General features: G+C 60.5%; 49 protein-coding genes and 1 pseudogene (1 of these 50 only partly in view). 17 read left to right on the forward strand and 33 right to left on the reverse strand.

Annotated elements, in window-relative coordinates; translation table 11 throughout:
• The 3 genes from ACN0WV_RS12935 to ACN0WV_RS12945 form a co-directional block, all read left to right on the forward strand.
• Positions 1-685, forward strand: the 3' portion of a protein-coding gene (locus ACN0WV_RS12935; RefSeq protein WP_417606300.1) for a response regulator. The gene continues 35 nt to the left of window position 1, outside the view; only the last 685 of its 720 coding nucleotides appear in the window; its start codon lies beyond the left edge, outside the window; the stop codon is at positions 683-685.
• A gap of 47 nt (positions 686-732) precedes the next feature.
• A complete protein-coding gene (locus ACN0WV_RS12940) occupies positions 733-1,575 on the forward strand; it encodes an amidohydrolase family protein (RefSeq protein WP_417606301.1) in 843 nt (280 codons plus the stop codon).
• A 159-nt stretch (positions 1,576-1,734) separates the two neighbouring features.
• Positions 1,735-3,387, forward strand: coding sequence for a GMC family oxidoreductase (locus ACN0WV_RS12945; protein ID WP_417606303.1), 1,653 nt, complete (start codon positions 1,735-1,737; stop codon positions 3,385-3,387).
• Between the two features lie 81 nt (positions 3,388-3,468).
• Here the strand turns inward: ACN0WV_RS12945 and ACN0WV_RS12950 are convergent, their stop codons facing one another.
• The 3 genes from ACN0WV_RS12950 to ACN0WV_RS12960 form a co-directional block, all read right to left on the reverse strand.
• A complete protein-coding gene (locus tag ACN0WV_RS12950; protein ID WP_417606305.1) occupies positions 3,469-4,143 on the reverse strand; it encodes a type 1 glutamine amidotransferase domain-containing protein in 675 nt (224 codons plus the stop codon).
• Positions 4,144-4,166: 23 nt separating this feature from the next.
• A complete protein-coding gene (locus ACN0WV_RS12955; protein WP_417606307.1) occupies positions 4,167-5,198 on the reverse strand; it encodes an NADP-dependent oxidoreductase in 1,032 nt (343 codons plus the stop codon).
• A gap of 242 nt (positions 5,199-5,440) precedes the next feature.
• The gene (locus tag ACN0WV_RS12960) at positions 5,441-6,595 is read right to left on the reverse strand and encodes a hypothetical protein (protein WP_417606308.1); all 1,155 of its coding nucleotides are present in this window, start codon (positions 6,593-6,595) and stop codon (positions 5,441-5,443) included.
• Between the two features lie 137 nt (positions 6,596-6,732).
• Here ACN0WV_RS12960 and ACN0WV_RS12965 point away from each other — a divergent pair, with 137 nt between their 5' ends.
• Positions 6,733-7,395, forward strand: coding sequence for a thiamine diphosphokinase (locus ACN0WV_RS12965; RefSeq protein WP_417606309.1), 663 nt, complete (start codon positions 6,733-6,735; stop codon positions 7,393-7,395).
• Here the strand turns inward: ACN0WV_RS12965 and ACN0WV_RS12970 are convergent.
• From ACN0WV_RS12970 to rpiA, 7 genes are all read right to left on the reverse strand, one after another.
• Complete coding sequence (locus ACN0WV_RS12970) at positions 7,337-8,272, reverse strand: DMT family transporter (protein WP_417606311.1); 936 nt, start codon at positions 8,270-8,272, stop codon at positions 7,337-7,339. The genes ACN0WV_RS12965 and ACN0WV_RS12970 overlap by 59 nt on opposite strands.
• A gap of 144 nt (positions 8,273-8,416) precedes the next feature.
• Positions 8,417-9,790, reverse strand: a complete 1,374-nt coding sequence (locus ACN0WV_RS12975) for an L-serine ammonia-lyase (protein WP_084353983.1) — start codon at positions 9,788-9,790, stop codon at positions 8,417-8,419.
• Between the two features lie 84 nt (positions 9,791-9,874).
• Positions 9,875-10,072: a DUF2065 domain-containing protein gene (locus tag ACN0WV_RS12980; protein WP_328588523.1), complete on the reverse strand. Its 198-nt coding sequence runs from the start codon at positions 10,070-10,072 to the stop codon at positions 9,875-9,877.
• Complete coding sequence (gene hflC / locus ACN0WV_RS12985; protein WP_084353984.1) at positions 10,069-11,121, reverse strand: protease modulator HflC; 1,053 nt, start codon at positions 11,119-11,121, stop codon at positions 10,069-10,071. Before hflC ends, ACN0WV_RS12980 begins: the two co-directional genes overlap by 4 nt.
• Entirely contained in the window at positions 11,121-12,278 is a 1,158-nt protein-coding gene (hflK, locus tag ACN0WV_RS12990) for an FtsH protease activity modulator HflK (protein WP_417606364.1), read from the reverse strand. Before hflK ends, hflC begins: the two co-directional genes overlap by 1 nt.
• A gap of 74 nt (positions 12,279-12,352) precedes the next feature.
• On the reverse strand, positions 12,353-13,711 hold the full coding sequence (gene gor / locus ACN0WV_RS12995; protein ID WP_417606313.1) for a glutathione-disulfide reductase: 1,359 nt from the start codon (positions 13,709-13,711) through the stop codon (positions 12,353-12,355).
• Positions 13,712-13,759: 48 nt separating this feature from the next.
• Positions 13,760-14,548, reverse strand: a complete 789-nt coding sequence (gene rpiA, locus ACN0WV_RS13000) for a ribose-5-phosphate isomerase RpiA (RefSeq protein ID WP_417606315.1) — start codon at positions 14,546-14,548, stop codon at positions 13,760-13,762.
• 456 nt (positions 14,549-15,004) lie between these two features.
• Here rpiA and ACN0WV_RS13005 point away from each other — a divergent pair, with 456 nt between their 5' ends.
• Together ACN0WV_RS13005 and ACN0WV_RS13010 are read left to right on the forward strand one after the other, a co-directional pair.
• Positions 15,005-16,429, forward strand: coding sequence for a Do family serine endopeptidase (locus ACN0WV_RS13005; RefSeq protein ID WP_417606366.1), 1,425 nt, complete (start codon positions 15,005-15,007; stop codon positions 16,427-16,429).
• 371 nt (positions 16,430-16,800) lie between these two features.
• On the forward strand, positions 16,801-17,124 hold the full coding sequence (locus ACN0WV_RS13010) for a 2Fe-2S iron-sulfur cluster-binding protein (protein ID WP_084353987.1): 324 nt from the start codon (positions 16,801-16,803) through the stop codon (positions 17,122-17,124).
• Positions 17,125-17,459: 335 nt separating this feature from the next.
• On the opposite strand, the gene purD is transcribed toward ACN0WV_RS13010, so the two are convergent.
• Together purD and ACN0WV_RS13020 are read right to left on the reverse strand one after the other, a co-directional pair.
• A complete protein-coding gene (gene purD / locus ACN0WV_RS13015) occupies positions 17,460-18,722 on the reverse strand; it encodes a phosphoribosylamine--glycine ligase (protein ID WP_417606317.1) in 1,263 nt (420 codons plus the stop codon).
• 68 nt (positions 18,723-18,790) lie between these two features.
• The gene (locus tag ACN0WV_RS13020) at positions 18,791-19,144 is read right to left on the reverse strand and encodes a hypothetical protein (RefSeq protein ID WP_417606319.1); all 354 of its coding nucleotides are present in this window, start codon (positions 19,142-19,144) and stop codon (positions 18,791-18,793) included.
• A gap of 99 nt (positions 19,145-19,243) precedes the next feature.
• On the opposite strand from ACN0WV_RS13020, the gene xseA reads away from it, so the two are divergent.
• Positions 19,244-20,791, forward strand: coding sequence for an exodeoxyribonuclease VII large subunit (gene xseA, locus ACN0WV_RS13025; RefSeq protein ID WP_417606321.1), 1,548 nt, complete (start codon positions 19,244-19,246; stop codon positions 20,789-20,791).
• A 93-nt stretch (positions 20,792-20,884) separates the two neighbouring features.
• Here xseA and ACN0WV_RS13030 read toward each other — a convergent pair whose 3' ends face one another.
• Both ACN0WV_RS13030 and ACN0WV_RS13035 read right to left on the reverse strand, forming a co-directional pair.
• Positions 20,885-21,289, reverse strand: a complete 405-nt coding sequence (locus tag ACN0WV_RS13030; RefSeq protein WP_417606323.1) for a hypothetical protein — start codon at positions 21,287-21,289, stop codon at positions 20,885-20,887.
• A 57-nt stretch (positions 21,290-21,346) separates the two neighbouring features.
• Positions 21,347-22,384 (reverse strand): alkane 1-monooxygenase, encoded by a 1,038-nt coding sequence (locus tag ACN0WV_RS13035; RefSeq protein WP_417606325.1) that lies wholly within the window; start codon positions 22,382-22,384, stop codon positions 21,347-21,349.
• Positions 22,385-22,798: 414 nt separating this feature from the next.
• On the opposite strand from ACN0WV_RS13035, the gene ACN0WV_RS13040 reads away from it, so the two are divergent.
• The 3 genes and pseudogenes from ACN0WV_RS13040 (at position 22,799) to ACN0WV_RS13050 (ending at position 24,415) form a co-directional block, all read left to right on the forward strand.
• Complete coding sequence (locus ACN0WV_RS13040; RefSeq protein ID WP_417606327.1) at positions 22,799-22,981, forward strand: hypothetical protein; 183 nt, start codon at positions 22,799-22,801, stop codon at positions 22,979-22,981.
• Positions 22,982-23,026: 45 nt separating this feature from the next.
• Positions 23,027-23,392: pseudogene (locus tag ACN0WV_RS13045) on the forward strand (VWA domain-containing protein); the annotation flags it as partial.
• Positions 23,393-23,434: 42 nt separating this feature from the next.
• Positions 23,435-24,415, forward strand: coding sequence for a Hint domain-containing protein (locus ACN0WV_RS13050; protein WP_417606329.1), 981 nt, complete (start codon positions 23,435-23,437; stop codon positions 24,413-24,415).
• A gap of 7 nt (positions 24,416-24,422) precedes the next feature.
• Here the strand turns inward: ACN0WV_RS13050 and ACN0WV_RS13055 are convergent, their stop codons facing one another.
• The 4 genes from ACN0WV_RS13055 to ACN0WV_RS13070 form a co-directional block, all read right to left on the reverse strand.
• The gene (locus ACN0WV_RS13055) at positions 24,423-25,202 is read right to left on the reverse strand and encodes an amino acid ABC transporter ATP-binding protein (protein ID WP_084354890.1); all 780 of its coding nucleotides are present in this window, start codon (positions 25,200-25,202) and stop codon (positions 24,423-24,425) included.
• Between the two features lie 11 nt (positions 25,203-25,213).
• The gene (locus ACN0WV_RS13060) at positions 25,214-26,596 is read right to left on the reverse strand and encodes an amino acid ABC transporter permease (protein ID WP_417606331.1); all 1,383 of its coding nucleotides are present in this window, start codon (positions 26,594-26,596) and stop codon (positions 25,214-25,216) included.
• A gap of 10 nt (positions 26,597-26,606) precedes the next feature.
• A complete protein-coding gene (locus ACN0WV_RS13065; RefSeq protein WP_417606333.1) occupies positions 26,607-27,854 on the reverse strand; it encodes an amino acid ABC transporter permease in 1,248 nt (415 codons plus the stop codon).
• An 86-nt stretch (positions 27,855-27,940) separates the two neighbouring features.
• Complete coding sequence (locus ACN0WV_RS13070; RefSeq protein WP_084354893.1) at positions 27,941-28,954, reverse strand: amino acid ABC transporter substrate-binding protein; 1,014 nt, start codon at positions 28,952-28,954, stop codon at positions 27,941-27,943.
• A gap of 713 nt (positions 28,955-29,667) precedes the next feature.
• Between ACN0WV_RS13070 and ACN0WV_RS13075 the strand changes: the two genes are divergently transcribed.
• On the forward strand, positions 29,668-29,952 hold the full coding sequence (locus ACN0WV_RS13075) for a type II toxin-antitoxin system Phd/YefM family antitoxin (RefSeq protein WP_084354894.1): 285 nt from the start codon (positions 29,668-29,670) through the stop codon (positions 29,950-29,952).
• A 63-nt stretch (positions 29,953-30,015) separates the two neighbouring features.
• On the opposite strand, the gene ACN0WV_RS13080 is transcribed toward ACN0WV_RS13075, so the two are convergent.
• Both ACN0WV_RS13080 and lepA read right to left on the reverse strand, forming a co-directional pair.
• On the reverse strand, positions 30,016-30,690 hold the full coding sequence (locus ACN0WV_RS13080; RefSeq protein ID WP_417606336.1) for a hypothetical protein: 675 nt from the start codon (positions 30,688-30,690) through the stop codon (positions 30,016-30,018).
• A gap of 96 nt (positions 30,691-30,786) precedes the next feature.
• Positions 30,787-32,589, reverse strand: a complete 1,803-nt coding sequence (gene lepA, locus ACN0WV_RS13085) for a translation elongation factor 4 (RefSeq protein WP_417606338.1) — start codon at positions 32,587-32,589, stop codon at positions 30,787-30,789.
• A 115-nt stretch (positions 32,590-32,704) separates the two neighbouring features.
• Between lepA and ACN0WV_RS13090 the strand changes: the two genes are divergently transcribed.
• The 3 genes from ACN0WV_RS13090 (at position 32,705) to ACN0WV_RS13100 (ending at position 34,631) form a co-directional block, all read left to right on the forward strand.
• The gene (locus tag ACN0WV_RS13090) at positions 32,705-32,986 is read left to right on the forward strand and encodes an acylphosphatase (RefSeq protein WP_084354896.1); all 282 of its coding nucleotides are present in this window, start codon (positions 32,705-32,707) and stop codon (positions 32,984-32,986) included.
• 141 nt (positions 32,987-33,127) lie between these two features.
• Positions 33,128-33,472, forward strand: coding sequence for a hypothetical protein (locus ACN0WV_RS13095; RefSeq protein WP_084354897.1), 345 nt, complete (start codon positions 33,128-33,130; stop codon positions 33,470-33,472).
• A 211-nt stretch (positions 33,473-33,683) separates the two neighbouring features.
• Positions 33,684-34,631, forward strand: coding sequence for a LysR family transcriptional regulator (locus ACN0WV_RS13100; RefSeq protein ID WP_417606368.1), 948 nt, complete (start codon positions 33,684-33,686; stop codon positions 34,629-34,631).
• A gap of 65 nt (positions 34,632-34,696) precedes the next feature.
• On the opposite strand, the gene ACN0WV_RS13105 is transcribed toward ACN0WV_RS13100, so the two are convergent.
• The 3 genes from ACN0WV_RS13105 to ACN0WV_RS13115 form a co-directional block, all read right to left on the reverse strand.
• Positions 34,697-35,455 carry an alpha/beta fold hydrolase gene (locus ACN0WV_RS13105; RefSeq protein WP_084354898.1) on the reverse strand — a complete coding sequence of 253 codons (759 nt, stop codon included), beginning with the start codon at positions 35,453-35,455 and terminating at the stop codon, positions 34,697-34,699.
• A 94-nt stretch (positions 35,456-35,549) separates the two neighbouring features.
• Positions 35,550-36,392, reverse strand: coding sequence for a helix-turn-helix transcriptional regulator (locus ACN0WV_RS13110; protein WP_084354899.1), 843 nt, complete (start codon positions 36,390-36,392; stop codon positions 35,550-35,552).
• A gap of 46 nt (positions 36,393-36,438) precedes the next feature.
• Entirely contained in the window at positions 36,439-36,897 is a 459-nt protein-coding gene (locus ACN0WV_RS13115; RefSeq protein ID WP_084354900.1) for a hypothetical protein, read from the reverse strand.
• A 355-nt stretch (positions 36,898-37,252) separates the two neighbouring features.
• Between ACN0WV_RS13115 and ACN0WV_RS13120 the strand changes: the two genes are divergently transcribed.
• Entirely contained in the window at positions 37,253-37,843 is a 591-nt protein-coding gene (locus ACN0WV_RS13120; RefSeq protein ID WP_417606341.1) for a thymidine kinase, read from the forward strand.
• Positions 37,844-37,847: 4 nt separating this feature from the next.
• Here the strand turns inward: ACN0WV_RS13120 and ACN0WV_RS13125 are convergent, their stop codons facing one another.
• The 8 genes from ACN0WV_RS13125 to ACN0WV_RS13160 form a co-directional block, all read right to left on the reverse strand.
• Entirely contained in the window at positions 37,848-38,186 is a 339-nt protein-coding gene (locus ACN0WV_RS13125; RefSeq protein WP_417606343.1) for a tRNA-binding protein, read from the reverse strand.
• The gene (gene proC / locus ACN0WV_RS13130; protein WP_417606345.1) at positions 38,179-38,994 is read right to left on the reverse strand and encodes a pyrroline-5-carboxylate reductase; all 816 of its coding nucleotides are present in this window, start codon (positions 38,992-38,994) and stop codon (positions 38,179-38,181) included. The genes ACN0WV_RS13125 and proC overlap by 8 nt, the downstream gene beginning before the upstream one ends.
• 41 nt (positions 38,995-39,035) lie before the next feature.
• Positions 39,036-39,536, reverse strand: coding sequence for a type III secretion system chaperone family protein (locus ACN0WV_RS13135; RefSeq protein WP_417606347.1), 501 nt, complete (start codon positions 39,534-39,536; stop codon positions 39,036-39,038).
• A gap of 358 nt (positions 39,537-39,894) precedes the next feature.
• On the reverse strand, positions 39,895-41,025 hold the full coding sequence (locus ACN0WV_RS13140) for a Hint domain-containing protein (RefSeq protein WP_417606349.1): 1,131 nt from the start codon (positions 41,023-41,025) through the stop codon (positions 39,895-39,897).
• A 476-nt stretch (positions 41,026-41,501) separates the two neighbouring features.
• Complete coding sequence (locus ACN0WV_RS13145) at positions 41,502-42,458, reverse strand: hypothetical protein (protein ID WP_417606351.1); 957 nt, start codon at positions 42,456-42,458, stop codon at positions 41,502-41,504.
• Positions 42,459-42,667: 209 nt separating this feature from the next.
• Complete coding sequence (locus ACN0WV_RS13150) at positions 42,668-43,081, reverse strand: phasin family protein (protein WP_417606352.1); 414 nt, start codon at positions 43,079-43,081, stop codon at positions 42,668-42,670.
• A 367-nt stretch (positions 43,082-43,448) separates the two neighbouring features.
• Positions 43,449-45,248: an NAD(P)/FAD-dependent oxidoreductase gene (locus ACN0WV_RS13155; RefSeq protein WP_417606353.1), complete on the reverse strand. Its 1,800-nt coding sequence runs from the start codon at positions 45,246-45,248 to the stop codon at positions 43,449-43,451.
• A 145-nt stretch (positions 45,249-45,393) separates the two neighbouring features.
• Positions 45,394-47,154, reverse strand: a complete 1,761-nt coding sequence (locus tag ACN0WV_RS13160) for a sigma-54-dependent Fis family transcriptional regulator (RefSeq protein WP_417606355.1) — start codon at positions 47,152-47,154, stop codon at positions 45,394-45,396.
• Between the two features lie 203 nt (positions 47,155-47,357).
• Here ACN0WV_RS13160 and ACN0WV_RS13165 point away from each other — a divergent pair, with 203 nt between their 5' ends.
• On the forward strand, positions 47,358-49,730 hold the full coding sequence (locus ACN0WV_RS13165) for a Tex family protein (protein ID WP_417606357.1): 2,373 nt from the start codon (positions 47,358-47,360) through the stop codon (positions 49,728-49,730).
• A 90-nt stretch (positions 49,731-49,820) separates the two neighbouring features.
• Here ACN0WV_RS13165 and ACN0WV_RS13170 read toward each other — a convergent pair whose 3' ends face one another.
• A complete protein-coding gene (locus ACN0WV_RS13170) occupies positions 49,821-51,782 on the reverse strand; it encodes an AsmA family protein (protein ID WP_417606359.1) in 1,962 nt (653 codons plus the stop codon).
• A gap of 126 nt (positions 51,783-51,908) precedes the next feature.
• Between ACN0WV_RS13170 and rimO the strand changes: the two genes are divergently transcribed.
• Positions 51,909-53,300 (forward strand): 30S ribosomal protein S12 methylthiotransferase RimO, encoded by a 1,392-nt coding sequence (gene rimO / locus ACN0WV_RS13175; protein WP_417606360.1) that lies wholly within the window; start codon positions 51,909-51,911, stop codon positions 53,298-53,300.
• Between the two features lie 679 nt (positions 53,301-53,979).
• Here rimO and ACN0WV_RS13180 read toward each other — a convergent pair.
• Positions 53,980-54,741 carry an NAD kinase gene (locus tag ACN0WV_RS13180; protein WP_084354911.1) on the reverse strand — a complete coding sequence of 254 codons (762 nt, stop codon included), beginning with the start codon at positions 54,739-54,741 and terminating at the stop codon, positions 53,980-53,982.
• Positions 54,742-55,024 lie beyond the last annotated feature (283 nt).

Raw genomic sequence — 55,024 nt, forward strand, 5'->3', positions numbered from 1 at the left:
CGCCAGTTTCATGGTCGAGACGGTCGGCGATATTCTTCCCGAAGTCAGCGAGATCACCCATGTCGCGGATGGTGGCAAGGGCGAGGAAGAGGCGAAGTCCGGCGACTATCCGGCGGTCATCCTTGATTTGCAGATGCCGGGCCGCAACGGGGTAGAAGCCGCACGGACAATCTGGGCCGCGCATCCCGAAACCCGCATCCTGTTCTGGTCAAACTACGCCGACGAGGCCTATCTGCGCGGCATCACCACCATTGTTCCCGAGACGAGCGCCTACGGATATGTCCTCAAGACGACATCGGCAAATCGGCTGGGGCTGGCCTTGCGGGCGGTGCTGATCGAAGGCCAGATCATGGTCGACCGCGAGATCAACCGCTATCATCAACGTGCAACCACCCCGCGCAGTACCCTGACCGAAAGCGAGTTCTCGGTTCTGGTCGATCTGGCACTGGGTCTGACGGACAAGCTGATTGCGGATCGTCGCGCGATGTCTTTGCGCTCTGTCCAGAACCGATTGTTGTCGCTTTATCAAAAGCTGGAAGTCGATGATGAAGGCGGGGCATTCAACAAGCGCACGCGGGCCGTCAACCGGGCACTGTTGACCCGGATGCTGAACGTCGAGACACTGATAGCAGCCGAACGCGAGCTTGGCCCGTGGTATGCCAAGAAGCTCGCCCGCAGTGAATGAGCGCCCAGATTGTCGTTCGACCAAGGCGCAAAGCAGGATTTCAAGTCATGACCTATGCGGACACACATCATCATCTCATCCTGCGCGATCGGCTGGGCTATGCCTGGACCAGCGGCATCGCGGAACTGGAGAGCCGGAATTTCACGCTTGATGACTATGCCGCCGATACCTCGGGCAGGGTCGCGCAGTCGTTTTTCATGGAAACCGGCGTCGATGATGCGGACTACAAGGAGGAGGCGCGTTTTATCGCCGGTCAGATAGATCAGGGCCGTTTCGCCGGGCAGATCGCGTCCTGCCGCCTTGCCGAACGTGATTTCGAAGCCTGGCTGGATGAATGCGGGGGTCTTGGGGTCCGGGCCTTTCGCCAGATTCTGCATGTTGTACCGGACACCGTTTCGGATGGTCCGATGTTTCGTGCGAACCTGGCGCTGATGGGGCGGCGCGACTATCCGTTCGAACTGTGCTTGCGTGCTGATCAGCTTCGGATCGGCGTTGAGTTGGCACAGGCAAATCCGTCGATGCGTTTCATCCTCAATCATTGCGGAAATCCGGACATTGCAAGTGGCGGGTTTGACGCTTGGGCCAACGCGCTTGCCCGGTTCAAAGGGCTAGAGACTGTGGCCATCAAATTGTCGGGCATCACCGCGAATGCACGTCAGGACCAACAGTCCGACGCAGTGATGTTCCCGTATATGCGCCGCGTGATCGACATCTTCGGCCCCGAACGCGTTGTCTGGGGAAGCGATTGGCCAGTCTGCAACACTGGTATGGGACTGCCAAGCTGGATTGCGACTTGCGACCGGTTTTTATCTGCCTATAGCCCTTCGGAAGCGGCAGATATCAGGATGAACAATGCGCTACGCCTTTACGGTGGGGCGCTTGCGAATTGAGCCTATTGGTTTCGACAATCACGAACCCACGAGTGGGAATTGCGGCGGGATGGCCGCTTGACCAGCCTCCAAAGCATCACAATGAAAGTCATTCAAAGTTTCCCGACAGGCACAACCCGCTTAGCATGACGTCCCAAAGGTCCAGAGGCAGGTAGCAACATGATTTTCGACTATATCATTGTCGGCGCGGGGTCGGCAGGTTGTCTGCTGGCCAACAGGTTGAGCGCGGATCGCAACAATCAGGTGCTGCTGCTTGAGGCGGGCAAGGCAGATACCTATCCGTGGATCCATATCCCGGTCGGGTATCTTTATTGTATCGGCAATCCGCGTGCGGACTGGATGTACAAGACAGAGCCGGAACCGGGGCTGAACGGGCGCAGTCTGCTTTATCCGCGCGGGAAAACCCTTGGCGGATGTTCGTCGATCAATGGCATGATCTACATGCGCGGTCAGGCGCGGGATTACGATAACTGGGCCGATCTGACCGGCGATGACGCATGGAACTGGGAACATTCTCTGCGCGATTTCATGGCCCATGAGGATCACTACAGGCTGGATGGCGGTGCCGATCCGCACACCGGCGACAACAGCCGATTTTCGGACATGCACGGCCATGGCGGCGAATGGCGCATCGAAAAGCAACGCTTGCGTTGGGATGTGTTGGACAGTTTCGCGGATGCGGCAGAGCAGACGGGCATTGCGCGGACCGATGATTTCAACAGCGGCGACAATGCGGGCGTCGGCTATTTCGACGTCAACCAGCGGTCCGGCTGGCGGTGGAACACATCGAAGGCGTTTCTGCGCCCGGCCAAGACGCGCCCCAATCTGACGGTCTGGACTTCGGCGCAGGTTGAGAAACTGACGTTCGAGAAAGGCGCAGATGGGCAGCCGAGCTGCACAGGTGCCGTGGTAAATAAGGACGGCACAGCGGTTTCGGTCAGCGCCGCCCGCGAGGTGGTGCTGTCAGCGGGCGCAGTGAATTCCCCTCAGATCCTGCAACTGTCGGGCGTCGGTCCGGCAGGGCTGTTGCGCTCGCACGGTATTGACGTGGTGCTGGACACGCCTTCGGTGGGCGCGAATTTGCAGGACCATTTACAGATCCGGGCGGTCTATAAGGTCAAGGGAACGAAGACGCTGAACGCACTCACAAGCACGCTGTTTGGCAAGGGGACAATTGCGCTTGAATATTTGTTCAGACGATCAGGCCCGATGAGCATGTCGCCCAGTCAGCTGGGGGCGTTTACCCGGTCGGACCCGGATCAGCCTTACCCGAATCTTGAATATCATGTGCAACCGTTAAGCCTTGAAGCCTTTGGCGAACCACTGCACGCCTTCCCGGCAGTGACAGTAAGCGTATGCAACCTGAACCCGACCAGCCGGGGAAAGGTCCAGATCCGGTCAGCGGATTTCCGTGACGCGCCAGTGATTTCGCCAAATTATCTGGACACGGAAGCAGACCGAAAGGTTGCCGCGCAAAGCCTGCGCCAGGTGCGTCAGATCATGTCGCAGCCGGCCATGGCCGCCTATCAGCCGGAAGAATTCAAACCGGGTATCCAATTTCAAAGTGACGACGATCTGACAAAGCTTGCAGGCGATATAGCGTCCACGATTTTTCATCCTGTGGGGACGGTAAAGATGGGGCGAAAGAACGACCCGTCAGCCGTTCTGGATCCGCATCTGCGCCTTAAAGGCGTAACAAATCTGCGTGTTGTCGATGCCAGTGTGATGCCGGAAATTACCAGCGGCAACACCAACTCACCCACGTTGATGATCGCCGAAAAAGCGGCTGGCTGGATACTTTCCGGGCGTTAGCGCATCCGGAAAGCCGCCGTGCAACTTGGTTGAGCGAGGGTAGGCGGGGCAATCAAATTATGATCACCCCGTCATGCGATATCAAAGCAGCGCCAATAATTTCTGCGCGGCCTCTTCCGAAGAGGCGGGGTTCTGGCCGGTCACAAGCTTGCCGTCGACGACGACAAACGACGCCCAGTCATCGCCCTTCTTGTACGTGCCACCATTGGCAGTCAGCATATCTTCCACCAGAAATGGAACGACGTCGGTCAGACCGACGGCTTCTTCCTCGGTATTTGTGAACCCTGTCACGGTCTTGCCGGATACCAGTGCTTTGCCATCCGCGCCTTTTACGTGCTTGAATACGCCGGGCGCATGGCACACCGCGCCGACCGGGCGGTCGCTTGCGACAAAGGTTTCGATCAGCGTCTTGCTGTCCGCGTCTTCGGCCAGATCCCATAGCGGCCCGTGACCGCCGGGATAGAAGATCGCGTCGAACCCGTCGGCAGAGACGCGCGACAGAACTTCGGTCGTCGCCAGATCTTGCTGCGCCGCCTCGTCAGCCTTGAAACGTTTGGTGGCGTCGGTCTGCGCTTCCTCGGTATCGCTGCCGGGGTCAAGTGGCGGCTGCCCGCCCTTGGGCGATGCGAGCGTGATCTCTGCGCCCGCATCCTTGAACACATAATAGGGGGCCGCGAATTCTTCGAGCCAGAACCCGGTCTTGTTTCCCGTGTCGCCCAATTTGTCGTGCGATGTCAGAACCATCAGAATTTTCATTGGTCATTGCCTTTTGGATTGTGTCAGTCGCTCAGCTTGACGACGCGCTTGCCGAAAGCCTCGCCCTTCAACAACCCAATGAACGCGCCGGGTGCCTGTTCCAAACCGGTGATGACTTCTTCGCGATATTTGATCTTGCCTGACTTCACCCAGTCGCCCATCTGTTTCGCAAACTCCGGATAATACGGTCCGAAATCGTCAAAAACGATGAAGCCGCGCACAGTCATCCGCTTGCGCAGGATGGTTCCCAGCAACTGGTTCAGGCGGTCCGGGCCATCGGGCAGAGAGGTGGCGTTGTATTGGCTGATCAGACCGCAGACCGGAATGCGTGCCAATGTATTCAGCAGCGGAAACACCGCATCAAAGACCGCGCCGCCGACATTTTCGAAATAGATGTCGATGCCGTCTGGCACAGCGGCTTTCAAAGCGTCCGGAAAACCCTCGGCCTTGTAGTCGATGCAGGCGTCAAACCCCAGTGTGTCGACAACATGCGCGCATTTCTCGGCCCCGCCGGCGATGCCGACAACGCGCAGCCCAAGGATCTTGCCGATCTGGCCGACCGTCGCACCCACCGGACCGCTGGCACCGGCAACGACAAGGGTTTCGCCCTTCTTGGGCTGCCCGATTTGGGTCAGCCCTGCCCAGGCGGTCAATCCCGGCATCCCCAGAACGCCAAGTGCCCAGGACGGGTTTTCGGGCGATTTGCCCATATTGATAACGCCTTTGCCGTCTGACAGAGCGTAGTCCTGCCATCCGCCAAAAGCGACAACCCAATCATCTTTTTCAAACCCGGTCACGTCCGAGCGTAGCACCTGCGCCACCGTGCCGCCGATCATCACCTCGCCGATTTCTACCGGGGCGGCGTAAGAGGGCGCATCGCTCATCCGTCCGCGCATATAGGGGTCAAGCGACAGATACTCGTTCCGAAGCAGCATCTGACCCTTGCCCGGTGTCGGAAGATCGACGGTTTCCAGACGCAATGTGTTTTCGTCAGGCTCGCCCTTGGGACGCTCTGCCAGAACGAATTTTCGGTTCTGGGTGCTCGTTTGTATCACGATTGTGTCCTTTCTTGCAGATATTAGAGCTGATCTGCCGTGTGAATGGCATTGCTGATCGCGTAGGCTCGCGGGCGGCAACGCTCAAGTCTGGTTTATGGAGTCTTATTTGTGGCGTTGGTCAACATGTAGCTATGCCTGCGACGCAGGAATGCAACGGGCGAAGGCCGCTTTCTGGCTGTATCGCTGGTATCCGCGGTTGGCGGCGTTGTCTGTCGAGATCGCTGCCTTGCCGGACCGTTTCAGCTGGTGTGTCGAATGACCGGAACGTATTTGTTCTGATCCGTGACCTCGAACATACCGCAATTCAGTTTCCTGATCTTGTCTTTCTCAAGCAGCTGAGCGAGACACTGCAACCGGTCTGTTCGACTGTAATCTGCGTGTCTTACCGTGCGGAGCCTGGACATGAGTTGACGTCGCGAAAATTGGGCGTGCCCCTCGACGAAAGTCAAATAGACGGTTGCAGCTTCCATCAAGTCCGGCAGACTGATGGCGTTCACCTCGCGGATGAACGCGACGAAAGTTGTGGTGCGGTCAATATGATCGGTCTTTTTCTGCCTTGGTTCAGATGCTGACGGGGCAGGCGTTCGGGTCCGATCATTGCGCGGCAGTGGTGTTCGGCATGGCGGTTTGATCTGTTGTTCGGCCTCCAGCACCAATTTGGCGTAGGGCTTAGACGGGTTGCAGAGGCTGGCAATGTCGTCGGGAGTCGTCGGTACACTGCGCGTTCGTACCTCCTTTGCCAAATCCTGCCGATAATGCTGTTCTTGTTCGTGCATGTCATTATTTGCAGTTCTGGAAATGCCAAGCCCGGCCTTGGTCGCTGCCACCGCAGCGCGAAGATGCTCAATGGCTTTGCGCCCATGCGGTCCGCGGGCCTTCCCCATTTCGTCATTGGTTTTACTGATTAGTCTGGACAGGTTCCCATGGGTGTCGTCGCCTACCTGCTGCTCGGTCAGAAATGCGCGCGCTTGCACGCCAGTTTCGGGAGGCTGCCCAGAGTCTGCGCGTGTCGGCGAAACGCTCGCCTCGGTGACCTCTTCAAGCTGCCCCCTGGCGACAACCCTTTCGAAATTGGCGCGCTTGATCTTGACCACGCGAGCGACGGCAACTGCGTCTGCTGAAGATTGATGGTTTGTTGGCGGCGATACCGCAGAGGGGGACAATACAGTGATACCGTTGCGCGTATAGGCGCGGACGCCTGAGCCGATTGTGCACCCGACAATCTTGGCAAGCACTTGTGGATCCGGTTGCTCCGGGTCTGGATCTAAAGAGCCGGAGCGCTGTTTGAGATATCGGTCTATCAGGCGGACGATGTCGGCAGGCCTGTCGAAACCTTCAATCCGGCAGGTGAATGCCCCATTGGAAACAGCAAGCGTGCTATCTTTCTCTGCCATGCGCATTTCACCTTTGTCGTCCGGTCAGAAGAATATCTGACACGCAATTGCGGCCTTGAGCGGCCCTAACCTGTGCCTTTAAATCAACGATTTAGCGGCTATATTGTGTTCTGTTTCCAAAAACGCCATTAAATGACATGAACAATAAGATATTACATAGTGCCGAACCAGTTACGCTGGTTGGTGGGGGTGACCACGACGAAATTGCTTTGAGCGAATGCCTCAGGCACGCGCCCAAAGTGGTAGCAGCAGATAGTGGCGCTGATGTGGCGCTAAGCTGTGACATTTTGCCCCATGCGGTGATTGGAGACTTCGATTCACTGTCAGATGCGGCGAAGGCTACGATTCCGCCGGAACGCCTGCACCATGTCAGCGAACAGGACAGCACGGATTTCGAAAAATGTCTGCGCAGTATCGAAGCGCCCGCCGTCCTGTGTGCCGGGTTTCTTGGGGCGCGGCTGGATCACCAGGTTGCGGTTCTGTCGGTGTTGGCGCGGTATGACGGGCGGTGTCTGTTGGTCGGGGCGGTGGATATCGTCTTTGCCGCGCCGCGACATATCGCGTTGGACCTGCCGTTGGGCAGCCGGTTTTCCCTGTTCCCGATGGGCGCTGTGACAGGCCGCAGCAGCGGGCTGCGATGGCCCATCGACGGCCTCGACTTTGCACCTGACGGGCGTATTGGCACGTCCAACGAAGTCACCGGACCCGTCGACCTGGAGACGGACGGTGCCGGTATGCTGGTTATTCTGCCGCGGAGCGGATTTGCGCAGGTCCTGGAGGCGTGGGGGGTAATCGGCTGAGGTTCCGTTCGCGCACGACGATATAGAGGCCGGCGGCCATGGTGAGCAGGATGCCGACGGATGCCAGGGCGTTGGGCAGATCGCTGAAGATCAGCCAGCCGATAAGCGTTGCGAAGGGAATCTCCAGATATTGCATTGGCGCAAGCGTGGCCGAAGGGGCGTAGCGCAGGGACCATGTCATCAGAAGATGCGCCAGCGTCCCCAGCAGACCGATTCCCAGAAGCAACGCCCATGTATTCATCGACGGGCTCACCCATGTGAAGGCAGAGCCGGAACTGCCACCGAACAACAACAGTGCGGGGGTAATCATTGCGACTGCCATGACACCGCTGACCGCTTGCAGCCCGATCGGATCAACCTCTTTGGCGATCTGTCGTGTGACCAACATGAAACAGGCAAAGTTCAGGGCCACGCCAAGTGGCAGCAAGGCGGGCCAACCGACCTCTTGAAAGCTGGGTTGGACGACAAGAAGCGTGCCGATGAAGCCCACGGCACAGGCAACCATCCGACGCCAGCCGATCTCTTCGTCCAGAACATAATGGCCGAGAATCATCATCAGGAAGGGCATCACAAACGCAATCGCCACCGCATCGGCGAGCGGCAGGTAAATCAATGCCGTGAACATCATTGCAATGCCGAACGCATGCAGGATGGTGCGCAGGAACGTCAGGCGCAACACGCGTCCACGCATACGCCAAGGTCGTCCGGTCATGGCGATCAATGGGATCAGCACCAGTGCCTGTACGCCGAAACGTACCAACAGAAGCTCCCCGATCGGGACCACGCCGCCAAGCAACTTGGCAACCGCATCGCCCATGGGGGCCACTACACAAAAACCGAGCATGAGCCCGATACCAAGCAGGGGTCTGTCCATCATCCAGCCAAGCTAAGCGGAGATGTTAAACTTGGCAATCTGATTTCATCTATTGCGTGTGGCGATTTCTTTATGCGTGTGCGTCACATTCTGTTCTGCCCCTACCAAAATGCAGGCAAGAGAGGTTCAAACTGCGGGGCCGCAACCTTAGCAATTGGGGACGTTCACGGCCAAACCCCCCAGCGAGGTTTCCTTGTACTTGTCGGCCATGTCCTGACCAGTCTGGCGCATTGTTTCGATACAGGCATCAAGCGGGACCAGATGCGTCCCGTCGCCCCGCATCGCCAGACTGGCCGCGGTGACGGCCTTGACGGCCCCCAGCCCGTTCCGCTCGATACATGGAACCTGAACAAGGCCCTTCACCGGGTCGCAGGTCATGCCAAGGTGATGCTCCAACGCGATCTCTGCGGCGTTCTCGATCTGCGCCGGCGTGCCGCCCATGACGGCGCATAACCCGGCCGCAGCCATGGCAGAGGCACTGCCGACCTCGGCCTGACATCCCGCTTCTGCACCAGAGATAGAGGCGTTATACTTGACCAGCCCGCCAATCGCAGCCGCAGTCAGCAGAAAGTCGGGGATCTTGGACGTCATGGCCCCCGGCACATGGTCCAGCCAATACCGAATCGTGGCCGGCACCACACCCGCAGCGCCGTTGGTGGGGGCGGTGACAACCTGGCCGCCAGCGGCGTTTTCCTCGTTCACGGCCATCGCATACATGCTCATCCAGTCGTTGATCGTGTGCGGAGCCGATTGGTTCATGCCGCGTTCGGCCTGAAGTGCGTCGTGGATGCCCCGCGCGCGTCTTCGGACGTTTAATCCGCCGGGCAGGATGCCGTCGTTCTCAAGGCCGCGGTCGATGCAGTCGTTCATCACCTGCCAGATGCGCTTGACCCCGTCATCCAACCCTTGGGCCGTGCCGCGTGACAACTCGTTGGCACGTTTCATCTGGGCGATGCTCAGGCCGCTATCGTCGGCCATGCGCAGCATCTCGGTTGCGGACTTGAACGGGTAGGGGATGGGATCGCCCCGATCGGTGTCCTGCCCTTCGGCCAGTTCGGCCTCTGTCAGAACAAAACCGCCGCCGACGGAATAATACGTCTCGCGCAGCAAGACGTCTCCTTGCGCATCAGTGGCCATCAGGATCATGCCATTGGCATGTCCGGGCAGGGCCGGGCCGAAATCAAATTTCAGATCATTGCGCGGATCGAACTGCATGGGCGGCAAGCCATCGGGTGCCACCTGTTTGGTGTCCCTGATCTGATCCATGGCGGCGTCTGCCGCATCGCGGTCATAGGTTTCGGGCGCAAAGCCCGCGAGGCCCAGAACGGTGGCGCGGTCCGTCGCGTGGCCGACCCCGGTATGTGCGAGCGATCCGTGCAGGCTGGCCCGCAACCCGTGCGCTTGAAAAGGCGAATTGCGCAACGTTTCAAGAAAGCGCCCGGCCGCGACCATCGGTCCCATCGTGTGGGACGAAGACGGGCCGATGCCCAGTTTGAACATCTCGAAGACAGAGAGGAACATGGCGAGTTTCCTTCGTTGCGGGCTAACCAGAGACCTAGCCCAGACACAAGACATAGAGGGCGCAGTTGTCGGCACAAACTGCGTTCAGATACCCATCCAGAACGAGGCCCACAGGAACAGCGCCCCGATTGCTATCGCGGTAAGGCCGACCAGACGGCGCGCATCAATATCCAGACTGCGCAGCGCTTCCAGCAGGGTCTCGATAAGCGAAGGGGCCAGCAACCAGGCCAGCCCCTCCACGATGAGAACGAGTCCGATCGCGAGGATCAGCGTCTCGATCAATTGGTTGCGGCAGGCGCATCCTCTGCGCCTTCCCCGGGATCGCCGGATTCAGGGGCATCTGCCTCTGGCTCGTCGGTAATCTGCGCGGGCAGATTGGGCGCACCCGGACTTTCTGGGGCCATCTGGCGCAGCTTCTCGACATCCATGTTGTCGACATTCACCGCACCCAGACCTTCCGCCCGGATTGCACCGAACATCGGGCTGAGCAGATCGCTGTCAGGCGAGATCACCAACGTGGAGTTCTGTTCCTGCATGGTCTCCTCGAACGCGGCGAGCGAACGATAGAAGGCGAAGAACTCTGTATTGTCGCCAAAGGCTTCGGCATAAACGCGGTTCCGTTCGGCATCGGCCTCACCTCGGGTAATGTCGGCGTCACGTTCGGCGTTCGACACGGTTTCAACCACGGTTCTGTCGGCTGTCGCGCGGACACGCTGCGCGGCTTCGTTACCACGAGCGATCTCGTCTGCGGCTTCGCGTTCACGCTCGGCGCGCATCCGTGCAAAGGTGGCCTCAAGGTTCTGCTGCGGGAGGTTGGTCTGCTTCAGCCGAACGTCGACAATCTCCAGCCCAAGGCTTTCGGCGCGGGTCCGGGCCGCAGTACGGATACGAACCGCCAGATCGCGGCGCTCGACCGACAGGATGGTGTCAGAGGTGACCTGATCGGCACCCAGAACTTCGCGGATCTGCGCGTTCAGGATGGCCGAAAGACGGTCTTCTGCGGTGCGGATACCACCCACGCCAACGGCCTGACGGAACTGCACCACATCGGAAATGCGGTAACGCGCGAAGGCATCGACGACCAGACGGCGGTCATCCGAGGGCGTCACCTCGATCGTGTCGGTGTCCAGAGACAGGATGCGGTCGTCATATTTCACGACCTCCTGAATCAGCGGCACCTTGAAGCCAAGGCCCGGCTCTTCGACAACCTGGCGGATCTGGCCAAATTGCAGAACCAGCGCCTTTTCGCGTTCATCGACGATGAACAGAGACATGAAAAGCCCGATCAGCACCACGGCGATGACGGGGACAAGCAAAGCGGATTTACGCATCAGTTCGACCCTCCTGAAGTGGTGCCAGCGCCGGATCGGCGCAATTCGTTCAGCGGCAGATAGGGCAACACGCCCTGACCGTCGCCGCCGCTGCTTTCGTCAAGGATGATCTTGTCGACCTTGCCAAGCGTGCGTTCGATGGTTTCAAGATAAAGCCGCCGCTGGGTGACCTCGGGTGCCTGATTGAACTCGCTTGCCACAGCGATGAAGCGGCTGGCTTCACCGATGGCCTGGTTGACCACGCTGGCGCGATAGCCTTCGGCCTCTTCCAGCTTTTGCGCGGCCTCACCGCGGGCTTCGGCCAGAACACGGTTGGCATAGGCGTCTGCTTGACGCTGCAACCGGTCGCGTTCCTGTTCGGCGGCCTGCACCTCGCGGAACGCGTCGATCACCTCGTTCGGCGGGTCGGCGCGGTCAAGGTTTACGCGCACCACGTTGATACCGCTTTCATAATCGTCAAGCGTCTGCTGGATGTTCTCCAACGCCGTATCGGCGATCAGGCCACGGTCACGGTTCAGGATTGGTGCCAGATTAGACGCCGCGATGATCTCGCGCATCGCCGCTTCGGATACGGCCTGAACAGTCAACTGAGGATCGCGGATGTTGAACAGCACTTTTGCCGGGTCGGAGATGTTCCAGACCACCTGAAACCCGATATCCACGATATTGGCGTCGGTGGTCAGCATCAGACCGTCGCCGCCGGTGCCGCGCCCGTCGCCGATATTCTCGGTCCGCTCCGACGTGACGTTGATGACTTCATAGGTCACAAGAGGCCAGGGCGCAAAGTTCAGACCGGAATTGCCGGTGGCAGAGTATTTGCCAAGGAACAGCTCGACCGACTGTTCTTCGGGCTTGACGGTGTAAAAGCTGGAGAACGCCCACAAACCGATTGCCGCGAGTGCGGCAATGCCGACGGTCCCTCGAGAGAACGCTGGCCCACCGCCACCACCAGAGCCGGTGCTGTTGCCACGACCACCCCTGCCGCCCATCAGGACACGCAGTTGTTCCTGACCTTTTTTGACCAGTTCGTCGATCTCAGGCAGCTGAGAGCCTTCGTCGCCGGGCCGTCGGCCTCCGCCGTTATTTCCGTTATCGGAACCGCGGTTTCCGCCGCCTTGTCCGCCGCCGCCCCACGGGCCGCCACTGTTGCCTGCCATCTGTGCCGTAACCTCCTCGATCATTGCGCCCGTTCTAACCGGTTACAGGGTAACTGTGAACGAATGCGTGAATTTCAAGCTGTGCGGACTGGTTGCCGCATTGTGACCATCTCTTCGGACATGGTGGGATGTACTGCCACGGTCCGGTCGAAATCTTCTTTGGTTGCTCCCATCTTGATGGCGATTCCCGCCATCTGGATCATCTCGCCCGCGCCCGGTGCCACGATGTGACAGCCCAGAACCTTGCGGGTTTTCTGGCTGACGACCAGCTTCATCAATACCCGATCAGAGCGGCCTGCAAAGGCCTGTTGCATGGGTTTGAAGCTGGTGCAGTAGATCTCGACCGGTTCCTGATCGCGGGCGTCCTCTTCGGACAGGCCAACGGTGCCAATCTCGGGCTGGGTGAAAATCGCGGTCGGGATCAACTCGTGATCGACCGGTGTGGGGTTGCCTTTGAATACGGTCTCGACGAAAGCCATGCCCTCGCGGATCGCGACCGGCGTCAGTTCTACCCGGCCCGTTACGTCGCCGATCGCATAGATCGACGGCACGGAGGTTTGCGAAAACTCGTCCACTTCAATCTCGCCACGACGGCCAAGTTTGACACCGACATCTTCCAGCCCCATATCGGTCGTGTTCGGCGCGCGCCCGGTGGCGAACATCACTTGGTCGAACACCCGTTCGGAACCATTGGTGCCTTTGACCCAGATGCCATCCTCGACCTGTTTCATCTCAAGCACGTTGGTGCCGAGATGCAGATCGACGCCGGATTGCATCATTTCTTCGGAGACCAGTCCGCGCGCCTCTTCGTCAAAGCCGCGCAGGATCTGTGCACCGCGATAATACTGCGTCGTCTGAACGCCAAGACCGTTCATGATGCCGGCGAACTCGCATGCCACATAACCGCCACCCAGAATCAGCAGACGTTTCGGCAACTTGTCGAGATGGAAGATCTCGTTTGAGGTGATCGCCAGTTCGGCACCGGGCAGGTCGGGTTTGACCGGCCAGCCGCCCAGGGCCAGCAGGATATGCTTGGCGGTCTTGCGTGTCCCATCGGCCAGTTCCACCGTATGTGGGTCGGCGATGCGGGCGCGCATATCAAACGTCTCGACGCCGGAATTGGCCAGCAGGTTGCGGTATACGCCTTCAAGCCGGTCAAGCTCTGCCTCCAGCTTGCCGCGGAACATCGGCCAGTCGAAACCGCCTGCCATCATCTTCCAGCCATAGGCCTGCGCGTCTTGGGCGGTATCACTGTATTCGCTGGCAAAAACCATCAGCTTCTTGGGTACGCAGCCCCGGATCACGCAGGTGCCGCCATAGCGGCTTTCTTCGGCCAGCCCCACTTTCGCACCGGCCTCTCCGGCTGCGACGCGCGCCGCGCGCACCCCGCCAGAGCCGCCGCCGATCACAAACAGGTCGTAGTCAAATTCCATCGGTCTTGCCTCAACTTCTTTGCTGGCAGGTCAGCCCGTCCTGCGCGTTCAGCCGTCCAGATCGCTGAACAGGTTTTCGTTCTTTTCAGTGCCCGGCCGGGCCTGTTTGGCCATCGTCGACGTAATGTCGCGCAGATCGACAGTCCCATCGCTGTGCCCGATCACCACCACGTCACAGACGTCGATGAACAGGCCATTTTCCACCACGCCGGGCAGTTGGTTCAAGGTCAGTGCCATTTGACGCGCATTGCCGATGCGGCCAAGATGCAGATCTAGGATGTGGTTGCCTTCGTCGGTCACATAAGGCGCATCGCCGTTCATCCGCAGGGTCACGTCGCGGCCCGATACATCCATTGACCCCAGCGCATCTTCGATCAGCGTCTTTGTCGTGCGCATACCGAAGGGGATGACCTCGACAGGCAGCGGAAACTTCCCCAGACTCGCGACTTCTTTGGCGGGATCGGTGATCACCACCATCTTGTCGCTTGCCGTCGCGACGATCTTTTCCTGCAACAATGCGCCGCCGCCGCCCTTGATGAGGTTGAAATCGCCGTCGAACTCATCGGCCCCGTCGATCGTGACGTCCAGCCATCCGGCCTCGTCGAGTGTAATGACCTCAATGCCGACTTCACGCGCCAGTTCTGCCGTGCGGGTCGATGTCGGGACGCCGCGGAATTTCAATCCGTCGTCGCGAACCCTTTCGCCCAGACACTTCACCAGCCACGCGGCGGTCGATCCGGTGCCAAGCCCGACACGCATGCCATCCTTGACGAAATCGGCGGCACGGCGGGCAGCGGCATTCTTGGCCCTGTCATTGGCGGACAATTCAGACGACATCGACGGCACTCCGTTGGTTGCTGGGGCGTTATAGGCAAGATGGGGCAGGGGTGCGAGGGGCCATTTGCCACAAATCGCCCCGGCACTGTCGGAAATGTGGCGGCTGGCACCGGACGGTCGACCCCGATGATCGAAATGTTACAATGCTCTTCGTATTGTCTGCATGCGTTGCAATGCCTGCAAAACGAACGCAGCTTTTCCAAGTCCCGGCAATGTAATGATGTTCTGGTCCATTCACGCAACCCCATTGATCGCAGCGCGCTCAAGGACTCTCACAACGCGTTGAACAGGGTTTGAATGGACAGACGGGCTGTTTGCGTTCCGCAATTCTGTGCCTACATTGACCTCATCAGATGGTCGTTCGCAGGAAATGACCATCCCACGTCACTGACAAGGAGAAGTCGAGTGCAACCACAGGCAATCGCAACCACGCAGATCTCCGGGTCCCGCCTCCGAATGATCTGGCTGTCCGGTCTGACCGTGATGCTGATCATGTCGCAGGCGATCGCCGCCGCGGCGCGCGGGGCCCCCGAAACTTTCGCCGATCTTGCCGAGCGTATCAGCCCGGCGGTCGTCAATATCACCACTTCGACGATGGTCGAGGGGCGTAGCGGCCCGCAGGGCATCGTCCCCGAAGGCTCCCCGTTCGAGGATTTTTTCCGTGAATTCCAGGATCGCAACGGTCAGGGCAACCGCCCACGCCGTTCATCCGCGTTGGGATCCGGTTTTGTGATTTCCGAGGATGGCTTTATCGTGACCAACAATCATGTGATTGATGGCGCTGACGAGGTAACGATTGAATTCTTCAATGGTGGGGAACTGCCCGCCACTGTCGTAGGCACAGATCCCAACACCGACATCGCGCTGCTGAAGGTCGACACGGACGAAGCGCTGCCATTTGTCAGTTTCGGCGATAGCGATGTCGCGCGGGTCGGCGATTGGGTCATGGCCATGGGCAATCCGCTGGGGCAGGGTTTTTCCGTTTCTGCCGGGATTGTCTCGGCGCGGAACCGGGCACTATCGGGAACCTATGACGACTATATCCAGACCGACGCTGCGATCAACCGCGGCAATTCCGGCGGACCGCTGTTCAATATGGATGGCGAAGTTGTCGGTGTGAATACGGCCATTCTGTCGCCCAATGGCGGCTCGATCGGGATCGGATTCTCGATGGCGTCCAATGTCGTCACCCGTGTGGTCGATCAACTGAAGGAATTTGGTGAAACCCGCCGTGGCTGGTTGGGCGTGCGCATTCAGGACGTGACCGACGATGTCGCCGAGGCGATGGGCCTTGAGACAACCGCGGGTGCACTGGTCACCGACGTTCCCGAAGGTCCAGCAATGGAAGCCGGCATCAAACAAGGTGACGTGATCGTCAGCTTCGATGGCCGCGAGGTCGAGGACACCCGTGGATTGGTCCGTCAGGTCGGCAACACCGAGGTCGGCAAGGCCGTGCGTGTCGTCGTGAACCGCGAAGGCACATCGGAAACGTTGAAGATCACGCTTGGACGCCGTGAAGAGGCACAGGGTGCGATCCCTGCGGCGCAGCCCGGTGCGGACACGCCCGAATCTCCTGCTGAGACGGAGGTTCTTGGCCTGACGCTTTCGGTGCTCAATGACGAGTTGCGCTCACAGCTTGATCTGGGAAGCAATGCCGAAGGTCTTGTGGTCAAGGACGTCGACGAGGTCAGTCAAGCCTATGAGAAGGGCCTGCGCGCTGGCGATCTGATTACCGAAGCGGGACAACGCAAGGTAAGCAGCATCTCCGATTTCGAGGGCCGGGTCGAAGAGGCTCGCGAGGCTGGGCGCAAATCACTCTTGCTGCTTGTGCGTCGCAACGGTGATCCACGCTTTGTGGCGCTGGGACTTGACGAAGACTGAGCCTGACGCAAAGCGTTACTGAACGGATGGAAAGGGGCGCTTCTTGGTGCCCTTTTCTATTGGGGAACCATGTTGCGCGCAGTTTGCACAAGGCGGAGCAGTTTGGTCGGTACGCCTGTGGGCGCATGGTTTCATGCGCGCTGCAAAACAATGGTTGACCGCTTGCGACGAATAGCCTTGATTTGTCCGCTTTGGGTTGACCGGAGATAGGCACGGCCGGGACGTCGGAGAACGGGCGTTGGACTGGCGGAGTTTATGGCCCTTATCACCTTGCACAGCGTCCGCTGCGGGGCGCAAAAGCCCATTTGGGGTGGTACGCGCGTGGTGGCTTGGCTAGGAAGGTCAAAATACTGAGAAACAAGGAGCCAGTGATGGCGAAGATCACCTATATCGAGCACAACGGAACACAGCATGTGGTCGATGTGGCCAATGGGCTGACTGTTATGGAAGGCGCGCGCGACAACAATATCCCCGGCATCGAGGCCGATTGCGGCGGGGCTTGCGCCTGCTCCACCTGTCACGTCTATGTCGATCCGGCCTGGGTCGAGAAATTGCCTGCCCGCGATGACATGGAAGAGGATATGCTGGATTTTGCATTCGAGCCTGATCCGGAACGGTCCCGGCTGACATGCCAACTCAAGGTCACGGATGAGCTGGACGGATTGGTCGTCCAGATGCCTGTAAAACAGATCTGAAGAACAAATTCGGGCGTTTTGTATGCGAAGCAAGGCGCGGCGTCTGCTGCTTCGCGCGTGGCTTGGTCCCGCTCGCCGCGCTCTGCATGCGTCGTGCCTGTGGAGAGCGGGATTGCCGCTATGGGTGTGGCACCAACCTATTTGATTTGCGCGCTATTTGGCACCGACGAACCGCTATGAGCGCGGCATTTCGTTCGATGCGGTGGGAGTGCGCGCGTCGGAGTGGTGCTTTCGGGGCGTGATGACCAGATTGCGGAGCGCCGGGATCTTTGGATGCATATGGTGGCTGTGCAATCCTCGACGATGTCATGCATTGTCGATGACGCGCAGTTCCGTCAGAGCGCCCGCCACCCGATGTCACGACGACAGAAACCGCCCGGCCAGCTGATGCCGTCGACCAGCGCATAAGCGCGGTCGCGGGCTTCGGACAGGCTGGCACCGCGCGCGGTGGCGTTCAGCACGCGTCCGCCATTGGCGGTGATGCGACCGTCCGTCAGTTTCGTGCCGGCATGGAACATCATATGAAAGCTGTCCTCGGGCAGGGTTTCAAGGCCAGAGATGACATCGCCCTTTTCATAGCTGCCGGGATAGCCTTGGGGTGCCATCACCACCGTCATCGCATGATCGTTTCCCCAGTTGACTTGCGCTTCGGCCAAGCGACCCTCGACTGCGGCATGGATGAGGTCCAGCACCTGAGCGCCAAGGCGCATCATCAGCACCTGACATTCCGGATCGCCGAAACGGACGTTATATTCCACCAGTCGCGGCGCGCCGTCCTTGATCATCAGGCCCGCGTAGAGAACGCCTTGAAATGGTGTGCCTCTGCGCACCATTTCCGCCATGGTCGGGCGGATGATCTCGGCCATGGCGCGTTCCGCGATTTCGTCGGTCAGGACCGGTGCGGGGGAATAGGCGCCCATGCCGCCGGTATTGGGGCCGGTGTCGCCTTCGCCGACGCGCTTATGGTCCTGCGCGGTGCCGATGGGCAGCACGTCCTCACCATCACAGAGCACGAAGAATGATGCCTCTTCGCCGGTCATGAATTCCTCGATCACCACCTCTGCACCCGCATCGCCGAAAGAGCCGCCGAACATGTCGTCAATGGCGGCTTCGGCCTCGGCCACGGTCTCGGCTATGATGACACCCTTGCCTGCGGCCAGCCCGTCCGCCTTGACCACGATAGGGGCACCCTGCGCCCGGACATGCGCCTTGGCGGCCTCTGCCTCGGTGAAATGGCCATAAGCGGCGGTGGGCGCGTTTGCGGCTGCGCATATCTCTTTGGTAAACGCCTTGGATGCCTCCAGCCGGGCCGCAGCGGCGGAGGGGCCGAATACCAGCAACCCGGCGTCGCGCAGACGGTCAGCGACGCCAGCAGCCAAGGGTGCCTCTGGCCCGATAATGACAAGCTCGATTGCTTCGGCTTCGGCGAAATTCACCACTGCGGCACGGTCTTCGATATCGAGCGTTGCGCAGGTGGCGATCTGGGCGATGCCTGCATTGCCCGGTGCCACGATCAGCTTGTCGCATTTGGGGTTCTGCATCACCGCCCATGCCAGCGCATGTTCGCGCCCGCCGCCGCCAAGAATGAGGATGTTCATTGCATCGCCTTTGCCCGTTGTCACGTTGCACGCCTTCTAGGGTGCCGCGTCAAAAGGCACAAGCGCGGCTAGGCCCCATGAACCATCAAGGCGACGACAAGCACCTCGGCATCCGTTTGGTAAAGCGCGATGTCCTCGCGCAGCCGGTTCAGAAGCTGCGGCCGCCTGTGGTAGGGGACGTCTGCCAATGCCATTACGGTGCTGATCCGGGGGCCGTTTCCTGCGGCGAACTCTTCGATAATCTGCGCGTGGTGGTGTTGCACATACCGTGCGAGCCGCGCCCGCCGGGCATTGTAGGCAGCGTTTTCCAGCCCCGTTGCAACCGCCTGACCCGGCAACGAAAGCGGGTTGGGCAGATGGCTGGTGCCGGAATTGCAACCGGCCAGCAGGCATAGCCCAAGGATCAGGAACGCACGAACCATACCGCCAGACTGCCAGTGTTCGCCTGATCTGCACAAGCCTGCTTGGCCTTGCTCGTCCGGGTGACTAGACTGCATTCAAACAGGCAGGAAATCAGCACTTTGTCCGATCTTTTCGACGATCCCGTTCCCGGCGAAAACTCCCCCGAATTCAGCGTGACGGAGCTTTCCGGCGCGATCAAACGCGTGATCGAGGGCGAATTTGGCCATGTCCGCATCCGTGGCGAAGTGGGGCGCGTGTCGACGCCGCGCTCGGGGCATGTCTATCTTGATCTCAAGGATGACCGCTCGGTGATTTCGGGGGTGATCTGGAAAGGTGTGGCAGGGCGTCTTGCCACCAAGCCGGAAGAGGGGATGGAGGTGATCGCCACGGGCCGCATCACCACATTCGGCGGGCAATCCAAATACCAGATCGTGATCGAAGACATCCGCCCCGCAGGCATGGGCGCGCTGATGGCGATGCTGGAAAAGCGCAAGGCCGCTTTGCAGGCCGAGGGCCTTTTCGATCCCGCGCGCAAGAAAAAGCTGCCCTACCTGCCCGAGATCATCGGCGTCGTGACCTCGCCCTCGGGGGCGGTGATCCGCGACATTCTGCACCGGCTGCGCGACCGCTTTCCCCGCAAGGTGCTGATCTGGCCGGTGGCCGTGCAGGGGGCGGCTTGTGCGCCGGAAGTAGCGAAGGCCATTCGCGGGTTCAACGCGATGACACCGGGGGGCGCACTGCCCCGGCCCGATCTGTTGATCGTGGCGCGCGGTGGCGGCTCGATCGAGGATCTTTGGGGGTTCAACGAAGAGGTCGTCGCCCGCGCTGCTGCGGAATCGGCGATTCCCTTGATCTCTGCCGTCGGACACGAGACCGACACCACCTTGATCGACTTTGTGTCGGATCTGCGCGCGCCGACGCCTACCGCCGCCGCCGAACATGCGGTTCCGGTGCGGATGGAATTGCTGTCATGGGTCGGGGACGCGCAGGCGCGGCTGAGCCATGCGCTGACCAGCCGGTTGGACCGCAATGGCCAACGGCTGCGCGACCTTGCCCGTGCCCTGCCGCGACCCGAAGCGCTGCTGGACAGCCCGCGCCAGAGGTTTGATGCGCAATCGGACCGCCTGCCTGCCGCGCTGATCCGCTCGGTCCAGGTGCGACGAGTGGCGCTTTCCGATGTCGCAGGCAGCCTGCGGCCATCACTGCTGCGCCGCGCCATCGAGGGGGAACGCCGCCGTCTTTCTGTGCTTGGTCCGCGTCTTGCGCCCGCCCTGTCGCGCAGCACGCTGAACCGACGCACCGGCTTAGAGGCGCTGTCCGCACGGCTGACTCCGCGTCCGATCCGCAGTGAAGTGGCGCAGCAGCATCGTGCATTGGCTGACCTGACGCGACGGCTGAGCGAGGCGCAGGCCCGCCGCGTCGATGAGGCGAAGGCGCGGCTGGATGGGCTTGACCGGGTGCGCGAAACTCTGGGACATCGCGCCACATTGGCGCGGGGCTATGCCATCGTGCGCGGGGATGACAAGGTGATTACCAGCACCGCAGCCGCCGCCGATGCGGCGGGTCTTGAGATCGAATTTTCCGACGGTCGTTTCAAAATCGGCGGGGCTGGCACCAAAACAAAACGGTCAAAGCCAAAGCCGCCCGAGCAAGGGTCTTTGTTCTAGTCGGGCACGGTCGGGACCGGGCAACTGCGCCTCTCGCGTGGCAGGCGCGCCGCACATTCATCCAGATGAGCGTCGCGCCGTATCGCTTGCCGTTCAGACCCCGACTTCGGGCCCCAGACACAGCATCGGATCATCATCCTGCTGTGCTTCGTAGAGCGTCGTGGCGTCGGGATCATTTTCGAAAATCGCCCTCAGGCCACCCGGCTCTTGGTAAAAGGTCCAGCACTGCGGGTCGGGCGTGTCATCGTAGACAAAGCAGATCTGGTCGGCCTCTTCATACCAGAAGCCATCCTTGCATTGCCCATCCAGAAACGACCATTGCACGCGACGGTTGCCCAGATAGCGCTCGACGCCGTATGCCTCGCCGGCATAGCCGAAATACAGTGTCTTGCCCTGCACATAGCTTTCGAATTCCGCGGCTGACATTGCGCTTTGCGACGCGGCGATGCCGGGGCAGACCGTCAGGGCCAGAACAAGGGAAAGCTGTATTCGTCTCATTCAGTCACCCTGCCAGATGTGGTCCGCCGGGGGAAGCCTGTCACGCTCACGAAGCAGTCAGACGGCAGCGCTCTGCCGGTTTTTCGCGTCCCACGCTGTGACCTGCGGGTCCATCACCCTGCGCCACAGCGGTGGCCAAAGCGCCAGCATCGCCATGACCGGCAATGACCGAGGCAGGATCGGCATGGATGCGGACCGCAAATCCAGCGCCGGATAGGGGGTGGCCGGGCGCTGATGATGATCGGAATGGCGCGTCGCATTCAGCACAAGAGCCGAAGAAAACCATTGCGGCGCGTTCCACGAATGTTGCGGTCCGACAGGTTCCGTTCGACCGTCGGCACGTTGATGGCGCCGAAGCCCGTAATGCTGCACATAGTCCGACAGAAGCAACTGCATCTGCGCATGGGCCGCCAGCCCGCACAGCACAAGGACGCCCGCGAAGCCTGCCAGCAGAAAGGCCACGATCATCACGACACCCGCCCCAGCAAGATAGACCGCGTAGGGGTGCAACAGCGCAGGCGAAGCCGCGCGCGCCCGAAGAGCCGTTTCCGCCCGCAATCCCGCGCGGAACGACCCAGCCCAGGCGCGCGCCGCAAAGCGGTAGAACCCTTCCCCGGCGCGGGCGCTGTTGGGGTCGGCATTCGTTCCGACATTCACATGATGCACCCTGACATGGGCAGATGCATGATGTCCGAACAGCAGTGACACATAGACCGAGACTCCAAGCCGCCGCAGCCAGCGGTTTGATCTGTGAATAAGTTCATGGGCATTGGCGTTGCTGACCTGTCCGAAGAACAGCCCCAGCCCGACAAAGGACGCCGCTGCGGGTGCACCCGCCAGATGTCCACGGCCTATTGTCCAGACCCCCGCCGCCAGAAGCACCAGATGCGCGACAGCCAGCGTCACGGCTAGTCCGTCGCCAGCCGGAAACTCCGGCCCCGGAGCGGGTGACGCGTCAAGCTTGATCAGACGGTCCATCACATAGGTGAAAACAGTCACAAAGCTTAGCGCCACCCATGGCCAAAGCCCGCCTTGCCAAAGCCCGATGGCCAGCAACGCGACAAGTGTCAGCGTGATCGAGGTGAAACGTGCCATCCTGTCCTGCCCTGCGCCGTTCACCACGCAACATATGCCGGTTTCAGCCCCAACGTGAAGCCAAACAGTAGCGCTGGCCGGATCTGCCGACGGCCCCGAGGGTATTGCGGATCATGGATCGTGCCGCGTCGCTGTCACGACCGTGCAGCTTTCGCTCTGCACCCGACGAAACGCGCAGGTCTGGCAAACTCTCCGGGATTGGCGATCCCTTGGGCTTTTCGGTGTGGCACTTGCGGCCTTCATGGCTGAATTGGAACTTCAGGCTGTACGCGCGCTCCGTCCATGCTGCTACTTTAGCTAAGTTTTTCAGGGCTTTTGAGCGAGATTTTCGACGCATTCAGGATCAGGAAAAAGCAAACGTAACCTTTGTTGACTAGTGAGTTAGCACATCGCGGCCAGCAAGGTTTTTTGGAAATGGCAGATCAGGTAGTTACCGTCAATACGACGGTGGGCGATGTTCCCGTAACAACGACAAGCACAATTCCGGATACCTCTTTCGATACGCTGATCATCGACCATACGGTGAATATCGGGGCGCAAGGCTCACCAGATCTGAATGTCGCGATCGCGGTCGACACCTCCGGCTCCGCAGGCTGATCATCGAGATCCGACGTCGACGGCGACGGCATCGCCGACTCTTTTCTGGAAGCACAGGTTTACGCGGCGAAGGAATTGTTCAAGACCTATATCGAGAACGGTTATGACCCGTCGACGGTGACGGTCACGTTGGTCGAGTACGGCAGCAATGCATCGCTGGTCGGGGTCTACACGTTGGAGGAGCTTGTCCAATTTGAAGCCGATATAGATGCGCTGACCCCCGGAGGCGCGACTAATTTCGCAGCGCCCTTATCCAAAATACACGACAGTTGGACAGCGCAGGGTGTCAGTGATCAGGCGAGCAATTCCATCGTGTTCATGTCCGACGGGCGGCAGAACCGCGGCGGCGACTTCACGGATGAGGCGCAGGCATTGGAAGATGACTTCGGAGCGTTGATTTCAGGTGTTGGCGTCGGGTCCGGCAGCAGCCTTACAGCGGGCCGAAACGGGGGCTTGAACGATCTTGACAATACAGGCGGCGCGATCGGCAAGGATAGCGGGGTCGTTCAGGTCCTTGACGCATCGCAATTGACAGCGGAAGTCGGCGCGCCGCCGCCGGTCTTGGATGTTGACGCCGTTACAGTGACAGTAACCTATCCCGATCCGGCGAACTCGGGAGAAACGATCACGATAGTCGAGACCATTCCGGTTGGCGATCCACGCCTTGTACCGACCCCGTCCGGCTACGCGTTAAGAAATTTTGAAATCGACTACGCGCCAAATCCGGCCGGCGGAACCACGATCAACGTGGAAATGGAAACCTGGTTCAATGACGGCAGCAGCGTGCTGTCGACCGGGGCGGTGCCTATCCAGCAGATGATCTGCTTTGTCGGCGAAACACGCATTCTGACGTCGCAGGGCGAAAAACGTGCCGACAAATTGCGGATTGACGACCTTGTGCTGACCAAGGATCACGGGATGCAGCCGATCCGCTGGATTGGTCGGCGTTTACTTGATGCCGGTTTTCTGGCAGCGCAACCGAAGGCCCGGCCGGTCCACATCGCTGCCGGTGCTTTGGGGCGGGGGAAACCCAGGTGCGATTTTCGGGTCTCCCAGCAGCATCGCATCTTGATTCAGTCAAGTGCAGTCGAACCGATGATTGGAACGAAGGAAATCGTCATCGCGGCCAAAAAGCTCTGCGGGCTGAAAGGAGTTGCGATCGACAACGGTTGCGCGCCGTTGGAATACATTCATTTCCTGTTCGACCGGCACGAACTGGTCCTGGCTGAAGGCGCGTGGACAGAAAGCCTTTATATTGGTCCCCAGGTCTGGGCGTATCTGGATCAGGACACGAAGCAAGAGTTCCGTCTTATTCTTGGCACCGGGTCTGAACTGGATGTACCGCGACAAACCCCGGCCAGACAGATCCCACCGCCGCGTCTTCAGCGCGACATCGCATGGGCCTTGCGTGACTGCGCAGAAATTGGCGGCTGATCCGCCCTTAATGTCCGAGGATCTGGCTGAGGAACAGCTTCGTCCGGTCGGATTGCGGGTTGTTGAAAAACGCCTCGGGCTCGTTCTGTTCGACGATTTGCCCTTGGTCCATAAAGATCACCCGGTTCGCAACCTGACGGGCAAAGCCCATCTCATGCGTGACGCAAAGCATGGTCATGCCTTCTTCGGCCAGTTCGATCATGGTGTCGAGCACCTCTTTGATCATCTCCGGGTCAAGCGCCGAGGTGGGTTCGTCAAACAGCATCACCCGTGGTTTCATGCACAAAGACCGTGCGATGGCGACGCGCTGCTGCTGCCCGCCCGAAAGCTGGCCGGGGTATTTCTTCGCCTGATCCGGGATCTTGACCTTTTCAAGGAAATGCATGGCTGTCTCGATGGCCTGTTTCTTGGGCTCCTTGCGGACCCAGATCGGTGCCAGCGTGCAGTTTTCAAGGATCGTCAGATGCGGAAACAGGTTGAAATGCTGAAAACACATGCCAACCTCGGACCGGATCTTGTCGATATTCTTCAGATCGTTGGTCAGCTTGGTGCCGTCCACCTCGATAGAGCCTTTCTGATGCTCTTCTAGCGCGTTGATGCAGCGGATCAGCGTGGATTTGCCCGACCCGGAGGGGCCGCAAATCACGATCCGTTCGCCCTGATAAACGGTCAGGTTGATGTCACGCAGCACATGAAATGTGCCGTACCACTTGTTCATTCCCCGGATGTCGATCGCCACCTCGTCAGAGACGGCGAGTTCCTTGCGGGCTGTTGCTTGTTCAGACATATTTTATCTCCTCACCGGTGAGAGCGGTCGAGTTTGTTTTCCATGTAAACCGAATATCGCGACATGCTGAAACAGAAGATCCAGTAGATCAGGGCGATGACAAGATAGCCGGTATAGGCGGTGGTCGGCGTCGACCATTCGGGATCTTTCAGCGTGGCCGACAGGATGCCCAGCAGGTCAAAGATCGAGATGATCAGGACCAGCGTCGTATCCTTGAACAGGCCGATAAAGGTGTTAACGATGCCCGGAATGACGGTGGTCAGCGCTTGCGGCATGATGATCAGGCGCATCTGCTGCCAGAAGCTGAGGCCCAGTGACATGCCGCCTTCGTACTGGCCCTTCGGGATGGCCTGAAGGCCGCCGCGGATCACCTCTGCCATATAGGCCGAGGCAAACAGGACCACGCCGATCATGGCGCGCAGCAATTTGTTGAAATCGACGCCCGGTTCCAGAAAGTAGGGCAGCATCGCGCTGGCGAAGAACAGCACCGAGATCAGCGGAATGCCCCGCACCACCTCGATGAAGATGATCGAGCTGTAGCGGATGATCGGTGCGTTGGACTGACGCCCCAGTGCCAGAAGCATCCCCACCGGCAAGGAAATCACGATGCCGAAGATCGCCACAACCAGTGTGATGGTCAGGCCACCCCATTTGTTGGTCTCGACGACCTCTGTGCCAAGCGCCAGGTCCAGCGCCATCGTCACCAGCGGCAGCCCCGCGAAGATACCCAGCACGATGGCGGCCATCAGCAGGGCAGGTGCCATTGCGTTGACGACGTCGCCGTAGCGGTCGGACCTTGCCAGCCACCAGCCCGCAAAGGCAATACCGGCCAGGATCAGCGGAAACCAGACGCCGGAAACGATCTGGCTAATGTCGCCCTCATGTTCGATCGGCATGCCGTTCAGCAGCACAAAGGCGATGACCGGATAGGCAAACAGCATGAACAGGGCGACCTTGCCCCGGTGCGGCAGGGGGAAGACAAGCCATGCGATGCCGATGGCCAGCATTCCCATGCAGACATTCACCCGCCAGACCTCTTCCGGGGGATAGAAGCCGTACATGAACTGATACCACTTGGCCTTTACATAGGGCCAGCAGGCACCGGCCTCGTCAAGGCAGGCGTCGCGTTTCAGGCCTTTGGGATCGAAGAACGTGGCCGAAAAGAGCGCGAAATCCAGAACCGTCCAGATCATCCAGATCAGCGCATAGCCGGTGAAGATTGTGATGACCGTCATCAGCAGTGATATGACAGCCTTGCCCGGTGTCGCGTAATCGGCCATCGAGGCGAAGATGTTCTTCCACAGCCAGGCGCGGGGCCCGATCTGGGAGGAAGGGGCCTCCATCAGGGGGGCATCTTCGGTGCGGACGAAAGCGGCGTTATGGTGCGTTGTCATGTGGCTCTCCCTACCGCTCTACCAGCTTCACGCGGTTGTTGAACCAGTTCATGAAGGCCGATGTCAGCAACGAGATCGTCAGGTAGACAAGGATCACGATTGCAATGATCTCGATCGCGCGACCCACCTGATTCAGCGTGGTGCCCGCGAAGACGGCGACCAGTTCGGGATAGCCGATGGCGGCGGCGAGCGACGAGTTTTTCGTCAGGTTCAGGTATTGCGAGGTCAGCGGCGGGATGATCACCCGGAACGCTTGCGGCAGGATCACCTTGCGCATGGCAAGGCCCGGAGGCAGCCCAAGCGCGCCTGCGGCCTCGGACTGACCCTTGGGGACGGCCTGAATGCCCGCGCGGACGATTTCAGCGATGAAGGCGGCGGTGTAGGTCGTAAGCGCCAGGAAGAGCGCAAAGAATTCCGGCGCGATATAGCTGCCGATGCCGTTCTCGAAACCGCGCCGCAGGATCGGCCCCTCTGTCACGAAGTTGGGCCATTCGATGCCCATCGGGCGGCCGGTCACAAGAAAGACCAGCGTCGGCAGGCCAATCAGCAGCGCAACGGTGACAAGGCCGACCGGGCTTTGCTTGCCGGTGCGGTCCTGATTGCGCCTGGCCCACCGGGCAAAGCCCCAGGCCGCGACACAGGCGATAACAAAGGCGATCAGCGTGTAGTTGAACCCCTCTTCAACCAGCGGATAAGGGCCGTAGATGCCCTTGGAATTGAAGTTGAGCAGTCCGGGTATCAACCACCCTTCTTCGCGCGGACCGGGGGCCACCAGACGCAGCACGGCGGTCCAGAAGAAGATCTGAAGCAGCAGCGGCACGTTGCGCAGAAGCTCGATATAGATCGTGGCGAAGGAATTCAGTACGAAGTTATGGGACAGCCGGAAGATCCCCAGCAGAAAGCCCCAGAGCGTCGCAAAGATGACGCCCGCGACAGAGATGATCAGGGTGTTGGCGATCGACAGAAGGAACACGTCCCAGACGGTGCCCTGACCGGGCTCGTAGTCCAGAAGCCATGTGCCGAAAGTGGTGAGAATTTGAATATCGGAAGGGCGGTCGAAAAAGTCGAAACCGAATTCGCGGCCCTGTTCTGCCAGGTTTGCACCGGCGTTGCGCACGGCAATGCTGGCAGCGATAATTATCAGAACGGCCAGAATGACCTGAAAGAAGAGCGATCGGGCCTTGGCGTCGAAGACAAGCGCGGCCAGACCGCTACGCTCGCTCCGGACGGCGTCATCGCTGTCACTGATGGAGCTCATGTTGGTTCCCCGTCGAATATATTTTTTGTTTTTTTGGGAAAGGGACGGGGTTAACCCGTCCCTTTCAATTTTACACGATCACGTAGTTAGCGGATCGGCGGGGCGTACATGAAGCCGCCGTTGTTCCACAGGTTGTTGACGCCGCGATCCAGCTTGAGCGGGGTGTCGGGACCGACGTTGCGATCATAGATCTCGCCGTAATTGCCAACGGCCTTGATCGCGCGTGCGGCCCAATCCTTGGTCAGACCCATCGCAGCACCGTAATCATTGTCGCCCGCGCCCAGGATACGCTGAACGGACGGGTTGTTGGAGCTCATCATCTCATCGACATTTTCCGAGGTGATGCCGTATTCTTCAGCTTCGATCAGCGCGTTCAGAACCCAGCGCGACACGCGCTCCCACTCTTTGTCATCGGCGCGAACCGATGGCCCAAGCGGCTCTTTCGAGATGGTTTCGGGCAGAACGACATGCGCATCCGGATCCGCCAGCTTCAGGCGTTCGGCGGCAACCCCGGACCGGTCGGTGGTGAAGACATCGCAGCGGCCCGCGCCATAGGCGGCGACAACCTCGTCCGAATTTTCAAGGGCAACCAGTTCGAAGGTCATGTCATGCTGCTTGAAGTAATCGGTGATGTTCAGCTCGGTCGTGGTGCCGGTATTGGTGCAGATCGTCGCGCCATCAAGTTCCAGCGCCGATGTTACGCCAAGACTTGCGGGCACCAACATGCCCTGACCATCGTAATAGCTGATGCCGGTGAAGGTGATCCCCAGATCGGTGTCGCGGGTAATCGTCCAGGTGGTGTTGCGCGACAGGATGTCGATCTCGCCCGAGGACAGCGCGGTAAAGCGGTCCTTGGCCGACAGTGACACGAATTCGACGGCTTCGGGATCGTCCAGAACGGTTGCTGCCACGGCGCGGCAATAGTCAACATCCAGTCCGGTCCATTTACCACTGTCATCAGGGGTGGAGAAGCCGGGCAGACCCTGGCTTACACCGCATTTCAGTTTGCCGGCGGCTTTTACATCATCAAGCGTGCCCGCAGCGGCACCGCCGGCGGCAAGCATGGCAATCGCAGCCAATGGATAAAATTTGGGCGTCATTCAGTTACTCCATGTTGGTCGTTTTTTAGGGGCATTCAACAGGTTCCCCGGTTTTGGCAGAGCTTGAGGCTCTTTGCCGTGCTTGCGATCCGCCACCAGTCGTCGGAACAAAGGCGATTTGCCTGTGATCCGAACCGGTGCGCTTGGCGCGACCCCTTGCAGGTGACTCGACGAATAGCATGCCACACTTTGTAAAGCGCGATTCGTCGTTCTGTAAATCGCCCATTCGCGAAGCGTTCCGGTACAGCCGTGCAGGGGCTGTCTGGCGGGCGTGTCAGGGCTTCACGGAAATAATTATAACACGTTGAAATATATATTAATTTTGCCTCACCTTGCGGAATTCCGGACTATTGGACGGTAAACACCTGTTAACGCGACCGTCAAATTTGCGGGAAAATTACAGATTGTTTCAGCGATAACGTTGCGTCAATTTTGTCGTGCGAATGCGGTGGAACCCGGCGGAAAGGTGGTTTTCGCTGCTGCAATTCACGGCGGGCCGACGGTGTTGACCCTGTAAAATGGCGCGTGTCTGGGTGGGCTGTGCGGGAAATGGTTTGAGGCCTTTTGTGCGTTTTGTACGCCCGATATGTACAAATGCCTTTGGGGCGCGGTGCCACCCGCAAACACGGGTCGGACGCGGGGCACAGCCGGGGCGGGCCCGCAACGCGCGGCGCGTTCAGATCGTGGTAACCTGTCCGTGCCAGCATTCCCCCATGAAGACAGAATATCGCATCACCCCGCTGAGCACCTTCCGCCGCGACTCTGGCCGTTTGACCGAATGGGTCCGGCATTCGGGGGGCAGGCTGTGGCTGACCAAACATGGCAAGGCCGTCGCCGCCGTGATCCCGATGTTCCAATGCGAACGGTTGGAGACATGGGAAAGCGTCTCGCTCGCCGAGAAACGCCGCCAGATGGAGGAAGGCTATGCCCGCTGGAAAGCCGTCAAGGCGCTGAGCGGCGACACGGCAGAACGGGATTTCTGGGATCGGGGGATTTGAGGACTTGTAGATGAAAATGCCGGCTTGCCCATTTCACCCGAGCGCGAAGTCCGCCGACTGAACTCATTCGGCCTCGTGTTCCGTCTCCATCACCTGCAAGCCGACATTGCCGATGACGGTGTTGCGCAGGCGGTCGCGGTGCATGAGGACTCCGTCCGAGATGTAGAGGTTTTCAACGTCGAGAATCCACGGGCCGACGCCGGGGGAGGCGACGCGGATCTTGGCTTCGCCCGCGGTGGCGGGTTTGCCTTCAAGGGTCACATAATCGGTGCCGGACGGGATCAGCGCGAACATCGTGGGGTCGGAATTGGCGGCGAGATTCTGCATGATGTAGAGGATCTCGTCATAGTCGGTGATGCGCTCTGCCTTGAAATAGCAGGCACCTTCATACCCGCCCAGGGCGACGGCGGTCAGCCCGGCAATCACGATGGTGACGGGGGCGGTGGCGATGGCTGTCGCGGTGCCAAGCGCGCCGGTAGCCCCGGTGGCGATGCTGGTGCCCGCAGCGGTGGCACTGGTGACGCCTGAACTGATCATGGTGGCGCCGGTGACGGGGTTTTCCAGCGTGTAGGCACCCACGGCCTTGACGCGGTTGGCGGCGGCACTGGCGGCACCGGTCGCCACGTCGCGGGCGGCGGACCCTGCCTTGCCCGCCACGATGCTGGGGCGGAAATCGCAGACCTCGGCCGCGCTGCTCTGGGCGGCGAGGATCAGGGCGAGGGTCAGAATCGGGCGCATATGTGCCTCCTGCATGGGCGTTTCGGCGCACTCTAGCGGAGTGGTGCGGACCCGTGCAGGGGGCATGCGATCACGTTGATGTGCGGGCGTGGTGGCTTAGCCGTCCATCTTGAGGGCAGAGATAAAGGCCTCTTGCGGGATGTCGACCTTGCCGAACTGGCGCATCTTCTTCTTGCCGGCCTTCTGCTTTTCCAGCAGCTTCTTTTTCCGCGTGGCATCGCCGCCATAGCATTTCGCGGTCACGTCCTTGCGCAGCGCTGCGAGGGTTTCGCGGGCGATGACCTTGCCGCCGATGGCCGCCTGAATCGGGATCTTGAACATGTGGCGCGGGATCAGGTCTTTCAGCTTTTCGCACATGGCCCGGCCACGCATTTCGGCCCGGTCGCGGTGAACCATGGTGGACAGCGCATCGACGGGTTCGTCATTCACCAGGATTTGCATTTTGACGAGGGCATCCTCGCGGTAGCCCAGCATCTGATAGTCAAAGCTGGCATAGCCCTTGGTGACCGATTTCAGGCGGTCGTAGAAATCGAACACCACTTCGTTGAGCGGCAGGTCATAGACGACCATGGCGCGGGAGCCCGCATAGGTCAGGTCCAGCTGTATGCCGCGACGGTCCTGGCAGAGCTTCAACACATCGCCGAGATAGTCGTCCGGCACGAGGATGGTCGCCTTGATGCGCGGTTCCTGGATATGGTCGATGGTCGATGGGTCGGGCATGTCGGCGGGATTGTGCAGTTCAATCTCTGTCCCGTCGCGCATGAAGATCTTGTAGATCACCGAGGGCGCGGTGGTGATGAGGTCGATATTGTATTCGCGTTCCAGACGGTCGCGGATGACCTCCAGATGCAGCAGGCCGAGGAAACCGCAGCGGAAGCCAAAGCCAAGCGCGGCAGAGGTTTCCATTTCCGACGTGAAGGACGCGTCATTCAGGGCGAGTTTTTCGATGGCGTCGCGCATATCCTCGAAATCGGCGGCGTCGACGGGGAAAAGTCCGCAGAAGACGACCGGAATCGAGGGTTTGAAGCCGGGCAGGGCGGTTTCGCAGCCCTTCTTTTCGGTGGTGATCGTGTCACCGACGCGGGTGTCGCGGACCTGCTTGATCTGGGCGGTGATATAGCCGATCTCGCCGGGGCCGAGTTCCGTGACGGCTTGCATGGCGGGCCGGTAGACGCCGATCCGGTCGATGTCATAGGTGCCGCCCGTGCGCATCATCTTGATGCGCTGGCCTTTTTTCAGCACGCCGTCGATGACGCGGACAATGACGACGACGCCAAGATAGGGATCGTATTTGGAATCGACCAGCATTGCTTTCAGCGGCTTGTCGGGATCGCCCTCATGGGGCGGGGGCAGGCGTTTGACGATCGCCTCCAGCACCGACGGGATGCCGATGCCGCTTTTGGCGGAAATCAGGCAGGCATCGGACGCGTCGATGCCAATGACATCCTCGATCTGCTCGGCAACGCGCTCGGGTTCGGCAGCGGGCAGGTCGATCTTGTTGAGGACCGGGACAATCTCGTGGTCGGCGTCGATGGCGGTGTAGACATTGGCCAATGTCTGCGCCTCGACGCCCTGAGTGGCATCCACGACCAGCAGCGATCCTTCGACCGCGCGCATGGAGCGGGAGACCTCATAGGCAAAGTCGACATGGCCGGGGGTGTCGATCAGGTTGAGGATATAAGTCTCGCCATCGTCCGCGATATACTCGATCCGGACGGTGTTGGCCTTGATGGTGATGCCGCGTTCGCGTTCGATATCCATCGCGTCGAGCAATTGCTCTTTCATCTCGCGCGCCGAGACGGTGTTCGTGGACTGGATCAGCCGGTCGGCCAGGGTGGATTTCCCGTGGTCGATATGGGCAACGATCGAGAAATTGCGGATATGCGAGAGCTTTGTCATGCAAGCCGATATGATGCGGATTGCGACAACGGTCAAGGTGGCACGATGCGGCGGAAACACTTGATATGGGCAGCGCGCGCGCCAGTTTGACTCTATGGCAGAAGAGGAGATCGCCATGACACGGAAAATTGCAAGAAAGGCGCGGGTGATGGGGCAGGTGCAGGGCGTCGCGTTTCGCACCTGGACGCAGGCAGAGGCGCGAAAGCGCGATCTGCACGGTTGGGTCAGGAACAACGATGACGGATCGGTTTCCGCGATGTTCATCGGACCGGAGGACGCGGTAGAGGAAATGCTGGACCGGCTGCGCGACGGCCCCGGTGCGGCGGCGGTGCGCGACATTGAGGTCGAGAAACTGCCCGCCTCGCCGGATATTTCGGGATTCGAGATCACCGGCTGACAGAAACACGGGCTGTTTCGGCGCGGCGCTGATGTTGTGAATTGAAATCTGTCCATAATTCGGACAGGATGGATTCAGAGGCAATCAGTGTCGGACAAGAGAGGACAACCTCCGCTATCCCGGCACAAGCGGAGCAGTGAAATGCGTTTAGTCATTATGTTTGTGCTGGTATCTGTACTGGCAAGCTGCGGCGGCGGCAACCGGACTGTCGTGAAATCCGGGGGCGCGGTAATGCGCCTGTCAACCGGACCGATCAGCAAGGCGTGCATGGCCTCTGATCGCAAGGCGCGTAACCCGCAGCTATGTGGCTGCATCCAGACCGTGGCCAACCAGACGCTTGACGGCGGCGATCAACGCATGGCCGCACGGTTCTTTTCCGACCCGCATCAGGCGCAGGAAATCCGCCAGTCCGACCGGCTGAACCACGAGGTTTTCTGGAAGAAGTACAAGGCCTTTGCGGGGAACGCAGAGCGTCTTTGCCGGTAGAGGCAGGCGCTGTTCCCGGCGCTGACTGTCCCCGTGCCTGAGCTGACTGTCCCCGTGCCTGAGCTGTCAGGTGCGTGGTTTTCCCTGTATTAACGAGGCTGCCGCGTGACGACCGGGCGTGTTTGTCCGCGCTCGGGGCGCGATTGGTGGCTTGACGGGGGGGCGGGTTAGTTTCAGAAAAGATGAAACTGTCTGCGGGGGCAAACCGGTGATAAGTGGTGTAACCGTGAAGGGTCTGGAAGTGTTCGAGGCGCTGGCGGCGACGGGATCGGTGGCGCTGGCGTCAGAGCGGACCGGGCTGAGCCAGCCGGCTGTCAGCCAGCAGATGCGCAATCTGGAAACGGCGCTGGATGTTGATCTTCTGGACCACCGGCGCAGGCCGATGCAGCTGACAGCGGCGGGGCGGAGTTTCTTGCAACGCACACAATCGGTTCTAAGCCAGTTGCGTCTGGCGCAGAGCGAATTGCGGGTGATGGACCTCACCCATCTGAGCACGCTGAATCTGGGGATGATTGACGATTTCGACAATGATCTGACGCCGCGGCTGGTGACGATCCTTGCCGACAGCATGACGCGGTGCCAGTTCAAGCTGATCTCGGCCCCCAGTCACGAAATCAGCGCCGCCTTGGTGGACCGGAAACTGCATGTCGCGGTGGCGGCCAGCGCCGGAGATCCGTTGGAGGGTGTGGCGGAATATCCTTTGGTACGAGATCCTTACATATTGGTTGCGCCGCGCGGATCGGGTGCGCCTGATGCTGTGATGAACGCGCGGCCCTTCCTGCGCCATGACCGCGCGCAACTGATCGGGCGGCAGATCGAATCGCATCTGGCGCGGCAGGGGCTGAACTGGCCTTCGAGGTTCGAGATCGGGCCGCATCTGTCATTGATGGCGCTGGTGGCGCGCGGTGTGGGCTGGGCCGTGACGACACCGCTGGGCTATATGCGGGCGGCCCGGTTTCACGCCGAGATCGAGGCCCATCCGGTGCCTTTCGAGCCGTTCTCGCGCCGGATCTCGCTGTTTGCGGGGACCGATTGGGCCGATCAGGTGCCGCGCGACGTGGCACAGACCATGCGGATGCTGCTGACCGATATGGTGATCGAGCCGGCGCTGCGCCAATTGCCTTGGCTGGAGGGGGACTTGCGGGTGCTGGAGGCTTAGTTCGCCGTGTTGTCCGCAAATTCAGCTTTTTCGAATCTGTCGTTTCTGTTCAGCTCAGGCCGGCATTACGAGTCGAAGAACGCGCGGGCCGACGCCTCGAATTCACGCGGTTTTTCAGCGTGCAGCCAATGCCCCGCCCCGGTGACCTTGGCGAACCGTGCCTTGGGAAACAGGTCGCGGATCGTGCTGCGATGTTCGGGCAGGACGTAATCGCTGTCGCTGCCGGACAGAAACAGCGTCGGCTTGTCGAAATTTCCACTCATCTCGGGAAAGCCGAGGACTTTGGGCATTTCGGCGTCCAGCGCGTCAAGGTTCAGCTTCCATCGGCGTTCCTTGACGTCGAGCGACTGGGTGAAGAAGGCCTGCAAGGTCTTGTCCTCGACCGTGCGGGCCAGTTGTTCGGACGCGTCAGAGCGTTTCTCGACCGTGCCGAGGTCAACACTGCGCATGGCCTCGATGAACTGGGCCTGCGTGTGGCCGTAGGTGACCGGCGCAATGTCGGCGACCAGCAGACGGTGCAGCAGGTCCGGCTCCTGAAGTGCCAGCGTCATCGCAGCCTTGCCGCCCATTGAATGGCCGATCACGTCGGCGGGGGCGTCCAGCGTGCGGATCACCTGCGCCAGATCCTCGGCCATGTCGGGATAACCATGCCTGTCCGACCAGAAGCTGTCGCCGTGATTGCGCATGTCGACGGCGATGACCTGACGGCTGTCAGCCAGACGACGGGCGATCACCGACCAGTTGCGGCCAGACCCGAACAGGCCATGCACGATCAGGAGGGGCGGGCGCGAGGTTTTCTCACCGAATGTCAGCAGGGTCAGCATGAGAGCACTTTTAGCCTTTGGTGCCGGGCATTTCCAGTGATTTGACGGGGTTGATCCGACGTGGGGCGTGAGGTGATCCGGTGCCGCAGGGGGGTCATCGCCTGAGGCCCGCGCCCGTATGCCACAGATGGGTCCGGCTGCCGCCTTCGTCCATTTCGATCAGCGCCGGGAACGGGCCGTCATCGGCGCGGTGCAGCGGGTCGGGCAGGATGCCGATGCTCATGGCAAGCGCTGCAAGCTCTGGGCGGCTGGCGGCGCCAGTGCGTTGCATCAGGGCATTCATCCGTTGACGCACGGCAGAGACAGAAATGCCCAGTTTCTGCGCGATGGCTTTGTCTTTGTTGCCCAGACCGATCAGGCGCAGCAGCTCTTGCTGCTTGTCGGTAATCTGGTTTCGGTTGGTGAATTCCTGTGCGAAGTGGTAGATATAGCGCTGATGGCCGGCCAGCGCGGCGGCATGCAATGTCCAGCCATGTGCCTTGACGATCGCGATCATCTCGCGCCGCGAATGATCGCCGGCAAAGGTCAGCAACCCGGATTGCGGTGGCGCATGCTGGCGCAGGGGGATTGAAAATCCGGCCCGCATCCCGCGCTTTGCGGCCTCGCGCAGAAGGTTCACACGGGTGGCGGGGATGTGGTGATATTCCTCGACAAATTCCAGCCCGATGGTGATTGGCGTCAGGCAGTGCATCGCGTGGCTGCGGAAATACGACCAGCGATCATTGTCCGGGTCCAGCTTGAGTTCCTGCATCCACCTGGAGTCGTAGGACGTGCGGATAAACAACGTCTTTTTCCAGTCAGTGTAGCCGCTGGTAGAGAAGAAGTCGACAAAGGGCAGGCGCAGGTCCCGCCCCAGCCCGACGATCAGTTGCCAGACTTGCGTGGAGTGGGTTGTGGTTTCGAGATCGCACAGGAACTTCTGGAGAAGATCCGGCACATAGCGTTCGGCCTCGATAAGGGGGCGACGTTCAGCGGGGGGCGCTTCAGACAGTTTCGTCCTCCAGATGCAGCTTCATGTCGATCAGAACTTGTTGCAGGGTGAGGGTTTCCTTGAGCATCCGCTTGGCCTCGTTCACCGTGATGACGCCATCCTGAATGGAAATCTGGTATTCGGCCATCAGCATGGCGAATCGCTGGCTAAGCTTGATGACATCGGTATTGACCCCGCCGGGGCTGTCAGAGTTGCTGCGGCGGTCGTCCAGAGAAATGGTCAACCCGCGCAGTTCCGACAGCGCGGCGGTGACATGCGGATAGCTGGCAGCCCCTTCCAGCCGGGCGACCGCGTCAATCGGCATGAACCGGTCTGCATGTTCCTCGTGGTCTGAATAATACCGGCCGAGCGTTGCCTTGGATTTGCCGGTGATGTCGCAGGCGGGCTCGATGCCTACATCTTTCACCAGCGCCTCGGTGTGTTTTTTCAGGTAACTCCCGATGGTGTTCATCCGCATTCCTCATCTGCCAGTCGTCACGGGAAATTCAACCCGCGGTTCCCCTTAATCGTATAGAATGGAAATGTCATTTATAAAGCAAGCCCACGATACAGAGGGTCTTGTAAAGAGTTGCCGCTTTGCGGTGTGGTTTGAAAGGGGACTTGTCGGTCCTGGCCAGTTGGCCGAACCTGACGGGGCGTGTATTCCTTGGTCACCTGTGCCGGGGATGGTTAAATGTTTTGCGACGGCAAGCATCATGTCGGTGTGAGCCCCCTTCCTGCCTGCATGGGCTTGCCGTCGCGTTTTATCCGTTGTCTCGCGCCGATCCGGCTTGAGGGGCGCGCGCGGCTGCGGCATATCGTGTGACATGGCAAAGCTGTATTTCCACTATTCCACGATGAATGCCGGCAAGTCGACCTTGCTGTTGCAGGCGTCATATAACTACCGCGAACGCGGGATGGATACCTATCTGCTGACCGCACAGGTGGATCAGCGCGCAGGGGCCGCGCGGATCGGGTCGCGCATCGGGATTTCGTCGGAAGCCGACACGTTTGTCGCGGGCGATGATCTATATGCCCGGATTTCCGAGAAACTGGACAGCGGGCGGATTGCCTGCGTCTTTGTTGACGAGGCGCAGTTTCTGGACCCCGAACAGGTCTGGCAACTGGCCCGAGTGGCCGATGATCTGAAACTGCCGGTGATGTGCTACGGGCTGCGCGTCGATTTCCGGGGCGAGCTGTTCCCCGGATCGGCCACTCTGTTGGCGCTGGCTGACGTGCTGCGCGAGGTGCGTACCATTTGCCATTGCGGGCGCAAGGCCACGATGGTGGTCCGGCAGGATCAGGATGGCCGGGTGCTGCGCGACGGCGCGCAGGTGCAGATCGGCGGGAACGAGGCCTATGTCTCGCTGTGCCGCCGCCACTGGCGCGAGGCGGTGGGCGACCGCGCAGGCAGCTAGCGCGTCAGTGCATCCTGCCGCCATCGGGCACCGGGCTTTTGGGTCCGATCAGTACGATATCGCCGTTTTCATCGGACAGGCCAAGGGTCAGACATTCCGACATGAATGGCCCGATCTGGCGCGGCGGGAAATTGACCACGGCCAGCACCTGTTGGCCGATGATGCCCTCGGGGTCATAATGCTGGGTGATCTGGGCCGAGCATTTCTTCTGCCCGATCTCTGCGCCGAAATCGATCCACAGCTTGATGGCAGGCCGCCGCGCCTCGGGGAAAGGTTCCGCGCGGGTGACGGTGCCGACGCGGATATCGAGTTTCAGGAAATCGTCGATTGTAACCTCAGCCATTGGCAAGCGCCCTTGAGCGATCGGCGGCTGCGGCCACGGTGTCTTTCATCAGCGGGGGCAGGCCTTTGGTCGTGTCCATCAGCACCTCAAGCCCGGCCTGCGTGGTGCCATTGGGCGAGGTGACGTTCTTGCGCAGCTGCGCGGGCGTTTCATCAGCGGCTTCGGCCAGGGCACCTGCGCCTGCGACGGTGGCTTTGGCGAGCGTCATGGCCAGATCGGGGGCCAGCCCCTGCGCCTCGCCCGCCGCCGCCAGACATTCGATCATGTGAAAGACGTAAGCCGGGCCAGAGCCGCTGACGCCGGTGACGGCATCCATCTGCGCCTCTGCGTCCAGCCGGACGGTCTGGCCCACGGCTTGCAACAGATCTTCGGCCATCGCCATCTGTTCTTCTGACGCGATGCTGTTGGCGATCAGAGCGGTGATGCCACGGCCCACGGCGGCGGGGGTGTTGGGCATGGCGCGGATGATCGGGGTCTTGTCGCCCAGAAGCGAGGCATAGGTGGCGATGCCGATGCCCGCCGCAACCGACAGGAACAGGGTGCTGCCATTGCCATAGCTTTTCAGCGTCGGCAGCGCGTCCTGCATCATCTGGGGTTTCACGGCGATCAGCACGATGGCGGGATCTTCGGGCAGGGTGGCGTTCAGGTTCACGCCCTGCGCGGTCAGCCAGTCCGAGGGGTTGGGATCGTTGACCCAGACGGAACCGGCGGGCAGTCCGCCTTTCAGCCAGCCTTCGAGCATGGCCGACCCCATCTTGCCGCAGCCCAGAAGCACAAGGCCCCGATTTGCAAGTTCCGTCATGTTCATCGCAGTTCCCCCGTCGGAAATTTCCTTAACGGGGGATAGTGTTACGCGCGACCGTAAGCCTCTGCAATGGCGACCTGAAGCGCGTCTTTCGGGGATTGATCGCCCCAGACCATCAGTTGGAACGCGGGGTAATAGCGTTCAGCACTCAGCACGGCGGCGGTGATCATCGTATCGATCTGATCGGGGCTGGCGACCTGACCGCCTGCAAGGATCAACCCGTAGCGATAGACCATCAGCTTTGGCTCTGCCCAGTAGCTGAACGCGCCTGCCCAGCATTGGTCATTCACCAGGTTGAGGCCTTCGTGCAGCGCGGGCATCTTTTCGGGCGGCGGGTCCATGTCGAAGGTGCAGATCATCCGCAGGGTTTCGTCATAGGCCGACCAGGCCAGGGTGATCGAATAGGTGCGCCATTGCCCAACAACGGCCATCGCGATTTGATCGTCACCGACGCGGTCGAAATCCCACTCGTGGTTCTCGGCCAGATGTTCGACGATGTCGATCGGGTGAAGGTCTTCTTCGAGATATTGTTCGGACAGTGCCATGGCGCCACCTCATTTTGTTGTAGCGCGGGTGCCGGGCGGCGGCCCCTAGCGCTTGGTGCCTGCTCTAGGGTGAGGGGGAAATCCCGTAACCCTTACAACATATGGTGAGGGCTGTGCTTCTGGCTGTAAAGCTAAATATTCGTGACACACGCAATAAGTTGTGGATTAACCGGTCGTCCCTACCAGACTGCGCGCTGGGCAGGGTGGTCCTGTGTTCAACTGATGCAAATCACGGACGATATGCGGACGTGCGAAACGCTATTGGCCCGGCAGGGCAGGTGCACCGTAGCACCCAGCCAGGGCCAGTCGTTTAGGTTCATCGCGAGTTGTGAAGATGCCCGTGGGGTGAGGCGATGCGTCAAAGGGACCTGTTCAACAGGTCTTTCTTGTTTTTAAGATGCCTCGCGATCAGCTTTTTTTGCTGCGGAGCGGACGGGATGAGGCGGGCAGATTTGGGGATATACTTCAAATCTGCGATTTGCGGAAGGATCGTCAGGATTTCTTCTCGCGCGTCGGGACCGACTGATTTCAACGCTTCCGGTCCCGTGAGCAGGCTTTCGGCCCCGGTTCCTTCCACATGGAGGATTTCGTGAGCATCGAGGAGAATATGATAGTATTCTACAACATCAAAAGCATCGTCGATGAATATTCCGGGCAACTCGGTCAGCTTGATGGCCGGGATCAACACCTCGGCAGCGCCGAACATCCGTTTCGCAATTTTCGATTGCACCAGCACCCTATGCTGGCGCGAGACGACAAGATCGCGCGTCGGAAGCCCATCACCAAGCGTGCCAGCCAGAATACGTACCGGGCGCAGCTTCGGGTTTGCGTCGAGTTCGGTCTTGCTCAACTTGCGGTGGCCGATCCAGCGGATTGGCACCGCACCGTGATCCCGCGTCAAGACCAGATCGCCTGCCGCAAGGCTTTCTACGGGACGTTCTCCACACGGACAGCCGACAAGCGCACCTTTTGAGAAACAAAGTGGCAACGTGTCTTGCCGATCCGCAGCTAGGTTATATGCTTCATTGGTCGAGCCATTTGCGTAGATGGGTGACAGCAGTTCCAAGGATTGTATCGGTTGCGCATTGATTGCAGCCTGATCTGCGTTGGCCGACGTTTCCGGTGCCCAGTATGTGTTGCCCAGCGTGTCTTGAAAGAGGACCGCAGAAATGTCGGCCGTCGTCCCGTCCACATAGGTGATGGTCGCGTTAAACAGCATGGTTGCATCATGCGTTTGCGGGGCCCCGCCATCGATACTGAACTGATCATTGGAAACATTGTTGTCAGTGTCGTAAGCTCCTGCGGTGCCGCCGCTGAAGCCATTGCCCGCAGGCGAAAACTCATGGCGATCGAAAGAAAGCGGGTTTGCAGCGGAACCGTAGGTGCCCAAGGCAAGGTTCACCGCAGTTGTGGAAAGCAAGTTGTTGCCTTCCACCGGATCCCAAATTGGCGTCAGACCCAACGAAAAAACAGTAAATGTCGTGGCCATTGCCGTATCCTTGGATGCCTGATCGTTAAACCCATGTTAATCTGCGTTCATAATCAAGTCAAAGAGGAACAAGCTGAGTTCCCGATGGTGGTTAAGAACGTTGGGCCCATGATTTGGTTTTGTCGTTGTCTTCAAACGCGTGCGATCGCATGGCGTCAGGAAGAGTGTTCATTCTTCAATATGGCCAGCAACGCGGCGCTGGCGCGGATGAGCATGCCTGCCAAAACGGTCTGCAAGGCATCGGGCGGACAAGCCGGCAGTCGCAGGCGGATGTCGGGCGTTCCCTTCGCGCTGCCTGTTCGAACTAATTTAACACGCGCGGCAGACGTGTCACGAACGCCGTGAAGTGTCGGAAATTCATGCGTTCACGCAGTGAAATGTGCAGGTCGAACACGTCTTGCCCTGCACCAAGCAGTAAGACAGGCCCTTGGTGGGCCTGCCTTTTGAAGCGCTGCGCGACCAGAGCCGGCGTTCGCTTATTTTGAAGGGCCTGTTGTCTTTGCTGCCGCAGATTTGGCCGTGCTTGCCGAATTGGACGCAGAGGCGGATTTCGGCTCTGCCGTTTTGGCAGGTGCGGTGCGCGTCGTGGTTTTTGCCGGGGCGGTGGCGGCAGCGGTCTTGGGCGCAGGCTTGGCCGCCGGTTCAGCGGGCGTCTTGGCCGCTGTACTCATGGCAGGCTTTTCGGTGGGCTTGCCAGCTCGCACAGCGGTTTTGTCGGCAGCGTTCACGTCGGGCGCTGCGGTCTTTTCGGTCGACCTGGCTGCGGATGAGGCTGGCTTGGGCGCGGGCTTTGCGGCCGAAGTCGCGGTTTTTTTGCTTGCACTCACGGTCGAGGCCGCAGGCTTTTCGGCGGGCTTGGCAGCCGCAGCAGTGGCCTTGGGCGCGGTTTTTTCCGCCGAAGCATCCCCTTTGGCCGATGTGTTCACGGCAGGCTTTGCCGCGTTCTTGACGGATTTGACGCCAGCTTTGGCGGGCTTGGCAGTGGCAGTCACCGGCTTGCCAGTCGCTTTTGCGGGCTTGGCTGCTTTTTGACCGGACGGTTTTGTCGCAGCGGGGGCGGCTTTGGTCAGGTTCTCGCCAGCGTTTGTCATCAGTCCGAACGCATCGCTTTGCGCTTTCTTGGCGATCTCGGCGAATGTCATCATATGCGCGGTCGCCGCCTTGGAATAGCTGGATGCGAAAACCGACATCGCGCGGGCATAATCTGTCGGTTGCGATTTGGCCGCGGACATATCCGACAGCCCTGCCAGCGCGTCCTTGCTCCACTGTGTCGAAACATCAATCGACTTCGACGCTGCATCCAGCGCCACAGCATTGATTTTTTCGTTCAGATCGGCGGTGGACTGAAACGCGCCCGTGAGAGAGGTCACGCCGAAAGGAAACGTCGCCATTGCGTCCTTAATGATCGCGGACATGTCAGGTGTCTTGCTCATACTGAGGTTCCTTTGTTTGGCGGGAAATCTCCCGCTAGGGGGGTGCATCGGGATTTGCGCCCGAGATACCGCGTCGCAACAGGTTGTACCCGGCGGCGCGGGACTGCTCTTGCCCAATGCAGCAACTTAAATGCAAAAATGGCAGGCCCTTGTGGGACCTGCCTTTGCCAAGCGCGCTTTCAGAGAAAACAACGCTTGGAATAGTCACCTTACTTCGCAGCAGTCGCCGACTTTACAGCCGAAGTTGCGTCTTCGCTGAATGTCTTGCCGGCAGCCGTCATCAGTTCCAGCGTGTCAGCCTGAGCTTTCTTCGCGATTTCGGCGAAGGCTGTCATGTGCTCTGTCGCGGCTTTGGAGTAGTTGGACACGAAATCGGTCATCGCCTGAGCGTAATCTGTAGGCTGAGCTTTGGCTTTCGAAACGTCCGACATGCCTTTCAGTGTGTCCTGGGTCCACTTTGTGGACAGCGCTGTCGACTCTTCGACGGCGGTCAGGGCAACGGTGCTGATCTTTTCGTTCAGGTCAGCTGTCGATTTGAATGCGCCCTCGGCTGCGGAAGCGTCGATCGGGAAGGCGGCCATTGCGTCTTTGAACATCGCGGTCACATCATTTGTCTTGGTCATGTCTAATTCCTTTGGCTTGGCGGGAACCTTCCCGCTGTGCATCTCTGCAACCCATATGAATGCTGCGACGCAGCATTTCAAGATCTAATCGCTGCGACGCAGCATATTTTTCGAAATCTCTGTCGGGGTCGGAAAGGCCTGTCCCAGTTTGACAGACCCTTCGTGACCTTGATTGAGCTTGTACCGTTGGGTGGTTTGTCGGAAGAACTGTGACTCGCAGATGGCCGATGCCAAAATAAGGGCCCGCAAGACATCTGAGACGCATCCCGCTTGCGGGGCGGCTTCATGCAGCATTCAGGACGTGTGACACGCGCGCGTCGCGGGAATGGGACTCTGCCCCGGACGCCAGTCCGGGGCAGAGTCAGTGTCAGTGCAAGTGGTGCACCTTTTGAAGGCCGTAGACAGGTGTTTCCAGCCCTTCAAACCGCGCCTTCAATTGCAGGGCCAGATACAGCGAATAGTGCCGGGACTGGTGCAGGTTGCCCCCGTGCATCCACAGGTTCTGCTGCTGCGTGGGCTTCCACATGTTGCGCTGCTCGCCTTCCCAGGGTCCGGGATCCTTGGTAGTGTCCGAGCCAAGCCCCCAGACCTTGCCGATCTTGTCCGCGACCTCCTGGCTGATCAGATCCGCGGCCCAACCGTTCATCGACCCATAGCCGGTGGCCATCACCACGAGATCGGCCTCAAGCCGCGTGCCATCTGACAGCACGACGGCATCGGCCTCGAAATGATCGACCTGGCCTTTGACCAGCTTGACCTCGCCGTCGATGATCAACTGGCTTGCACCCACGTCGATGTAATAGCCGGAACCGCGGCGCAGGTACTTCATGAACAGGCCAGAATCGTCATCCCCCCAGTCCAGTTCAAAACCGGCCTTTTCCAGCCCGGAATAGAATTCGGCATCGCGTTCGCGCATCTGTTCGTAAAGCGGGATCTGGAACTCGTGCAGGATGCGGTAGGGAAGCGAGGCAAAGATCATGTCCGCCTTTTCCGTCGTCATGCCATTGGCGACGGCCTCTTCGGAATACAGCGCGCCCATGCCGATATCCATCAGCGTATCGGACCGGACGATATGTGTGGAGGACCGCTGCACCATTGTCACATCGACATCGTGTTCCCAAAGGGCGGCACAGATGTCATGTGCCGAATTGTTCGACCCGACCACGACAACCTTCTTGCCGGTCCAGGCGTCCGGCCCGTCATGTTGCGACGAATGCTGGATCGTGCCCTTGAAGTCGTCCATGCCGGGAAACTCGGGCATATGCGGCTTGCCCGACATGCCAGTTGCCAGCACCAGTTGCGTGGGCTTCAGGATGACGGTTTCGCCGTCGCGGTTGACCTCGACGGTCCATTGGTTCGCGGCCTCGTCAAAGCCGGCCTTGATGACTTCGGACCGGGACCAGTAGTTGAGCTCCATCACCTTGGTGTACATTTCCAGCCAGTCGCCGACCTTGTCTTTGGGCGTGAAGACCGGCCAGTTGTCGGGGAATTTCATGTAAGGAAGATGGTCGTACCAGACCGGATCATGCAGGCAGAGCGATTTGTAGCGTTTGCGCCATTGGTCGCCCGGACGGTCATGCTTGTCCAGAACGATGGTCGGCACGCCAAGCTGACGCAGGCGCGCACCCAGCGCGATACCGCCCTGACCGCCACCGACGATGACGGTATAGGGCTGCGCGTCATATCCCAGCTTCGCGGTTTCGGCCTCGCGCTCTTCCTTCCAGGTGGTCCGGTTCTTGCCGGCACCATGTTGCGCCCCCATCGGACGGCGTGTGCCACGCTGTTCTTCATGGCCCTTGAGTTCCTGCAACGCGGTCAGAAACGTCCAGATCCGGTCGTCTTTCAGGCGCATCAGCCCCCAGCCGCGCCCGACCTCGGTCTCGAAGGTGATCCAGGCGGTGGTAACGCCGTCTTCCTCGGTCGGTGTCTCGCCGTCTTGCAGGCTGAAGTTCCGGGGCTTCACCGATGCCAGCTGGCTGTCCAGCATCTGGCCGATCTCTTCCGGGCCTTCCGCTGTCTTCAGGTTCCAGGTGAAGGCCACCAGGTCGCGCCAGTAGCTGTCAGTGGCGAACTGTTCCTTGATTCGGTCAACATCGCCATCCGCAAAAGCGGCGTTCAATGTGTCCAGCACCTGCTGCGTGCGGGTTGTCACGGTTGTATCGAGCATCGCGTATCCTCCTCATTCGCGCCTCTATTGCGTGATCCTGTGGTATATCATGCGGCGGATGCCAGCTTTATCGGCAGGATAACCAAGGAAGTCCGGGGAAAGAAGGGCAGGGTGTTGCACGCGCAACGGCGCGCAACACGACGTGTCAGAGCGGGAGGGTCAACCCGGAACGGCGCACCCGCCGCATTACCGTAGAGCGGTCGACGCCCAGCCGTCGCGCCGCCTGCGCCATGTTCCAGCCGCAGGCCTCCAGCACATCTTCTAGCGAGTCCTCTTCAGGCGCGACCGGCCCGGAATCTGACGGAACAGGCAGGTCGGGAAGGTCGATGACATCGCCATCACATAATGCGACGGCCACATCCAGAACCCGCTCCAGCTCGTGCAGGTTTCCCGTCCAGACGCGACCTGCCAACTCGGCCCTTGCCGAGGGTGAAAGCCGCAGCTCGTCCGGTGCCCGCCGCCGCAATAGCCGGTCCATCAACCAATCCAGATCCCGGCGCTTCCGCAGCGGTGGCACAGACAGAAAAGCCCCGGAAATTCGATAGAACAGAGGTTTGTGAAAACGGCCCTCATGGACCGCCTGTCCGAGATCAACGCAACTGGTTGCCACGGGGCGCAAACCGGGGCGCTCGTCCAGCAGCGCCGACAGCAGTGCCTGTACATCCGGTGGAAGCTCCTCGATCCGTCGCAGGATAAGCGTCGCGCGTGTCGGGCCTGGTGGCCCCAAAGCCTCGATAAGCCTGTCCGGCATCTGCGCGGCGCATTCGACGGTGATCAGGTCGCGATCCTTTCCCGTGGCCACATGTAGCGCCCGCGCAATCCGCATCTTGCCCGTGCCGGTTTCCCCTGAAAGGATCAATGGCACATCCGTGGTTGCCAGCCGCTCGGCCTGCATCAGCAGACGTTGCATTTCAGGGTCCGGCCCCGCCAGCGCCGCCAGAGATCCGCCTTTGCGTTGCAGCCTGCGGGTTACGGCCCCCGTCGATCTTGGTGCCTGTGGCGCGATGGCATGACCGAACAATGCGCCGCCGTCGGGCATGTTGACGACGCGGTCCTCGGTCGGCCGGTCCCGCATCAGATCAGGCAGATCGTCGACTGACAAAGCCAGAAAGGAATCGATCCGCTGGCCAAGAAGCGTTGGCGCATTCCCTCGGAACAGCTTGTCGGCACCGCGGGTAAAACCGATGATACGGCCAGAGCCGTCCAGCGTCACCGCTGCCTCTGGATCGACGTCCAGAAACTCGGGACTGGCCGACAGCCGCAGCACCCATTCCCGGCGGCTTTGGGCCATCAGGTTGGCCATTTCGACCCGCCTTGCCGACGCCGTCACCATGCTCATGGCCAGGTTCTGGCTGGATTTGGGCGAAGGAGACTGCAACAGCGAGATGTCCAACACCGCGGCCAGTTGGCCCATACTGTCATAAATGGGTGCCGCCGTGCAGGACAGCGCGGTGTGTGCGTTGCCGAAATGGTCGTCTTGATGGATCGTCACTGGTTCTCCGGTGACGATGCAGGCCCCCGCCGCGCTGGTCCCGGCCAGTTCTTCGGACCAGTCCGCGCCCATGAACAGCCCCGAGCCGCGCAGTTCAGCCTCAAAATTCCGGTCGCCGAAGAAGTCGACGCAGACGCCTTTGGCATCCGTCAGCAATACGGTATAATTTTGTCGGGCAACCTGCCGGAAAAGGCTTTGCAGGCCCGAGCGCGCGGAGGCGATCATCCGCTCAGCCTGCATGCGATGTTCGCGCAGCTCTGTTTCGGTCACGATATGTGCAGGGTCGGCACGGGACGGGTCCATGCCATAAACCTCGACGCAGCGCTTCCAGGAATCCGACACCTGACTGTCCCGCCCGGTTGTACGTCCGTCCAGAACGCTTTCTATTTCCTGAACGTGATTATGCGCGATCATGTCTTCCGCTCAAAATAAGTGCAGAGTGGACATATCACGCCTGCACAGGATTTGCGACGCGCCTAAAGTTGGATCTGTGGATGGCCGGTAGTGCATGAAATCTTGCGGCGGTCGCGCTTTGGCGAGAGGTCGCGCAGGCCCCTTGGCGCGCGCGTGGCGTAGCGGTATGACGGACGTCCCGAAGCCAGACAGAAAGACGCCCCGTGGACACCAGTAATCGCATCGCCCGGACCATTGCCACAGAGATCAGCGCCCAGCCGGGGCAGGTCAACGCCGCTGTTGCCTTGCTGGATGGCGGGGCAACCGTGCCGTTTGTCGCGCGCTACCGCAAAGAGGCGACGGGCGGTCTGGACGATACGCAGTTGCGCAATCTGGCCGACCGTCTGGCGTATTTGCGAGAGCTGGAAGCGCGGCGCGCGAGCATTCTGGAGTCGATCAAAGGGCAGGACAAGCTGACCGACGATCTGGCCCGCGCCATCGCCAGCGCCGAGACCAAAGCGACGCTGGAAGACATCTACCTGCCTTACAAGCCCAAGCGCCGGACAAAGGCGATGATTGCCCGCGAAAACGGGCTGGAGCCGCTGCTGGAGGGCATTCTGGCCGACCGCTCTGCCGATCCGGAGGCCTTGGCGAAAGGTTATTTGTCCGAGGCCGTCGAAGGCACGAAACAGGCGCTGGAAGGCGCGCGGGATATTCTGGCAGAACGGCTGACGGAGGATGCGGGGTTGCTGGGAAATCTGCGGGCCTTCATGCAGAAAGAAGCGTTCCTGACGGCCAAGCTGGTCAAGGGGCAGGAAGAAAAGGGCGCGAAGTTCTCGGATTATTTCGATCACCGCGAGCGCTGGGCGGATGTGCCTTCGCATCGGGCGCTGGCGATGATGCGCGCGTCAAAAGAGGGCGTGGTGACGGTGGATATCGCGCCTGACCCCGAAGAGGGGGCCGAACGGGCCGAACGCATGGTCGCGGCGCGGCTGGCATGCCGGACGGGTGGTGCCGGGGACGTCTGGCTGCGCAAGATGGCGGGCTGGACCTGGCGGGTGAAGCTGTCCATGTCGATGATGTTTGAACTGCTGGGCGATCTGCGCGCGCGGGCACAGGACGAGGCGATCGCGGTTTTTGCCCGTAACCTCAAGGATCTGCTGCTGGCGGCACCGGCGGGCGCGCGCGCGACGCTGGGCCTTGATCCCGGTATCCGCACGGGCGTGAAAGCGGCGGTGATCGACGCCACCGGCAAGGTGGTGGCGACGGACACGCTCTATCCGTTCCAGCCCAAGAACGACACGCGCGGCGCGCAAGAGGCGATCCTGCGGCTGATCAAGGGCCATGGCGTTGATCTGATTGCCATCGGCAACGGCACTGCCAGCCGGGAAACCGAACGGCTGGTCGCCGAGACGCTGAAATTGCTGCCAGCGGACGTGAAACAGCCCACGAAGGTTGTGGTGTCAGAGGCCGGCGCCTCGGTCTATTCGGCGTCGGAACTGGCGGCGCGGGAGTTTCCCGATCTGGACGTTTCCCTGCGCGGTGCCGTTTCGATTGCGCGGCGCTTGCAGGACCCGCTGGCCGAATTGGTCAAGATCGAACCCAAAAGCATCGGCGTTGGCCAATATCAGCATGACGTTGACCAATCGCGCCTGTCCAAATCGCTGGAGGCGGTGGTCGAGGATGCGGTGAACGCGGTGGGCGTGGATCTCAATACCGCCTCCGCGCCGCTACTGGCGCATGTCTCGGGCCTTGGGCCGGGTCTGGCGGAATCCATCGTGGCGCATCGTGACAGCAACGGGGCGTTCGCGGCGCGCAAGGAATTGCTGAAAGTCGCGCGGCTGGGGCCAAGGGCGTTCGAGCAATGCGCGGGGTTTCTGCGCATCCGGGACGGCAAGGAACCGCTGGACGCGTCGTCGGTTCACCCCGAAGCTTACGGCGTGGCGCGCCGGATCGTGAAAGCCTGCGGGCGCGATCTGCGGTCGATCATGGGCGATAGTGGCGCGCTGAGCGGATTAAAGCCTGAGGATTTCGTCGATGACAGCTTTGGCCTGCCCACCGTGCGCGACATCCTGTCGGAACTGGAAAAGCCCGGCCGCGACCCACGCCCGGAATTCAAGACGGCCAGCTTTGCCGACGGGGTCGAGGACATCAAGGATCTGAAACCCGGCATGGTGCTGGAAGGCACGGTCAGCAACGTCGCGGCCTTCGGGGCATTCGTGGATGTCGGCGTGCATCAGGACGGGCTGGTGCATGTCAGCCAGTTGGCGGACCGGTTCGTGAAAGACCCGCATGAGGTGGTCAAGGCCGGTGATGTGGTCAAGGTCCGCGTGACCGAGGTGGACGTGCCGCGCAAACGCATCGGGCTGACGATGCGCAAGGATGGCGGGGACTCTGCCCGGTCTGCAAAGGCAGAGCGTGATGCCGCCCCCGGCGCGGCGAGGGGTGGCCCCGGCGGCAAAGGCAGTAATGGCGGTGGCCGCGGTCCGGGCAAGGGGCCGCGGGGTGCCTCCAGCCATTCAAGCAAGCCCGCAGGCAAACCGGACCAACCGGGCGCTTTCGGTTCGGCCCTGCTGGACGCGCTGAAGAAGAAATAGGACAGGGCCAGGGGCCAAGCGTCGGACCTGACGGGTGGCTCGCGCGACCACAGCGTGACGGTCGGCGCAGAGCCGCGCCCGCTTGTCCGCCTATTTCCCCAACAGCCTTAACAGCCCTTTGGCGGCCTCCTCCTCCAGCTTGCGTTGGAGGGCATCTTCAATGCTGTCGCCTTGTTCGACCGTGACGCCCAGCTCCTTCTCCAGCTTCTCGCTGACCTGGCTGCGGACCTTGTCTTCCAGTTCCTTGCGCTCTTCGGCGAGGTTGCGGTCAATCGCTTCGCCCATATCCGCGCGAATGGCGGGCGCGCCCCACGGCCCCTTGATGCGGACCGGGATGGCCAGCCCGCGCCCGTCGCGTGCATTCAGCGCCGTCGGGACGACCAGATAATCCAGGGTCCGCGCGCCGAGGTTCACCTTGCCCTCGCCCTCTGCCGTGATGCCGGGCAGGGACATCAGCAGGTCGCTGTTGCGCAACACGCCGCCCGCGATGGTGTAGCTGGCGGTGAGCGTATCAAAGACGGTGGTGCCGCCGCCAACACCGCCCGCGCGGAAAAGCTGATCCAGATCGATGCCGGAAATCCTGCCGGGGCCGGCCTTCACCGACCCGTCGCCTTTCAGCGAGGACATGATCGCGGCAGTGCTTTGCCCGACACCAAGGAAATTCAGCGTGGCGTCGGCCTTGCCGGAGAACCGGCTCACGTCCGCGGCGTCTTTCAGAAGCGTCTGCATCTCGACGCCAGAAGCGCGCAGCTTGCCGCCGACCGACAGGCCGTTGCGGTTGTTGGCAACAAATTCGCCGGTGACGAGGCCGTCATAAGCACGCACTTCGTTGAGGGCAAAGACCGCGCGCGACCGATCGAGCGTCATTACAGTGCGGGTCTTGCCAAGCTTCAGTGTACCAAGATCAATGGCTCCGGCCTCCAGCGAAATCTCTCCGTCAAAGGCGGCGAGGCCGGATGCGTCGAAGGGGGATGTGGACCAGCCGGAAGACCCGCCAGAGCCGCGACCGGACCCGCCGCTGCCGCCCGCACCCCCCTGCGCGAGGCCGGAGAAATCCAGCGCATCGGCGTTGAGGCGCGCGGTGATGCGCGGCTTGGCCGCCAACGTGATGTCAGCGGCGGCCTGCAATCTGTTGCTATCCAGAGTGAGTTTTCCGTCACGCAAGGCCAACCTGTTGCCGTCGGACAGGGTGATCTGGCCCGTGCCGCTGGCCTTGCGCCCCAAACCCTGTGGCAGATCGACGCCCGCAATGCCGAGCGCGGCCAGAAACCGCGCGGTATCGGCAAGGTCAAGCGACAGCGCGCCCTGCGCTTCGGGCTTGGTGCCGAACGTGCCGTCAAACTTCGCCGTGCCACCCGGCGCGTCCAGCGAGGCGACCAGAGGTCCGGCGGCACCGGTCATCATCGCCTGCGGGCGGCCTATCGTGGCGGCGATACGCACTGGGTCGCCCTGGGGCCGAAGCGTCAGGTCAAACGTGGCAGGCCCATCGCGGTCCGGCCATGACAGGTCCAGATCGACGCCCTCCATGACCACCGGATCGGCACCCGCGGCCCGCCAGTTCAGCGACGCATCGCTCAGCCGCAGACGGTCCAGTGTGAAGACGGGGATGGCGGGCGTCTGATCAGAGGAAGAGGCGGCTGGCGCGGCCTCGGTCCTGTTGGCCTCTGTCGTGGACAGTTCCCAATTGCCGCGGCCATCTGCATCGGTAATCAGCGTGATCCGGGGCGCGTCGGCCTCGATCATACGAAAGGTGATGTCGCCGGACAGCAGCGCGGCGGCGTCCACGCCGATCCGCGCGGCCTGCGCGCTCAACAACGGCGTGTCCCCGGCCCAATCGGCATTCGCGACTTCCAACGGACCGGTGCTGATCGACAGCGTTGGCCAGAAGGTCAGCGAGACATCGCCCTGGATCGTGACCTCGCGGCCCAGCTGCTTGGACAATTGCGACGACGCAAGATGCGCGAGCCGTTCGCCCGGCAGCATCAGGACGCCGACGACGGCCAGAAGAATCAGGATGACGACCGCAGAAAGAAGGCGGAATACAAGGCGCATCGGGCTGCTCCCTTACCGATTACCATGGGGTTTTGCGCGTAGCGTGACGCGAAGGCGTGTTGCACGCAAGCGAGATGGTATCGTCTTCGCCCTTTTCTGCCGCAAAGTCCGGCTGTAAGAGGGCACATGACGCAGAACCCTCCGAATCTCCGCCCTGACCTTGCGCCGCGTGCGCGCTATGATGACAGCCGCCGTGTCGGCCAGCCGACAATCGGCATGGTCAGTCTTGGTTGCCCCAAAGCGCTGGTGGACAGTGAGCGCATCCTGACCCGGCTGCGCGCCGAAGGCTACGGCATCTCTGCCGACTATTCCGGCGCGGATGCTGTGATTGTGAACACCTGCGGATTTCTGGACACCGCCAAGGCCGAGAGTCTGGAGGCAATTGGCGAGGCGCTGAACGAAAATGGCCGCGTGATTGTCACCGGCTGTCTGGGTGCCGAGCCTGATTATATCACCGGGGTGCATCCGCGTGTTCTGGCGGTGACCGGCCCACATCAATATGAACAGGTGCTGGACGCGGTGCATATCGCCGTGCCGCCCGATCCCGACCCGTTCATCGACCTGCTGCCCGCATCAGGCGTCAAGCTGACACCGCGCCACTACAGCTATCTGAAGATTTCGGAGGGCTGCAATCACAAGTGCAAGTTCTGTATCATCCCCGATATGCGCGGACGGCTGGCCTCGCGTCCGGCCCATGCCATCCTGCGCGAGGCGGAAAAGCTGGTTGAGAACGGCGTGAAAGAGCTGCTGGTGATTTCGCAGGACACCTCTGCCTACGGGCTGGATATCCGCCATGCCGAGGACCGGGGCCACCGGGCGCATATCACCGATCTGGCGCGCGATCTGGGGTCGCTGGGCGCTTGGGTGCGGCTGCATTACGTCTATCCCTATCCCTCCGTGCGCAACCTGATCCCCTTGATGGAGGGGGCTGCCGGGGCGGGGGACAGCAAACTGCTGCCCTATCTCGACATCCCGTTCCAGCACGCGCATCCTGATGTCCTGAAACGCATGGCGCGGCCAGCCGCCGGGTCCAAAACACTGGATGAGATCGCCGCCTGGCGCGACATCTGCCCGGACATCACGCTGCGCTCGACCTTCATCGTCGGCTATCCCGGCGAGACCGAGGCCGAGTTCCAAACCCTTCTGGATTGGATGGACGAGGCGCAACTGGATCGTGTCGGCTGCTTTCAATACGAAAACGTCGCCGGTGCGCGGTCCAACAATCTGCCGGATCATGTGGATGCTGCGGTCAAGCAGGACCGCTGGAACCGGTTTATGGAAAAGGCGCAGGCAATTTCCGAAGCCAAATTGGAGGCCAAGGTCGGCACGTCGCAAGAGGTTATCGTGGACGATATTGATGCGGAGGGCATCGCGACCTGCCGCACCAAAGCCGATGCGCCAGAAATTGACGGCAATCTGTTCATCGATGCAGGGACCGACGCGTTGTCCGTTGGCGATATTGTCCGGGTCAAGGTCGATGAGGCCGGCGAGTATGACCTGTGGGGTGAATTGGTGTGATGCGGTATGGCGTCATGCGTGCTTCTGATCGGCGTCAGAATGCGGTCTTCCGTGTCCGACCCGTAAAAAGCCTTGCGACGCCAGACGCTTAAACGCCTCGACGGTGAATATTTTCCTTGAAGCGAAGGCTCATGCGCGCAGCGTCGAGACGCAAGAGATGAGGTAAGTCATTGATATTATAGGAATAATGGAGATCTCAGGCAGATTCTGGAAAATCCGAATCATTGGGTCGTTCATTTCGATGTGAATTCGATATTTGAGCGCTTTCCATCGCCGGACCTGATGTTTCTTACAGGTCCAAAGGTCTCACCTGCACGAATTACCATAATATCGGCGGATTTACCCGGCTAAACTGGGGCGACAAAGCGTCAGGGTGACGCTAATATGATGAGGCAGCCGACAGAGCGGACCGAGGGCCCAACACCTCAGAAGCAAAGCCGGTCACAGGGAGAAATTGCCGCATCCGCACCAGTCCCGCGGTACCAGATCAAGACCCTGTGTATGCGCAAAACCTTTATCCGCCTCCGTGCGGCGTATGATTTGAACGAGTATTTTTTTATGACGAGACGACGGTGCCCCAGCAATGGGGCACCGTCATTCGTTTGAGCGGCCCATCTTTGCGACAGGTTTTGAGGTGGGCGGGCGCTGTCGAAGCATGCCCCTCAGAGCGTAAACACCATCAAACAAACTGTTCGCGGATCAGTCTTTCTTCCAGTCCATGACCGGGGTCGAACAGGATATGATGCTCGACTGACGCGTCCGAGTGGATGTCCACCACGGACACGTTGCGCACGGATTTCCCATCGGTGTCTGCCATCACCGGTCGCTTTTCCGGCTCCAGCACCTCGAACCGGACATGCGCCGATTTTGGCAGCAGCGCGCCACGCCAACGCCGTGGGCGAAAAGGCGCAACCGCCGTCAGGGCAAGCACATCCGACCGGATCGGCAGAATCGGGCCATGCGCCGAGTAGTTATAGGCCGTCGATCCGGCGGGGGTGGCCACCAGCGCTCCGTCGCAGACCAGCTCGGCCATGCGCAGTTTGCCATCGACGCTGATCCGAAGATGCGCCGCTTGCGGGCCCGCACGCAGCAACGACACCTCGTTGATCGCAAGATTCTCATGCCGCGTGCCATCGGTGGTTTCCGCCTGCATCAAAAGCGGGTTGATCACGGCCTTTTCCGCTGCGGCCAGCCGTTCCTCAAGGCCCGCTTCGCTGTATTCGTTCATCAGAAAACCGACCGTGCCTCGGTTCATGCCGTAAACCGGGGCGGGCAGGTCACGGGTGCGATGCAGCGTTTCCAGCATGAACCCGTCGCCCCCCAGGGCCACGATCACGTCGGCATGCGGTTCGGCATGATCGCCATATTGACGACTCAAGGCGGCAAGCGCTGCACGGGCAAGTGGCGCATCGCTGGCGCAAAAGGCGATTCGAAGGGGCATGAAAGGTGCATTCTTCCTGAAACAAGACGATACACTTCCAAAACAAACACAAGTTTCTTCGAAGAGCCAGCATTGGCGGACTGAATGATCCGGATTGTCGCTTTACGATCTTTGCACTTTGGCTGACGTGGGGTAGGAACTGGCATCCTTTCCAAACGCACCCCCGCAACCGGAGTGACCGCCTATGACCGTTCCGCCTCGAAATACTGGATTTTTCACTGAACCGCTTTCTGATCGTGACGCGGATGTTTTTGCCGCGATCACGGGCGAGCTTGGCCGCCAG

It is taken from the genome of Primorskyibacter flagellatus (assembly GCF_048268605.1).
Lineage (GTDB): Bacteria > Pseudomonadota > Alphaproteobacteria > Rhodobacterales > Rhodobacteraceae > Primorskyibacter > Primorskyibacter flagellatus.

Bases quoted from the DNA above. Each gene is read 5' to 3' on its own strand.
- ACN0WV_RS12940 (WP_417606301.1), top strand. From the start codon at position 733: ATGACCTATGCGGACACACATCATCATCTCATCCTGCGCGATCGGCTG.
- ACN0WV_RS12945 (WP_417606303.1), top strand. From the start codon at position 1,735: ATGATTTTCGACTATATCATTGTCGGCGCGGGGTCGGCAGGTTGTCTG.
- ACN0WV_RS12950 (WP_417606305.1), bottom strand. From the start codon at position 4,143: ATGAAAATTCTGATGGTTCTGACATCGCACGACAAATTGGGCGACACG.
- ACN0WV_RS12960 (WP_417606308.1), bottom strand. From the start codon at position 6,595: ATGGCAGAGAAAGATAGCACGCTTGCTGTTTCCAATGGGGCATTCACC.
- ACN0WV_RS12965 (WP_417606309.1), top strand. From the start codon at position 6,733: ATGAACAATAAGATATTACATAGTGCCGAACCAGTTACGCTGGTTGGT.
- ACN0WV_RS12970 (WP_417606311.1), bottom strand. From the start codon at position 8,272: ATGATGGACAGACCCCTGCTTGGTATCGGGCTCATGCTCGGTTTTTGT.
- ACN0WV_RS12975 (WP_084353983.1), bottom strand. From the start codon at position 9,790: ATGTTCCTCTCTGTCTTCGAGATGTTCAAACTGGGCATCGGCCCGTCT.
- hflC (WP_084353984.1), bottom strand. From the start codon at position 11,121: ATGCGTAAATCCGCTTTGCTTGTCCCCGTCATCGCCGTGGTGCTGATC.
- hflK (WP_417606364.1), bottom strand. From the start codon at position 12,278: ATGGCAGGCAACAGTGGCGGCCCGTGGGGCGGCGGCGGACAAGGCGGC.
- gor (WP_417606313.1), bottom strand. From the start codon at position 13,711: ATGGAATTTGACTACGACCTGTTTGTGATCGGCGGCGGCTCTGGCGGG.
- rpiA (WP_417606315.1), bottom strand. From the start codon at position 14,548: ATGTCGTCTGAATTGTCCGCCAATGACAGGGCCAAGAATGCCGCTGCC.
- ACN0WV_RS13005 (WP_417606366.1), top strand. From the start codon at position 15,005: ATGATCTGGCTGTCCGGTCTGACCGTGATGCTGATCATGTCGCAGGCG.
- ACN0WV_RS13010 (WP_084353987.1), top strand. From the start codon at position 16,801: ATGGCGAAGATCACCTATATCGAGCACAACGGAACACAGCATGTGGTC.
- purD (WP_417606317.1), bottom strand. From the start codon at position 18,722: ATGAACATCCTCATTCTTGGCGGCGGCGGGCGCGAACATGCGCTGGCA.
- ACN0WV_RS13020 (WP_417606319.1), bottom strand. From the start codon at position 19,144: ATGGTTCGTGCGTTCCTGATCCTTGGGCTATGCCTGCTGGCCGGTTGC.
- ACN0WV_RS13030 (WP_417606323.1), bottom strand. From the start codon at position 21,289: ATGAGACGAATACAGCTTTCCCTTGTTCTGGCCCTGACGGTCTGCCCC.
- ACN0WV_RS13035 (WP_417606325.1), bottom strand. From the start codon at position 22,384: ATGGCACGTTTCACCTCGATCACGCTGACACTTGTCGCGTTGCTGGCC.
- ACN0WV_RS13040 (WP_417606327.1), top strand. From the start codon at position 22,799: ATGGCAGATCAGGTAGTTACCGTCAATACGACGGTGGGCGATGTTCCC.
- ACN0WV_RS13055 (WP_084354890.1), bottom strand. From the start codon at position 25,202: ATGTCTGAACAAGCAACAGCCCGCAAGGAACTCGCCGTCTCTGACGAG.
- ACN0WV_RS13060 (WP_417606331.1), bottom strand. From the start codon at position 26,596: ATGACAACGCACCATAACGCCGCTTTCGTCCGCACCGAAGATGCCCCC.
- ACN0WV_RS13065 (WP_417606333.1), bottom strand. From the start codon at position 27,854: ATGAGCTCCATCAGTGACAGCGATGACGCCGTCCGGAGCGAGCGTAGC.
- ACN0WV_RS13070 (WP_084354893.1), bottom strand. From the start codon at position 28,954: ATGACGCCCAAATTTTATCCATTGGCTGCGATTGCCATGCTTGCCGCC.
- ACN0WV_RS13075 (WP_084354894.1), top strand. From the start codon at position 29,668: ATGAAGACAGAATATCGCATCACCCCGCTGAGCACCTTCCGCCGCGAC.
- ACN0WV_RS13080 (WP_417606336.1), bottom strand. From the start codon at position 30,690: ATGCGCCCGATTCTGACCCTCGCCCTGATCCTCGCCGCCCAGAGCAGC.
- lepA (WP_417606338.1), bottom strand. From the start codon at position 32,589: ATGACAAAGCTCTCGCATATCCGCAATTTCTCGATCGTTGCCCATATC.
- ACN0WV_RS13090 (WP_084354896.1), top strand. From the start codon at position 32,705: ATGACACGGAAAATTGCAAGAAAGGCGCGGGTGATGGGGCAGGTGCAG.
- ACN0WV_RS13095 (WP_084354897.1), top strand. From the start codon at position 33,128: ATGCGTTTAGTCATTATGTTTGTGCTGGTATCTGTACTGGCAAGCTGC.
- ACN0WV_RS13105 (WP_084354898.1), bottom strand. From the start codon at position 35,455: ATGCTGACCCTGCTGACATTCGGTGAGAAAACCTCGCGCCCGCCCCTC.
- ACN0WV_RS13115 (WP_084354900.1), bottom strand. From the start codon at position 36,897: ATGAACACCATCGGGAGTTACCTGAAAAAACACACCGAGGCGCTGGTG.
- ACN0WV_RS13120 (WP_417606341.1), top strand. From the start codon at position 37,253: ATGGCAAAGCTGTATTTCCACTATTCCACGATGAATGCCGGCAAGTCG.
- ACN0WV_RS13125 (WP_417606343.1), bottom strand. From the start codon at position 38,186: ATGGCTGAGGTTACAATCGACGATTTCCTGAAACTCGATATCCGCGTC.
- proC (WP_417606345.1), bottom strand. From the start codon at position 38,994: ATGAACATGACGGAACTTGCAAATCGGGGCCTTGTGCTTCTGGGCTGC.
- ACN0WV_RS13135 (WP_417606347.1), bottom strand. From the start codon at position 39,536: ATGGCACTGTCCGAACAATATCTCGAAGAAGACCTTCACCCGATCGAC.
- ACN0WV_RS13140 (WP_417606349.1), bottom strand. From the start codon at position 41,025: ATGGCCACGACATTTACTGTTTTTTCGTTGGGTCTGACGCCAATTTGG.
- ACN0WV_RS13145 (WP_417606351.1), bottom strand. From the start codon at position 42,458: ATGAGCAAGACACCTGACATGTCCGCGATCATTAAGGACGCAATGGCG.
- ACN0WV_RS13150 (WP_417606352.1), bottom strand. From the start codon at position 43,081: ATGACCAAGACAAATGATGTGACCGCGATGTTCAAAGACGCAATGGCC.
- ACN0WV_RS13155 (WP_417606353.1), bottom strand. From the start codon at position 45,248: ATGCTCGATACAACCGTGACAACCCGCACGCAGCAGGTGCTGGACACA.
- ACN0WV_RS13160 (WP_417606355.1), bottom strand. From the start codon at position 47,154: ATGATCGCGCATAATCACGTTCAGGAAATAGAAAGCGTTCTGGACGGA.
- ACN0WV_RS13170 (WP_417606359.1), bottom strand. From the start codon at position 51,782: ATGCGCCTTGTATTCCGCCTTCTTTCTGCGGTCGTCATCCTGATTCTT.
- rimO (WP_417606360.1), top strand. From the start codon at position 51,909: ATGACGCAGAACCCTCCGAATCTCCGCCCTGACCTTGCGCCGCGTGCG.
- ACN0WV_RS13180 (WP_084354911.1), bottom strand. From the start codon at position 54,741: ATGCCCCTTCGAATCGCCTTTTGCGCCAGCGATGCGCCACTTGCCCGT.